This is a genomic window from Dietzia sp. IN118 (genome assembly GCF_032905965.1).
In the GTDB taxonomy this organism is placed as follows: domain Bacteria; phylum Actinomycetota; class Actinomycetes; order Mycobacteriales; family Mycobacteriaceae; genus Dietzia; species Dietzia kunjamensis.
This window is the reverse complement of sequence record NZ_JAUMSR010000001.1, coordinates 2,446,160-2,496,469: the sequence shown is the minus strand read 5'-3', so window position 1 is coordinate 2,496,469 and position 50,310 is coordinate 2,446,160. Positions and strand designations below refer to the sequence as shown.

The following is a 50,310-nucleotide window of genomic DNA, read 5'->3' as shown; positions in this document are numbered from 1 at the left end:
GCTCCCCGGGGTGGCGTCTCGCACCCGCTTCGGAGCAGGCGAGATGCCACCCCGGGGAGCGGCTGTGGCCCGGGCGTGCGGCTGTGGCCCCGACGTGCGGCAGTTGCCCCGACGTGCGGCAGTTGCCCCGGCGTGCGGCTGCCGGGGAGGCGAGGGGCCGCGAGGGAAGGAAACGGCGGAGGGGCCGCACTCTCCGTCTGGGAGAATGCGGCCCCGGCCGGTGCTGCGAGGCGACGTCGGAACGACGCGCGCCGGCGTGGTGGCTACCCGGTGATCAGCGCGCGAACAGCAGTGCGCGCTTGACCTCCTGGATCGCCTGGGTCACCTGGATGCCACGGGGGCACGCGTCGGTGCAGTTGAAGGTGGTGCGGCAGCGCCACACGCCCTCGGCGTCGTTGAGGATCTCGAGCCGCTCGGCGGCGCCCTCGTCACGCGAGTCGAAGATGAACCGGTGCGCGTTGACGATCGCCGCCGGCCCGAAGTACGACCCGTCGGCCCAGAACACGGGGCAGGAGGTCGTGCAGCAGGCGCAGAGGATGCACTTGGTGGTGTCGTCGAAACGGGCGCGGTCCGTCGGCGACTGGATGCGCTCGGCGGTCGGCTGGTTGCCGGAGGTGATGAGGTACGGCATCACGTCACGGAACGACTTGAAGAACGGCTCCATGTCGACGTACAGGTCCTTCTCCACCGGCAGCCCGCGGATCGGGGCGACCGTGATGGTGATGGACTTGCCGTCCTTGGGCAGCATGTCCTTCATGAGGACCTTGCACGCCAGTCGGTTGACGCCGTTGATCAGCATGGCGTCCGAGCCGCAGACGCCGTGCGCGCACGAGCGACGGAACGCGAGCGAGCCGTCGATGTAGTTCTTGACGTACATCAGCAGGTTGAGCAGACGGTCGGACGGCAGCGCCGGGACCTCGTACTCCTTCCAGCCGGCCGAGTCCGGATCTTCCGGGTTGAACCGGGCGATCTTCAGCGTGACCATGGTCGAGCCGGGCGGCACGGGACGGTTGGCGCCGGGGTCCTTGCCGTCGTTGGCCTTGGTGGTGTCGACTGCGGTGCTCATCAGTACTTACGCTCCATCGGCTCGTAGCGGGTCTGCACAACCGGCTTCCAATCCAGCCGGATGTCGGAGAGCAGGTCGAGACCGTCCTCCTTGTACGCCATCGTGTGCTTCATGTACGTGGCGTCGTCGCGGTCCGGGAAGTCCTCGCGGGCGTGGCCGCCGCGCGACTCCTTTCGGTTGAGGGCACCCACGACGGTGACCTCCGCCAGCTCCAGCAGGAAGCCCAGTTCGATGGCCTCCAGGAGCTCGGTGTTGAAACGCTTGCCCTTGTCGCTGACGGTGACGTCGGCGTAGCGGGCCTTGAGTGCACGGAGCTCGTCACGGGCCTCGGTGAGCGACTGCTCGGTGCGGTACACCGAGGCCTTGTCGTCCATCATGGCCTGCATCTCGCTGCGGATGTCGGCGGCGTTCTCCTGGCCGTGGGGAGCCAGCATGCGCTCCATCCAGTCGCGCACCATCATCTCGGGCTCGGCGGGCAGCTCGACGAAGTCATGACCCGCGGCGTAGTCGGCGGCCGCGATGCCCGCACGTCGGCCGAAGACGTTGATGTCCAGCAGGGAGTTGGTGCCCAGACGGTTGGAGCCGTGGACGGAGACGCAGGCGCACTCGCCGGCGGCGTACAGGCCGGGGACGACGTCCTCGGAGTTGCGCAGCACCTCGCCCTTGATGTTGGTCGGGATGCCGCCCATGACGTAGTGGCAGGTGGGGAAGACCGGCACGAGCTCGGTCACCGGGTCCACACCGAGGTAGGTGCGCGAGAACTCGGTGATGTCGGGCAGCTTCTCCTCCAGCACGTCGGCGCCGAGGTGGGTCACGTCGATGTAGACGTAGTCCTTCTCGGGGCCGGCGCCGCGGCCCTCGCGGACCTCCAGGACCATCGAGCGGGCGACGATGTCACGCGGGGCGAGGTCCTTGATGGTGGGGGCGTAGCGCTCCATGAAGCGCTCACCGTCCGCGTTGCGCAGGATGCCGCCCTCACCGCGGACGGCCTCGGAGATGAGGATGCCCAGGCCGGCGAGGCCGGTCGGGTGGAACTGGTGGAACTCCATGTCCTCCAGCGGAAGGCCCTTGCGGAAGACCACGGCCATGCCGTCACCGGTGAGGGTGTGGGCGTTGGACGTGGTCTTGTACATGCGGCCCGAGCCGCCCGTGGCGAAGACCGTGGCCTTGGAGTGGAAGACGTGCAGGTCGCCGGAGGCGAGCTCGTAGGCGACGCAGCCGGTGGCGACGGGGCCCTCGGGGGTCTCGGTGAGGCACAGGTCCAGGACGTAGAACTCGTTGAAGAACTCGACGTTGTGCTTGACGCAGTTCTGGTAGAGCGTCTGCAGGATCATGTGACCGGTGCGGTCGGCCGCGTAGCAGGCGCGACGTACGGGAGCCTTGCCGTGGTCACGGGTGTGGCCGCCGAAGCGCCGCTGGTCGATCTTGCCCTCGGGCGTGCGGTTGAACGGCAGGCCCATGTTCTCCAGGTCGATGACGGCGGTGATGGCCTCCTTGGCCATGATCTCCGCGGCGTCCTGGTCGACGAGGTAGTCGCCACCCTTGACCGTGTCGAACGTGTGCCACTCCCAGTTGTCCTCCTCGACGTTCGCGAGGGCGGCGCACATGCCGCCCTGGGCGGCGCCGGTGTGGGAGCGGGTGGGGTAGAGCTTGGTGAGGACGGCGGTGCGGGTACGCGGGCCCGACTCGATGGCCGCGCGCATACCCGCGCCGCCGGCGCCGACGATCACGACGTCGTACTGATGCTGGTGGACCTGACGATCGGTCATGGGTTACTCAGTGCTCGCTTTCGGAGAAGTGAAGTCCGCAGACGAAGACGGCCGCGGTCAGAGGTCGTAGGCGAGGCCGAAGATGGCGTAGGTGCCCAGGACCAGGACGAGGCCGGTGGCGACGAACAGGATCGAGTTGAGCCAGAACCGGGTCGAGTCCTTGCGGGAGTAGTCCGCGATGACGGTGCGGACACCGTTGCCGCCGTGGAGCATGGCCAGCCAGAGCATGAGGAGGTCCCACACGGCCCAGAACGGGCTCTGCCAGCGGTCCGCCACGTACGCCCAGTCGATGCGTTGGACGCCCTCGTCGATCATCAGACCGACGGTGAGGTGACCGATCGTGAGGATGACCAGCGCGACGCCCGAGTAGCGCATGAAGATCCACGCCGAGCGTTCGAAGTTGCCGCGCGAGCGCAGGCGGGGCGAGCGCGGCTGCGCCAGGGAGGCCGGCCGGTCGTAGGACGTCTGGAGAACAGGTGCGTCTGCCATGGTGATCGTTCCCCTTAGAGGTGCTGGAAGAGAAGGAAGAGGAGGCGGGCGGTGGCCGCGGCGAACACCACGACCCAGATCGCCAGGACGGCCCACAGCATCTGACGCTGGTACTTGGCGCCCTTCGACCAGAAGTCGACGAGGACGATCCGGAGACCGTTGAGCGCGTGGAAGAGCACGAGCGCGACCAGGCCGATCTCCATGAGGCCGACGATCGGGGTCTTGTACGTGTCGATGACCGCGTTGTAACTCTCCGGGCTCACCGTGACGAGCGCGGTGTCGAGCACGTGGACGAAGAGGAAGAAGAAGATCGCGACGCCCGAGATGCGGTGCGCGACCCAGGACCACATCCCCGGGTCACCCTTGTAGAGGTTGAGCTTCTTTGTGGGGGCCGGACGCGCCGGCGCCTGCGCAGTACTCATGGGCTTGTCGTGCCTCCGAATCGTCTGGGCCTGATGCCATCGGCGCGCGTTCCGGCCCGAGAGCACAGCGGGCGCCTACTAGGACTTTAGACCTGAGATCTGACTAGGCGAAAGCAGGGTGGGTACCGTGGACCGAGCGGGTTCTCCCAGTGAGGGAAGCCTAAAAGATGTTACCGAGGGGTAGGCCAGGTGTCCCAGGACGAAACCGCAGCACAACACAACGCGATCGTCGCCGGCCTCGCCGACGCCGCCCTCGCCGCCGCACGGGGTGCCTACCGTCCGTACTCCGGGCTGGGGGTGGGGGCCGCCGCGCTGGCCGTTGGCCCGGACGCGGATCCGCCCGCCGGCGACCCCGACGGGCGGGTGCGGATGGTCGTCGGGTGCAACGTCGAGAACGCCTCCTACGGCCTGACCCTGTGCGCCGAGTGCTCGCTCGTCTCCGACCTCTACCGCACCGGGGGTGGGAGACTGCTCGAGCTCGTCGTCGTCTCCAACACCGGGGACCCCCTCGCGCCGTGCGGGCGCTGCCGACAACTCCTGCACGAACACGGCGGCCCCGGGCTGCTGGTCCACACCGCGCGAGGCGCGGTGCCCCTCGCCGAGCTCCTCCCGGACGCCTTCGGACCGGGGGACCTGCGGTGAGTGGATCTGGTGTGAGCGCGCGACACGACGCCGTGCGGATCATCGAGGCGAAGAGGGACGGGCGGGAGCTCGACGACGACGAGATCGACTGGATCGTCGACGGGTTCACCCGCGGGGTCGTCGCGCCCGAGCAGATGTCCGCGCTCGCGATGGCGATCTACTTCCGTGGGATGACCGAGCGGGAGATCTCCCGGTGGACCACGGCGATGGTGGGCTCCGGAACCCGGATGGACCTGTCCGGCCTGACCCGCGGCGGCAGGGTGGTGCCCACCGTCGACAAGCACTCCACCGGCGGCGTGGGCGACGCGATCACCCTCGTCCTGACACCGCTGTTGGCGACGTGGGACGTGGCGGTGCCACAACTGTCGGGCCGGGGGCTCGGCCACACCGGCGGCACGCTCGACAAACTCGAGTCGATCCCCGGGTGGCGCGCGGACCTCGACGCCGACGAGATGCGGGCCGTCCTGACGCGGACCGGGGCCGTGATCTGCGCCGCCGGGGCGGACCTCGCCCCCGCCGACCGGGCCCTCTACGCGCTGCGGGACGTCACCGGCACCGTCCCGTCCATCCCGATGATCGCGGCGTCCATCATGAGCAAGAAGATCGCCGAGGGCACCGGTGCGCTGGTGCTGGACGTGAAGTTCGGTTCCGGCGCGTTCCTGGCCGACCCCGCCGACGCCGCCGAGTTGGCGCGGGTGATGGTCGGGATCGGCGCCGCCGCCAGTGTGCGGACCAGCGCCCTGGTGACCGCCAACCACACGCCCCTCGGTCGCGCCGTGGGCAACGCGCTTGAGGTGGCCGAGGCGCGGGAGATCCTCGCCGGCGGGGGGCCGGCCGACATGGTCGACCTGACCTGCGCGCTGGCGCTCGAGGCGCTCGCCGCGGTGGGGAACCCGGACGCCGACCCGCGTGCCCGGCTGGCGGACGGGCGGGCCATGGACTCCTACCGGGCGATGATCTCCGCGCAGGGCGGGGACCCGGACGCGGTCCTACCGCGGGCGGCGCACGTCGAGGAGGTGCGGGCCCCGGCGTCGGGTCCGATCAGGTGGGACGCGCTCGGGGTCGGTCGCGCGTCGTGGTTGTCCGGGGCGGGGCGTACCCGCCCCGGCGAGGCGGTCGACCCGGGCGCGGGCGTGATGCTGCACCGCGTCGAGGGCGAACACGTCCGCGTCGGCGAGGTGGTGGCCACCGTCCACGCGGGCGACACCGCACGGTTGCCGGCCGCACTCGACGAGGTGGCGGCCGCGTTCGGGACGGGCCCGGATCGCGGTCCTGCCGGCGTGGTGACCGAGCGACTGCGCGGCTGGTGACCGTCCGGGAACGGACGCCGGGGGCGACGCACCCCCGGATCAGGCGAGGTCGGGCGTGGTGACGAGCTTCTCGACGTCGTCGACCAGGTCACGCCACTCGGACGCCTCGTCGTCGTACGGTGCGGTCGGCTCGAGCAGCTTGGCGTCGTCGGGGTTGAGGACGTAGTGCAGGTAGCGCCGTAGCGCCGACCCGCGCCCGGTCACCGACGCCTCGAGTTCGGCGTCGCCGACGTAGTTGGCCAGGTCGGTGACGAACTCGACCGCCAGGCCGAGCTGGTCGGAGTCCACCATCTCCGGCCCGACCTCGATGTCGCGGTCGAGCCCGGCCAGGACGTACACGTTGTCGTCTGTGACGTGCACGTCCAGGCTGCCGTCGGTCGCGGCGATCTTGACGCGCTCGTAGGTGGCCACCCGGCTCAGGGTGTCGTCGTCGTTGTCGGCCAGGTAGCGGGACAGGCCGCGCGCACTGGTGAAGACGTACGCCTGGTCACCGTCGCCGAGGAACACCGGCCGGTCACCCAGGTAGCAGCGCAGACTCAGGTACTCCTGGTCGGCGAACACGATCCTGACGGGGTCGATCCCCACGCTCTCCCAGAGCGAGCCCTCCGGGTACCCGGTCGGGGCGGGCTCGGGCTCCGGCTCCGGCTCGGGGAGCGCGGCCTCGGCGGTCTCCAGGTCGTGGCGCGCACGCTCGACCTCGGCGCGGTCGATCTCCGGGGTGGTCATGACGTCCTGGATGGCGTCGAGGACGTCGTCCCAGCCCTTGGCGACCGTCTTGCGGATGGATTTCCACAGCTTGAGCCCGTCGCGGCCGTAGAACTCGTCCATGCCGTGCGTGACGGACGCGAGCACCGGGTTGCCGTTGAAGAACTTGGTGACGGTGTCCAGTTCGCACACCTCGCCGATCGAGCGGGCGATCGCGAAGGACTGATCGATCTCGTCGACCGACGACTCGGTCGGATCGTCCCCGAGGAGCTCGAGGACGCCGACGAGGTCGTAGCAGTTCTCCTCGGCGGCGCGGAAGGCGAGCACGTCCGATCCGGCGAACTCCTCCCACGAGGGGTGGTCCTGCAGATCGTGCTCCGCGCCGCTGCGGACCAGGGCGAGGAGTTCGGCCGTCGAGTCGAAGGCGTAGAGGTCCTCGTCCAGCCCGAGGAACGCCTCCCAGTCGTCGTTGTCCTCCCGCCAGCTGGGTGCCCAGAGGGTCGTGACGTCTCCCTCCGGGAGACCGAGCTCGATCGGGACGATGTCCTTGGCCATGCCGGTCAGCATATCCACGGCTAGTCAGGCGGTGCCACGGCCCGCCGGGGCGGGGTCGGTGTGATGACGGGCGGCGTCCTCGGCTGCCCGCCTCCGACCGCTCACGGCGAGGGCCACCGAGCCCGAGACCAGCTCCGCGCGACGGGTGTTGGCCTGCTCCACGGCAGCCGACGTGGCCTCGAGGATCGACGCCGCGACCACCTCGGACCCGTGCCTGCGCAACCCGGGCGCCAGCACGAGGTCCACCACGCTCCCGCCGGAGTCCGCGGTCGCGGTGGCGAGTCGGTCCCGGCTGGTCGTCGAGATGCGCAGGGTCTCCAGCTGGTCGTGTGCCGATTCCCACTCGGTCGCGATCCCGCGCAGACGATCGAGGAACGCCTCGACGTCCAGTCCTCCGGCGCTCACCTGACAGACCCGCCCGGCTCGTCGTCCGGGTCCCTCTCGTCCCAGTCCCTCTCGTCCCAGTCGTCGGCGGCGAGGCGTTCCAGCAGATCGCGGGCGTCGCCCGCGGCCGCGGTGAGGCTGCGCAGGACCGCGCGCGCCACCTCCGCGGGCGGGCGGTCGAGGAGGGCCTCCGGAAGGGCCAGGCCCACCGGGACGCCGTCGGTGCCGACCTCGGCGACCACCCCGGTAATCGGGTCGGTGTGCCGACAGCTGTCGGGTGCCATCAGCCGGTCGGACGGTAGAAGCCGTGGAACGACATGCCGATATTGTCGGTGCGGAGCCCGGACACCGCTACAGGGTCCCCGGCCTCCACGATCTGACCGTTGCCGATGTACATGGCGACGTGGCCGTCCCACACGAGCAGATCACCGGGCAGGACGTCCTGCGGGGACACCTGGACACCCACGCCCTGTTCCTGGGCCAGGCGGGGGATCTCCACACCGGCGTCCCCGTACGCCCACTGCGTCAGGCCACTGCAGTCCAGCCCCTGGCCGGGAGAGGTGCCGCCCCACACGTACGGCACACCCTGCTGACTGAGCGCGTTGCGGACAGCGCCGGCGGCCTGCTCGTTGGGGGCGGTGACGACCGAGCCGTCGGGCAGGGTCACCTCGGTTCCGCCGCCGATCACCCCGGACCCGGCGTCACCGAACCCCGCCGTCCCGGGCACGAACCCGGACCCGGCGGCGGACTCCGCCGCCACACCCGACGAGCCACTGTCGAACGAACCGCCGTCAAACGAGCCGCCGCCCGCGCCGTCCGCGCCGCCGCCCGCAGCCAAGACCGCGCCGCCCGCGCCGCCGCCCGCAGCGAAGACCGCGTCCGGACCGGACTCGGTGTAGGCGACCATGGTGGCGTCGATCGCGCCGCCGGTGCCGGAACCGGCCCCGACCGTGCCCGGCATGCGGGGGGCCGGGGGGATACCGGCGGCGATGGCCCGCATCTCCGCGGTCGGCACCCTCAGCTCGGTCTGGACCCGCTCGGCCACCTGGATCCCACGCGCGAGATGCTCGGCGGCCAGCCCGAGGAGGCCGGCCTGTCCCGGCGGGGTGAGGAGGGCCGGCCCCATGGCGGCCGCACGGGCGAGGAACTGCTGCACGATCCCTATCACCTCGACAGTCCCCCGGACCACGATCTCAGCGGCCACGGCGGTGACCCGCGCGATCTCCGCGGCGGACTCGCCGAGCGCGCCCATCGTCCGGCCGACCTCGGCGATCGAGTGCGCGGCCCCCAGGGAGGCCAGGGAGTCCCACGACTCCGACAGCAGACGTTCCAGCGGCGGGCCGAGTTGCTGCGCGGCCTCGAGTCCGTCACTGACCGGCCGCATGATGTCCTGCGCCTCGGCGGGGACGAACTCCTCCGCGGACAGCAGATCGAGGATCTGTTTGATGGGGCCGGCGTAGGCCAGCGCGTCGGCGATCACCGGATCACACCCACTTCCCGGTGAGATCGGCGCCGGCGGCACCGGCGGCACCGGCGGCGCCGATCGCCGCAGCGCCGGCGGCGTCGGACTCGTCGAAGAGCCTGGCCGTCTCCAACACGAGCTCCCCGGCGGCGTCGGTGACCCGCGTGAGCCCGGCCAACACCTCGCGGTGCCGCGCGGTCGCCGCCATGAGCGCGGACATGAAGTCGGCGCCCACGGGCCCGACCACGGGCGTCACCGCCTCGATCGGCAGCCCGTCCACCGCCTCGAGCGCACCCCCCAGCGTGTCGGCCAGGGTGGTCAGCCCCGTTCCCAGTTCGCGTAAACCGTCGACATGGACGTCGATCGCCCCGTCCGTCATGTCCTGCGTCCCCTCGTCGTTCTCTCTCGTCCCGTCACAGGGTTCGACGCGTCGAGAAGTCGATCCGGTTCCAGCCGGTCCGGGATTTCCTCCGTATGGAATCCTGACGGGCATGGACATCACCGTCGTGGATCACCCGCTGGTCGGGGACCGGCTCCGTACGCTGCGCGACTCCGCCACCGACACGGCCGGGTTCCGCGCCGCGATGGACGCCCTCGGCACCATGCTCTGCTACGAGGCCTTCCGGTCGGTACCGACCACCGAGGTCACCGTGAGCACCCCGATCACGGACACGACCGCGGTCGCGGTGGACGGCGTGCCGCTCGTGGTGCCGGTGCTGCGGGCGGGCCTGGGCCTGTTGGATCCGGCCACTCGTCTGATGCCGGGCGCGCAGGTCGGGTTCATCGGCCTCGCGCGCGACGAGGAGAGCCACCAGCCGGTGTCGTACCTGTGCTCGCTGCCCGAGGACCTGGCCGGACGTCACGTCGTGGTCCTGGACCCGATGCTCGCGACGGGCGGATCGCTGGTGTCGACGCTGGAGACGCTCGCGGTGCGCGGCGCGACCGGGGTCACCGTGGTGTGCGTCCTGTGTGCGCCGGAGGGGATCGAGGCGGTGCGCGCCTCCGGGCTGGCCGCGACCCTGGTCACCGCGACGATCGACGAGCGCCTCGACGAGAACGCCTTCATCGTCCCCGGCCTCGGCGACGCGGGCGACCGCCTCTTCGGCCCCCGCTAACCGGCAACCGCCAACCGCCCACCGGCGAGCGCTGAGCGCTAGCCGCCCACCGCGCCTGCGACCGCATCACCGAGCCGCGCGAGCCGGCGTGCGGCGTCGCGGCGGTCCGACGCGGAGGGCCCGGGCGGGGTCCACGCCTCGACGTACGTCTTGAGCAGCGGCTCCGTGCCCGAGGGCCGCACCACCGCGCGCGCACCATCCGAGTCCACGCGGATGCCGGCGGTCCCCTCCAGCGGTCGGACCTCGCCGACGGTGGTGAGAAGCCCGGCCGCCCGCCTCAGCGCCGCCGCCGGGTCCGCGTCGTCCGCCAGGGGCAGCGACACGTTGCGCCGGAGGTGCGCCCCGAACTCCGTGGCCAGTGCGTCGAGTCGCGCGCCGACCGTCGGTCCGCCTGATCCGACCATCGCGCACCACACCGCGGCCGCCGAGACCCCGTCCTTGTCGGCCACGACGTCCGGCAGGACACAGTGCCCGATGGCCTCCTCGTAGGCGTACCGCAGCGGCTCGCCGGCCCGCACGAGCCACTTGAACCCGGTCAGCGTCTCCACGTGCCGACCGCCGCGCGCCGGGACCAGCAGCGACGGCACCCGCGAGGAGACGATCGTCGACGCGACCACCGGCAGGCCGTGCCCCTCGCCCGCGGTCGACCCCGGCAGCGGCGCGCGCAGCAGATGGTCGGCGAGTACCGCGCCCGTCTCGTCGCCGTCGAGCATGCGCCACCGCCCGCCGGGGTCCGCGAAGCCCACGGCGCAGCGATCGGCGTCCGGGTCGAGCGCGATCGCGACGTCGGCGTCGATCCGCGCCGCCAACTCCAGCAGCCGCGCGGTCGTCCCGGGTCGCTCGGGGTTCGGGGAGGCGACGGTGGGGAAGTCCGGATCCGGGTCCGCCTGCTCGGCCACCAGCGTCACGTCGTGCACGCCGATCCCGGCCAGGACGCGGCGGCAGAGGTCGCCTCCCACCCCGTGGACGGGGGTCAGTGCCACGCGGGGCGGCCGGACGGGCCGTGGCAGGGCCGCGACGACGGAGGCCACGTAGTCGTCGACGAGCACGGGGTCCACCCGCACCGATCCGGGCACGGCCGTGGGGACCGCGACCCCCTCCCGCGCCGCGGCGTGCAGGTGCCGCTCGATCCGGGAGTCGGTCGGCGGCACGATCTGCGCGCCGCCGCGTCCGTAGACCTTGATGCCGTTGTCGCTCGCGGGATTGTGGGAGGCGGTCACCACGAGCCCGGCCACCGCGCCGCGCGCGCGGACCGCCGCGGCCACCACCGGGGTGGGGACGGGCGCGCCGGGGACGACGACGACGAGGTCGTGCGCCGCCAGCACCGCAGCCACCACGTCGACGAATCGGGCCGACCCGTGCCGGGCGTCCCCGCCCACGATGACCGTCGACCCGGGTGGTTCATGTTCCCGCAGGTACCGGGCGACGGCGGTGGCCACGAGGGTGACCGTCTCGTCGTTCATCCGGCCCGGCCCCGGCCCCAGGGGAGCGCGGACGCCCGCGGTGCCGAAGGCCAGCGGTGCGGGATCGGGAACGGGCGCCGTCACGGGTGATGCCCCTCAGCAGCGGGCGACGGCGGGGACGAGGGCGCGCAGGGCCCCGGTGAGGCGGGCGGATCCGGCGGCTCCGGCGGCGAGCACCTCCGAATGGTCCAGCGGCTGCCCGGTGACGCCGGCGGCGAGGTTGGTCACGAGCGACACCGCGACCACGTCGAGGCCCAGCCCGCGGGCGGTGATGGTCTCGGGCACCGTCGACATGCCCACGAGGTCGGCGCCGAGGGTGCGGAGCATGTGGATCTCGGCCGGGGTCTCGTACTGGGGGCCGGGCATGGCGGCGTAGACGCCCTCGGAAGGGCGGCCCGCGTCCACCGCGGCCATCGCGTCGGCGGCCGCCGCGCGCAGGCGGGGGGAGTAGGCGTCGACCATGTCCACGAACAGCGGCCCGGTGAGCGGCGAGCGCCCGGTGAGGTTGAGGTGGTCACGGATGAGGACGAGGTCGCCGACGGCGAGGTCGTCCCGCAGTCCGCCGGCGGCGTTGGTGAGCACGAGCGCCCGCGCTCCGGAGGCGGCCGCGACGTGGGCGGGGTGCACGACGGGTCCGGTACCCCGGCCCTCGTAGAGGTGGGTGCGCCCGGCCACGGACAGCAGCGGCACCCCGTCGACCAGGCAACTGGTGACGGTCCCGCGGTGTCCGGCGACCGCGGGAGTGGCGAACCCGGGGAGGTCGGCGGGGGCGATGGTCACGGCGGAGCCCGGGTCGGCGAGTCCGGTCACGACCTCGGACCAGCCCGACCCCAGGACCAGGGCCACCTCGTGGTGCCCGCGGCCGCTCAGTTCGGCGATCCGGGCGGCGGCCGCGCGGGCCTCGTCGGTGGGCGTCAGCAGGGGCGCCATCCGCGTCAGGCGCCGGGGCCGACGTTGCGCGACGGGCGTGTGCGCAATTCGTGCACGTACTTCTCGGGGGCCCCCGCGCACTCGGCGGCGTCCGCGAGCAAGCCGAGGTAGCGCGCGGACGGCAGGCCGCCCTCGAAGGCGTCCATCACGTACAGCCATGCGAGCACGGTGTCGTCGGTGCCGGCCGGGGCGATGTCCACGGCGAACTCGGACTCCTGCGCGTCGACCGGGGGACCGTCGGGCACGGTGGGCCGGCGCGTGATGCGGACCCGGATCTTGCGGGCGGGCATCCGGTCCGTGCCCTCCCAGCGGTCGAGGGCGCGGACGTCCTCGTCCGGGACGTCGTAGAGCACCACGAACACCCTGGAGTCCGGGTCCTCGACGACGGTGGCGACGGCACCCTCCCACGTGGGGTCGTCCCCGGCGAAGGTCAGGCGCCAGCCCTCGAGCCAACCCGTCCCCGCGAAGGGCGAGTGCGGCGCGCGGGTGTTCATCTGATCGGGATACATGTTCGTCCCGTACGCGGCGTAGAGAGGCACGCCCACAACCCTAGCCCCTTCGGCGGTGGCGGCCAGATGTCCCGGCGTCCCCGATCGTGGCGTTCGACTACCGTGTACGGCGGACGTGACGCGATCCGCCACAGCGGGCTGCGGCGCCCGGCCCTTACCCCTGTGAGCCGTGGAGGACATGTGACGCAACGCATCATCATCATCGGCGGCGGCCCCGCCGGCTACGAGGCCGCGCTGGTCGCGGCCCAGTACGGTGCGGACGTCACGATCGTCGACTCCGACGGCATCGGCGGCAACTGTGTCCTCAGTGACTGCGTGCCGTCCAAGACGTTCATCGCCACCACCGGCGTGCGCACGGACATGCGCCGGGCCGAGGAGATGGGCGTCCAGGCGCACTTCGATCCCACCGCCTACAAGCTGGGTCAGGTCAACGGCCGGGTCAAGTCCCTGGCGCGCGCCCAGTCCGCGGACATCCGGTCGCAGCTCCAGCGTGAGGGCGTGCGGCTGCTGTCCGGACGGGCCCGTCTGCACGACTCCCAGCCCGGCATGGCCTCCCACCGGGTGGCCGTGACGTTCGACGACGGCCAGGAGAAGATCTTCGACGCCGACGTGGTGCTCATCGCCACCGGCTCCAGTCCCCGGGTGCTGTCGGGGGCCGAGCCGGACGGCGAGCGGATCCTCAACTGGCGTCAGCTCTACGACCTCACCGAGCTGCCCAAGCACCTCGTGGTGATCGGTTCGGGCGTCACCGGTGCGGAGTTCGTCTCGGCGTTCACGGAGATGGGCGTCAAGGTCACCATGGTCTCCAGTCGCGACCGTGTGCTGCCGCACGAGGACGCCGACGCCGCCCTGGTGCTGGAGGAGGCGCTCAGTGAGCGGGGCGTCTCGCTGGTCAAGCACGCGCGCGCCGACGCGGTCGAGCACTTCGAGGACGGCATCATCGTCCGCCTCGGGGACGGTCGCACGGTCAAGGGGTCCCACGCCCTCATCTGCGTCGGTTCCGTGCCCAACACCGAGGGCCTCGGACTGGAGAGCGCCGGTGTCGAGTTGCAGCGCAGCGGCCACATCAAGGTCGACCGCGTCTCGCGTACCACCGCGCCGGGCATCTACGCCGGCGGCGACTGCACCGACCTGTTCCCGCTCGCCTCCGTGGCCGCCATGCAGGGGCGCATCGCGATGTACCACGCGCTGGGCGAGGGCGTCAGCCCCATCAAGCTCAAGACCGTGGCCTCGGCCGTGTTCACCCGGCCGGAGATCGCCACCGTCGGCATCTCGCACGCGCAGATCGAGAGCGGCGAGGTACCGGCCCGCGTGGAGGTCATGCCGCTGGCCGGCAATCCCCGGGCCAAGATGCGCAGCCTGCGCCGCGGGTTCGTCAAGCTCTTCTGTCGCCCGGCGTCGGGCGTGGTGGTCGGCGGGGTCGTCGTCGCCCCCACCGCCTCCGAGCTCATCCTGCCGATCTCGGTGGCGGTGCGAAACCAGCTCACGGTGGGCGATCTCGCGGGCTCGTTCTCGGTCTACCCGTCGATGACGGGCACCATCACCGAGGCGGCGCGCCAGCTCATGCGCCACGACGACCTCGACTGACAGGCATCCGGCGCCCCGGCATCCGGTGCGATGGAGACGATGTCGCGTGCCCTGCGCACTGACCGGAAGGGCCGTTCAGGTTAGGCTAAGCTCCGTCGACGTCGACGACACGGCGTCGGGAACCGCTAAGGAGCCACAATGAAGCTGCGTCGTGTTGCAGCCCTGGCCGCCGCCGGATCCCTCGTACTCGGGCTGGCGGCCTGCACCTCGGACTCCGACGAATCGGACGCACTGGTGCTCTACTCCGGTCGCAGCGAGAGCCTCGTGGCCCCGCTGATCGAGCAGATCTCGGACTCCACCGGGGTGGACATCGAGGTGCGGTACGCCTCCACCCCGGAGATGGCGGCGCAGATCGCGGAGGAGGGGGAGGCCAGCCCCGCGGACGTGTTCTTCTCGCAGGACGCCGGGGCCCTCGGTGCCCTCGACAACGCGGGCCTGCTGCAGCAGCTCGACGAGTCCGTGACCGAGGCCGTCCCCGCGGAGTACCGCGCGGCGGACGGCACCTGGGTCGCGACCAGCCTGCGGGCGCGCGTCCTGATCTACGACTCCCGGACGCTGGACGAGGCCGAGGTGCCCGACACCATCGACGCGGTCCTGGCCCCCGAGTGGAAGGGGCGCGTGGGCTACGCGCCCACCAACGCGTCGTTCCAGTCCTTCGTCACGGCGCTGCGGGTGGACCGGGGCGACGAGGCCGCCGAGCAGTGGCTGCGGGACTTCCTCGCCAACGACCCGCAGACCTTCGAGAACAACAACGCGCTCCTGCAGGCCGTCGACGCGGGCACCGTCGAACTCGGTCTGACCAACCACTACTACTGGTACAACTCGGCCGCGGAGAAGGGTGCGGAGAACATGCGCGCCCGCGTGAAGTACATGGCGCAGGGTGATCCGGGTGCGCTGGTCAACGTGGCGGGCGTGGCGATCCTCGCCTCCACGGACCGCCCCGACGACGCCCGCCGCGTCGTCGAGGCGTTCCTGGCCGAGCCGGCCCAGACGTACTTCGTCGAGGAGACCAGCGAGTACCCCGTGGTCCCGGGGATCGCCACGGACGCGGCCGGCCTCCCTCCGCTGGACACGCTCGGCGGCCCGGACATCGACCTCGGTCAGCTGGACGGTCTCGAGCAGACGCAGGCGATGCTCGCCCGCGTCGGCATGATCTGACGGACCGGACATCGACCTGCTGACGCGACTGCGCGGCGGCCGGCCCCTGCTCGGGGCGGCCGCCGTGCTGGCGTGCGCGGCGACGCTCATCCCGCTGGTCTACCTGGTCATTCGCGCGGGCGAACGGGGCCCGGCGTCCGCCGCCGAGGTGCTCGGCTCCGGTCGGACGCTGACCCTCCTCGGCAACACCGTCGTGCTGGTCGTGTTGGTCACCACCGCCAGCGTGATCGTCGGGGTGGGGATGGCGTGGCTCGTGGTCCGCACCGACCTACCGGGGGCCCCGGTCATCGGTGCGCTCCTGTGCGTTCCGCTGGCCACGCCGTCGTATGTCCTCGGCTACCTCTGGGTGGCCGACTTCCCGGAGGTCCTCGGGTTGCCGGGGGCCGTCGCGGTGCTCACCATCTCCTGCTACCCGTACGTGTTCCTCCCCGCCTCCGCCGCCCTCCGGCGGGTGGACCCGGGGCTCGAGGAGGTCGCGCGCACCCTCGGGCACGGCACCACCCGCGCCGTGTTCGGGGTGACCTTCCGACAGATCCGACCGGCGGTCGCCGCGGGCGGACTCCTGGTGGCGCTGTACACGCTGTCCGACTTCGGGGCGGTCGCGATGCTCCGCTACGAGGCGTTCACACTGGGCATCTACCACTCCTACCGGGCGGCGTTCGACCGTGTCCCGGCGGCTGTCCTGGCGTGCGTCCTCATCGTGTTGGCCCTGGTCGTGATGGTCGGGGAGCGGCGGGCCCGACGCGGCGAGGTCGCGAGGGTCGGCGCCGGGGTGGACTCGGCGCCCACCCGGCTACCGCTGGGTCGCCTGAAGGGGCTCGCCCTCGTCGTCGTCGCCGTCATCCTCGCGGGCGGGGTGTTCGGCCCGCTCGCCGGCCTCGCCCGGTGGGTGCGCGCCGCGGCGAGCGTGGACGTCTCGTGGGCGCCGGTGTTCCAGGCCGCCGGCACCACCGCCGGGGTCTCGGCCGTGGCGGCGCTGGCCACCATCGTCCTGGCGCTGCCGATCGGGATCCTCGCGGCGCGCTCGGACGGGATCGTCGCGCGGTCCACCGAGACCATCGCCCAGGTCGGTTTCGCGCTCCCGGGCATCACGGTGGGCCTCGCGGTGGTGTTCGTGGGGATCCGGCTGGTGCCGGGGCTCTACCAGCAGACACCGATGCTGGTGTTCGCCTATGTGGTGCTGTTCCTGCCGCTCGCAGTGGGAGTGGTGCGCTCCTCGGTCAGCGCCATCCCGGTGAGCCTCGAGGACGTCTCGGCCGGCCTGGGCTCCGGGCGTCTGCGCACGTTCGCCCGGGTGGTCGCGCCACTGGCGATGCCGGGGATCCTCGCGGGGGCGAGCCTCGTGTTCCTCAGCGTGGCCAAGGAACTGCCCGCCACGTTGTTGTTGCGGCCCACGGGCACGGAGACCCTCGCCACCGCGATGTGGTCGCACACCGAGGTGGCGGCCTACTCGCAGGCGGCCCCGTACGCCGCCATGCTGGTCGTCGTGGCCGTCATCCCCGCGTTCGTGCTGAGTCGGTCGTTCGGCTGGGGCGCGGGCGGCCGACGCGACCCGGGCACGGCGACCGCGGCCCCGGGCCGGGCGAACGAGACCGAACGGAGCGCGACGTGACCTGGAAGCCCAGCCCCGGCGGGGTACTCGAACTCGACTCCGTCTCGGGCGGCTACGACGGCTCCCCGGTCGTCCGTGGAGTCTCCCTCCGGGTGGAGGCGGGAGAATCGGTGGCGGTCCTGGGCGCCTCCGGATCGGGGAAGACCACGATGCTGCGCATGATCGCGGGCCTGCACCCGGTGTCGTCCGGCCGGATCCTACTGGACGGCCGCCGCATCGACCGGCTCAGTGCCCAGCGGCGCGGGATCGGGCTGGTCCCCCAGCAGGGCGCGCTGTTCCCCCACCTGGACGTGGCGCACAACGTGGGGTTCGGCCTGGTGCCGCCGGGCCCCCTGGCGAGGTGGCGCGGCCGCGCCGAGCGTGCCGAGCGGGTCCGCGAGGTGCTCGACCTTGTCAGGCTGGCGGACCGGGCGGGTGACAGGCCGTCGCAACTGTCGGGCGGTCAGCAGCAGCGGGTGGCACTCGCGCGGGCACTCGCCCCCGGCGCCGGGCTGATCCTGCTCGACGAGCCCTTCAGCGCGCTCGACGCGGCCCTGCGCGGAGCGGTGAGAGCGGAGGTCGCGGCGTTGCTCGCCGAGGCCGGGGCCACCTCCATCCTCGTCACGCATGACCGTTCCGAGGCGATGGCGACGGCTGACCGCGTCGCGGTCCTCATCGACGGTGAGCTCGCCCAGGTCGACACCCCCGAGCGGCTTTACCACCATCCGGTCAGCCGCGGGGTCGCCGACCTCTCCGGCGAGACCGTCGCCCTGCCGGCCACCGCGACCGGCGCGACCGCGGAGACGGTCCTCGGCACCGTGCCGCTGGACTCGCCCGCCGAGGGACGGGGGACCGTCCTGTGGCGCCCCGAGAGCCTGGAGGTGCGGGGAGTCGAGGCCGCCGGGCTCGATGTCGGGTACGACGACGAGGAGATCCGGGGTCACGCCGTGTGCACCGCCGTCGAGTTCGGGGGTGCCCGGACCCTGGTGCGGATGAGATTCGACGGCACCGACCAGATCTGCGCCGTGCCGGTACCCACGGGTCAGCGCGTCGGGGCGGGCTCCCGCCTCGCCGTGCGTCCGCTGCGGCCGGCGGTCTTCCACGCCGTCTGACACCGCGTCGACCTCGCCCCGTCTGACACCGCGTCGACCGCACCGGTCGCCGCCGGGTCAGCCCTCGACGTCCGCCCAGCCCAGCGTCCGCTCGACCGCGTCGTCCCACCGGCGGATCAACCGCTGACGTTCCTCCTCGGGCATCTGCGGCGTCCAACGGCAGTCCTCCCGCCACAGTTCACGGAGCCGGTCGGGGGAGTCCCACTGACCCACCGCCAGCCCGGCGGCGAACGCGGCACCCAGTGCGGTCGTCTCGGTGACCTCCGGCCGGATCACGTCCACCCCGAGGATGTCGGCCTGGAACTGCATGAGGAAGTCGTTGACCACCATCCCGCCGTCCACCCGCAGCGAATCGGCGGACTCCCCGGCGTCGGCGACCATCGCCGCGGCCATCTCGCGGCTCTGGAAGGCCGTGGCTTCGAGCGCGGCCCGCGCCAGGTGCGCCCGGGTGTGGAAGCGGGTCAGGCCCACCATCACGCCGCGGGCGTCCGGCCGCCAGCGCGGGGCGAGCAGCCCGGAGAACGCCGGCACCAGGTAGCAGTCGCCGTTGTCCTCCAATGATCTCGCGAGGTCCTCGGTCTCGTCGGCGGTCGAGATCACCCCGAGGTTGTCGCGCAGCCACTGCACCAGTGACCCCGCCACGGCCACGGACCCCTCGAGGGCGTACACGGGATCGGCGTCCCCCAGCTGGTAGCAGACGGTGGTGAGCAGACCGTTCTCGCTGAACTGCGGCGTCGTGCCCGTATTGAGCAGCAGGAACGCGCCCGTGCCGTAGGTGTTCTTGGCCTCACCCGGCTCGAAGCAGGTCTGCCCGAACATCGCGGCCTGCTGGTCGCCGAGGATCCCGGCGATGGGCGTGCCGCCGAACATCCGCCGTGTCGTCACGTGCCCCAGCACCCCGGAGGAGGGGACGATCCGCGGCAGCATCGCCCGGGGGACGCCGACCTCACGGCACAGCTCGTCACCCCACTCCAGGGACCGCAGATCCATGAGCAGGGTCCGCGACGCGTTGGTGACATCCGTGACGTGGAGGGCCGCCTCGCCGTCGTCGCCACCCCGGCGCCCACCTGTGAGGTTCCACACCAACCACGAGTCGATGGTCCCCGCCAGCAGTTCCCCGGCCTCGGCCCGCTCGGTCCCGCGTTCGCCCCGCTCGTCCAGGTGCTCGAGGATCCACCGGATCTTGGGGCCGGCGAAGTACGTCGACAGGGGCAGGCCGGTGGCGGCGCGGAACCGGTCGTCGCCGTCCGGGTGGGCCTCGGACAGTCGTGCGCAGATGCCGGAGGTGCGGGTGTCCTGCCACACGATCGCGTTGTAGACCGGATCGCCGGTCTCCCGGTCCCACACCACCACCGTCTCGCGCTGGTTGGTGATGCCGATGGCGGTCACCGCCGCCGGTTCGAGGTCCACGCTGCTCGCGACCTGGGCCATGGCGGCGCGGACGTTCTGCCAGATCTCCAGCGGGTCGTGCTCGACCCAGCCCGCCCTCGGCAGGATCTGCCGGTGCTCGACCTGCGCCGTCGCCGCGGGCACCGGCATGCCCCGGTCGTCGAAGAGGATCGCCCGTGTCGAGGTGGTGCCCTGGTCGATCGCGAGGATGTAGGAGCTGCGAGTCACACGGCCAAGACTACGTCCGCGTTCGTGTGGACACGTCCGCCTCGCGCGTAGAGTCGTCGGCGACGGGCCGGAACCCGCGCACGGCCCCGGAGGGAGCGCCCATGCCCACGACCAGGTCCCGATCCGTCCTCGGCCCCGACCGCCGCGCCGAGGCCTGGCGCAGACTGTCGGAGGACACCTTCGACATCGTGATCGTGGGCGGCGGTGTGGTGGGCACCGGCAGCGCGCTCGACGCGGCCACCAGGGGGCTGAACGTGGCGCTCGTCGAGGCCCGCGACTTCGCCGCCGGCACGTCCTCCCGCAGTTCGAAGATGTTCCACGGCGGGTTGCGCTACCTCGAGCAGCTCGATTTCGGCCTGGTCGCCGAAGCCCTCCACGAGCGCGAACTCAGCATGACGCGCCTGGCCCCGCACCTGGTCACGCCGCTGAAGTTCCTCTTCCCGCTCACCCGTCGGTTCTGGGAACGCCCCTACATGGCCGCGGGATTCGTGCTCTACGACGTGATGGGCGGCTCCAAGAGCGTCCCGCCGCAGAAGCACTACAGCCGCGCGGGAGCGCGCCGGGTGGCCCCGGGATTGCGCGAGGACGCCGTCGTGGGCGGGATCCGTTACTGGGACACCCTCGTCGACGACGCCCGCCACACTCTCACCCTGGCGCGCACCGCCGCTCACCACGGGGCGGTCGTGGCCAACTCCACCCAGGTGATCGGCTACCTGCGGGACGGCGACCGGGTCACCGGCGTGCGGGTGCGTGACGCCGAGACCGGTCGCGAGACCGACGTCCGGGCCGGGGCCGTGCTCAACGCCGCCGGGGTGTGGACCGACCAGCTGCAGAAGATGCTCGGCGAGGAGGGCGGCTTCACCGTGCGGGCGTCCAAGGGCGTGCACATCGTGGTGGACCGCGACAAGGTCGACTCCGAGGCCGCGCTCATCCTGCGCACCGAGAAGTCCGTGCTGTTCGTCATCCCGTGGGGCGAGTACTGGATCATCGGCACCACCGACACCGACTGGCAACTCGACCTCGCCCACCCGGCGGCCACCGGCGCGGACATCGACTACATCCTCGGCCACGTCAACTCGGTGCTCACCACCCCGATCCGGCGCGAGGACGTCCGCGGCGTGTACGCCGGCCTGCGCCCGCTGCTCTCCGGCGGCGCCGACTCCACCGCCAAGCTCTCCCGCGAACACGCCGTGATGACCGTGGCCCCCGGCGCGGTGGTCGTGGCGGGCGGCAAGTACACGACCTACCGCGTGATGGCCGCCGACGCGGTGGACGCCGCCGTGGCGGAACTGGGGGAGCGGGCCGCCGAGGTGCCGCCGTCGACGACAGAGCGGATCCCGCTGCTGGGCGCCGACGGTTACCCCGGGATGGTCAACCGCGCCGACCGGATCGCCGACCAGTACGAGATCCGCGACGACCAGATGCAGCACCTGCTCGGGCGGTACGGAACGCTCGCCGAATACGTCCTCGAGCTCGCCGCCGACCGGCCCGACCTCCTCGATCCCGTCCGGGGAGCCGAGCGCTACCTGCGTGTGGAGATCGTGCACGCCGCCCTCGCGGAGGCCGCCCTGCACCTCGAGGACGTCCTCGTGCGCCGCACCCGGATCTCCATGGAGTACCAGCACGGTGGCGTCGACTGCGCTCGCGAGGTCGCCGAGTTGATGGCGGGCGTTCTCGGCTGGGACGACGACCGCATCGCCAGGGAGGTGGAGCTGTTCGAGCGGCGGGTCGCCGCCGAGGAGGCGAGCCAGGTGGCGGAGTCCGACGACGAGGCGGACGGATTCCTCCGGCGTGTGCCCGAGGTCCGGGAGTTCCTCGCGGACGCGACCTTCGATCCCGCCAGCGCCCAGCCCGTGGTCGACAGCTCGACCGGCTGACCCGGCACCGTACGGCCAGCTGGCCAGGCCGCGTCCGCGCAGGCCGGCCGGGTGGCCCGGCCGGGTGTCTCGGCCGCGTCCGCGCAGGCCGGTCGGGTGTCTCGGCCGCGTCCGGACTGCCTGACGACGAATCCGCCCCTCGGATCTCGACTCGCTCCCGGGGGCCGGGGCGGAGATCGAGATCCGAGGGGCGGATTCGAGTTCGACGCAGATGCGCCGGGAATTCGGCACGTGGTGGGCGCGAGAACGCCAACCACGTCACGAGGTCACTTGATCTCGCAGAGGACCGTTCCCTGGGTCACGGCGGCGCCGGCATCGACGGCGAGGTCGGTGATGACGCCGTCCTTGTGCGCGGTGACCGGGTTCTCCATCTTCATGGCCTCGAGCACGGCCACCAGGTCGCCGGCGGAGACCTCTTGGCCCTCCTCCACGGCGACCTTCACGACAGTGCCCTGCATCGGGGCCGACACGGCGTCACCGGACGCGGCCGCACCTGCGGCGCCGCCACGGGTGCGGGACTTGGCCTTGCGGCGGACGGTCCCGCCGGCGTGCGAGCCGCCGAAGGCCAGGTCGCCGGGCAGGGAGACCTCGACGCGACGTCCGTCCACCTCGACGACGACCTTCTTGCGCTCGACGGGCTCGTCGTCGTCGGCCGGCGCACCGGTGGGCGACCACGGCTCGATCGGGTTGTCCCACTCCTCCTCGATCCACTTGGTGTAGATGTCGAAGCTCTTGCCGTCGCCGACATACGCCGGGTTGGTGACGATGTGCTGGTGGAACGGCAGGACCGTGGCCATGCCCTCGACCTTGTACTCGGCCAGGGCGCGGGCCGAGCGGGCGAGCGCCTGGTCGCGGTCCTCGCCCCACACGATCAGCTTGGCGAGCATGGAGTCGAACTGGCCGCCGATGGTGTCACCCTGCTCGACGCCCGAGTCCATGCGCACTCCGGGGCCGGTGGGCTCGTGGTAACCGGTGATGGTGCCGGGGGCGGGCAGGAAGCCGCGACCCGCGTCCTCGCCGTTGATGCGGAACTCGAAGGCGTGGCCACGCGGGGCGGGGTCCTCGGTGAACTCGAGCACCTCGCCCTCGGCGATCTTGAACTGCTGCAGGACGAGGTCGATGCCCGCGGTCTCCTCGGTGACCGGGTGCTCCACCTGGAGGCGGGTGTTGACCTCGAGGAAGGAGATCGTGTCGCCCTGGACCATGTACTCGACGGTGCCGGCGCCGTAGTAGCCGGCCTCCTTGCAGATGGCCTTGGCGGAGTCGTGGATCCGCTTGCGCTGGTCATCGGTGAGGAACGGCGCGGGGGCCTCCTCGACGAGCTTCTGGAAGCGGCGCTGCAGGGTGCAGTCGCGGGTGCCGGCGACGATGACGTTGCCGTGCTGGTCGGCGAGGACCTGGGCCTCGACGTGGCGGGCCTTGTCGAGGTACTGCTCGACGAAGCACTCGCCGCGGCCGAACGCGGCGACGGCCTCACGGGTGGCCGACTCGAAGAGCTCGGCGACCTCCTCCATCCTGTGGGCGACCTTCATGCCGCGACCGCCACCACCGAAGGCGGCCTTGATCGCGATGGGCAGGCCGTACTGCTCGGCGAACTTCACGACCTCGTCGGCTCCCGCGACGGGGTCCTTGGTACCGGCGGCCATCGGGGCGTTGGCCCGCTCGGCGATGTGGCGGGCGGTGACCTTGTCGCCGAGGTCCCGGATGGCCTGCGGCGGGGGGCCGATCCAGATCAGGCCGGCGTCGATGACGGCCTGCGCGAAGTCGGCGTTCTCGGAGAGGAAGCCGTAGCCGGGGTGGATGGCGTCGGCGCCGGACTTGGCGGCGGCGTCGAGGATCTTGTCGAAGACCAGGTACGACTCCGCGGAGGTGGTTCCTCCGAGAGCGAAGGCCTCGTCGGCCAGCTTGACGAACAGTGCGTCGGCGTCGGGCTCGGCGTATACGGCCACGCTGGCCAGGCCCGCGTCCTTCGCCGCACGGATCACACGGACGGCGATCTCGCCGCGGTTGGCGACGAGGACCTTGGTGATGTGAGAGCTGGCATGACTGGGCACTCAGGGCCTCCTGGAGGTAAACGTCTCTACTGTCGATCGGCCGTGGGGCCCACCGAGTTCTTCCGCAGTCTAATGAGAGGCCCCCCTCATGTGTGGTGTTGGGGGTCCAAGGGCTGGCCCGCGGGGGCGGTCCAGCCGGGAGTCGGACGGCCTGACCTGCGAAGTTGTTCTGGCCGTCACGTCCGCGGGTGGGGAAACCCGGGTGGATTCACGTCCGGAGCTCGGGTCGCCAGACGCGGTGGGCGTTCATTCCGGCGCCCTCGAGGAGTCGCCGCAGCAGTGGCAGGCTGAGCCCGATCACGCTCGACGGGTCGCCCTCGATCCGGTCGATGAACCAGCCGCCGAGTGACTCGATCGTGAACGCGCCCGCGCACTCGAGCGGCTCCCCCGTGCGCAGGTACACGTCGAGGTCGGCGTCGGAAGGTGCGCCGAAGTGCACCGTGGTGTCGGACGTGTCGGTCTCGGAGAAGGTGACGGCGAGGGGGTCGTCGCCGGTGAGATCGGCCACGATCAGCGCGTGGCCGGTGAGCAGGACCCCGTGACGCCCGCGCATCCTCCGCCAGCGCTCCATGGCGCGCTCGTAGGTGTGTGGTTTGCCCTCGAGGTGGCCGTCGACCAACAGCATCGAGTCGCACCCGACCACCACGAGTGTGTCGGCGCCGGCCGACCTCGCCTCGGCCGCGAGCGACTCGCCCTCGCGCTGCAAAACGTCCTCCGCCTTGGCGCGGGCCAGTTCTTCCACGACCCGCACGTGCGGGGTCCCCGGTGGCAGGGCGGCCTGCAGGGCGTCCTCGTCGACCTGAGGGTGGCGGATGAGCGGGTCCACCCCCGCCTGCTCGAGTATCCGCAGTCGGGACGGGGAGGCGGAGGCGAGGACGAGCGCGATCATGGGCCTCAGCGTAGCCACCGGGTCAGGACCGCGGCAGCAGCATCGTGATGGTCAGCGTGGTGGGTTCGAGTGCCCGGACCCGGTGACGGAGCTTGGCGGTGAGGTGGAGGATCTCGCCGGTGCGCAGTTCGAGTGTGCGGCCCGGCAGGCCGAACTCCACGCGTCCCCGCAGCACCTGGACGAGGATGGGGTGGAACGCGGCGTGGTCGGGCATCTCCTGGCCCTCGTCGAACTCGAACGCGACGATCTTGGCGGTCTCGTCCCGGTGGACGACCGTGGCCCCGGGGCGGGTGGCGGACGGCGTCGCCCTCCCGATGACGTCGGTGTGGTGGGTGGCGGTTCCCTCGTCGGTGCCGGCGCGGCGACCGTGATCGCGATCCTCGTCCTCGGGGTCGCGGGTGTAGCCGCCGGCCGCCCCGGCCTCCCGCCCGTCGGAGGTGGCTTCCTCGGACATCGACGATCCTCCTCGAGAACTGCCCGCCGACCGGTCCGGCGGCGGTCCCACCACCCTACTTGTCCGGCACAACGGCCCTGATCCGACGCAGCCGCCCCCGTGCCCGTACTCCGGAGTGTGCATCGGCACACGCGGGGGACGGGGACGGGGGCGGCTCGTGGTGTGGTCGGTCCTCTGCGCTCAGTACTGGCGGCGGTTGAGGAACGAGCTAGGGCTGTATCCGAACGGCGGACGCAGGCGGTCCTCGTAGGATCCCCAGTCGTCCCTGACGCCGGTGTCGTGGTCGCTCGCGTGCGCGGCGTTCCCCTGCGCGGTCGCGAAGACCGCGGACAGGATGCCCACCTCCGTGGGAGTGGGGTTGCCGCCCACGATCTCGAGGAACGGCTTCTCCGGCTGGCTGGCGGGGTCCTGCTGCTGCTCGCCGGTCACAGCGGGATGTTCCCGTGCTTCTTGGCCGGCACCTCGACGACCTTGCGGTCGAGCAGTCGCAGTGCCTGGGCGACCTGCAGACGGGTGTGCGAGGGCGGGATGACCGCGTCGACGTAGCCACGCTCGGCGGCGACGTACGGGTTGACGAGGGTGTCCTCGTACTCGGCCTGGAGCTTGAGCCGGAGGGCGTCGACGTCCTCGCCGTTGGCCGCGGCCTGCTTGAGCTGGTCGCGGTAGACGAAGCCGACGGCTCCCGAGGCGCCCATGACGGCGATCTCGGCGGTCGGCCACGCGAGGTTGATGTCGGCACCCATGTGCTTGGACCCCATGACGTCGTATGCGCCACCGTAGGCCTTGCGGGTGATGACGGTGACCTTGCCGACGGTGGCCTCGCCGTAGGCGTAGAGCAGCTTGGCGCCGCGGCGGATGATCCCGTCGAACTCCTGGCCGGTCCCGGGCAGGAAGCCCGGGACGTCGACCAGCGTAAGGATGGGGATGTTGAACGCGTCGCAGGTGCGGACGAAGCGTGCGGCCTTCTCGGAGGCCTTGATGTCCAGGCAGCCGGCGAACTGGGTGGGCTGGTTGGCCACCACGCCCACGCTGCGGCCCTCGATGCGGCCGTAGCCGACGATGACGTTCATCGCGTACTGGCCCTGGATCTCCAGGAACTCGCCGTCGTCGACGATGTGCGAGATGACCTCGTGCATGTCGTACGGGCTGTTGGAGGAGTCGGGGATGATCGTGTCGAGATCGTGGTCCTCGAGCGTGAGGTTGTCCTCGATCGCACCCTCGGCGACGGGGAACGGGAACCGCGGGGCCTCGGCACGGTTGTTGCTCGGGAGGTAGGAGAGCAGGTCCTTGACGAAGTCCAGGGCGTCCTGCTCGTCACTGGCGGTGTAGTGGGACACGCCCGACTTGGTCATGTGCGTGGTGGCGCCGCCGAGTTCCTCCTGCGAGACCTCCTCGCCGGTGACGGTCTTGATGACGTCGGGGCCCGTCACGAACATCTGCGACGTCTTGTCGACCATCACGGTGAAGTCGGTGAGGGCGGGGGAGTAGACGTGGCCGCCGGCCGACGGGCCCATGATCAGGGAGACCTGCGGGATGACACCCGAGGAGAGCACGTTGCGGTGGAAGATCTCGCCGTACAGGCCGAGCGAGACGACGCCCTCCTGGATCCGGGCGCCGGCGCCGTGGTTGATGCCGATCATCGGACGGCCGGTCTTGAGGGCCAGATCCATGACCTTGACGATCTTCTCGCCGTAGACCTCGCCCAGCGACCCGCCGAAGACGGTGGCGTCCTGCGAGAAGACGCAGACGCTCCGGCCGTCGATAGTGCCGTAGCCGGTGATGACACCGTCGCCCAGCGGCCGGCGCTCGGCGAGACCGAACGTCGTGGCCCGGTGGCGGGCCAGCGCGTCGATCTCGACGAACGAGCCCGGGTCGAGAAGGTTCTCGATGCGCTCGCGAGCCGTCATCAGGCCCTTGTCGTGGGTTTTGTCCACCGCGGCCTGCCCCATCGGGGCCCGGGCCTCGTCGAGGCGCCTACGCAGCTCGGACAGCTTCCCGGCGGTCGTGTGGATGTCGGGGGTCGCGGATGCCGTCGGTACGTCGTTAGACAGAGCCGAGTTCACGTCCGGTTCTGAGGCAGTCGTCATGTTGCAAGACTCTAACCAGTGACCCGCCTCCGTGGCGACGTGACCCGGTGTACATCCCCCGGCGGCGACCCCGACCGATGTCCGAGCGGCGACATACGCTGGGGGTCGTGCACGCAGATCCAGGTATCGAGACCCCGCCCAGGTTGGACGCCGACGCGCTCCGTCGCGCTCTGGTGGAGGGCCCGGACGCGCCGTACTCGTCTCTCGACGTCGTCGACGACATCGGTTCGACGAACGCCGAGTTGATCTCCCGCGCGGCCGGGGGTGCGCCGGACCGCAGCGTGTTGCTGGCCGAGCACCAGGCGTCCGGTCGCGGTCGCCTCGGTCGCGTGTGGACCGCCCCGCCGCGCACGCAGGTGGTCGTCAGCGTGCTCATCCGACCCGGCGCCGTCTCTGCGGGGCTTTTTGGCTGGTTGCCGCTCGTGACCGGGCTGGCGGTGAGGGACGGGCTGCGCGAGGCCGGAGGCGTGGACGCGACTCTCAAGTGGCCCAACGACGTCCTGGTGGACGGGCGCAAGATCGCCGGGATTCTCACCGAGATGACCACTGTGCGTGCCGGTGGGGACTACTCGGTCCGCCTACCGGCCGTCGTGGTGGGGGTCGGGATCAACGTCTCGCTCACCGGCGAGCAGTTGCCGGTGCCCCACGCCACCTCCCTCGTGCTCTCTGGCGGGTCCGACGACCGGGACAGTGTGGCCCTCGCCGTTCTCGAGGCGTTGGCCCTGCGTCAACGCCAGTGGCGCGAGTGCGAGCGCGGGAGAGGATCGACCGTCTCCGACCAGCTCATGGCGACCTACACCGAGGCCTGCTCCACCGTCGGCACCGAGGTGAGGGTCGAACTGCCGGGGGGCGTCATCAGGACCGGGCGCGCGGACAGGGTCGACCGCGACGGCCGCCTCGTCGTCGTCGACCCCGACGGTGAGTTCGCCGTCGCCGCCGGCGACGTCACCCACGTCCGTGGCGCCGGCGGTCGGTGGGGCGGCTGAGCCGTGGGTTTCATCCGATCGGTCCTCGCGCCGGGGGAGACGCTCATCGTCCACACCCACCCACACTGGCGCGCCCTCGTCCGCCCGGCCCTGGTCACGGTGGTCGGGGCCGGTCTCGCGGGGATCGCCGGCGGCTTCATCGAGGTTCAGGTGGTCCACGCCGGGGACCGTACGGCGACCTGGGCCATGGTCGCGGTGCTGTACGCCCTGGTCGTCCTCCGGTTCGGCCTCTGGCCCCTGACCCGGTGGGCACGGACCGACCTCGTGGTCACCGACGAGAGGGTGCTCTACCGGCCGGCCGGGTCCGCGCGGCGGTGCGTGGACGTGCCGCTGCGCAGGATCAGCGCCGTCAGGTTCCGCCACACCCTCACCGACCGCGCCCTGGGCACGGGATGCCTGATCCTCGAGCTCGGTCACCTGCCGCCGGTGGAGATCGACCACGTCCCGGAGGTCGCCCGCGTCCACGCCGCCGTCTACGACGAGCTCATGCGGCTGCCACCCCCGCCCCCGCCCGCTCCGGTCGCCGCGGCGCCACGGTTCCGCTGGGGGCTCCCGGGGCGGCGGTGACGACCTCGCCCCGCGTGAGACCATGGGCGACGTGAACGACGACTCGCGCATCCGCCGCAATCCCCTCGGCACGCCCGTCGTGGCGATGATCGGCGGGGGACAACTCGCCCGCATGACCCACCAGGCGGCCGTCGCCCTCGGCCAGACGCTCCGCGTGCTCGCCGCCGACCCGCAGGACCCGGCCGCCCAGGTCACGCCGGATGTGGTGATCGGCGCGCACGATGATCCCGACGCCGTCCGCGCCGCCGCGGAGGGCGCCGACGTGATGACCTTCGACCACGAACACGTGCCCCCGCAGATCCTGCTCGAGCTGGAATCCGCCGGGGTCGCCGTGCGTCCCCGTGCATCCGCCCTCATCCACGCCCAGGACAAGTTGGTCATGCGGCGCGCGCTCGCGGAGATCGGCGCCCCTGTCCCGCCGTTCACCGGCGTGGACTCGCTCGCCGACGTCCGACGTTTCCACGACGAACAGGACGGGAACATCGTCCTCAAGGCCGCGCGGGGCGGGTACGACGGTCGGGGCGTCTGGATGCCGGGCTCGCTGGAGGAAGCCGAGCGGATCGCCGACGAGCAGCTCGCCGCCGGGGTGCCGATGATGGCCGAGGCCCGCGTCCCGTGGACCCGGGAGCTGTCCGCGATGGTGGCCCGGTCCCCGTTCGGGCAGGGGGCGGTGTGGCCGGTCGTCGAGACCGTCCAGCGTGACGGGATCTGCTCGGTGGCGATCGCGCCCGCCCCCGGGCTGCCCGACGACCTGCGCTCGGCCGTGCAGGCCACCGCGTTGCGATTGGCCGAGCACCTCGACGTGACCGGCGTGATGGCCGTGGAGCTGTTCGAGGTGATCGGCTCGGACGGTCGCCCGGGAGTACTGGTCAACGAGCTCGCGATGCGACCCCACAACTCCGGCCACTGGACGATGGACGGGGCCACCACCAGCCAGTTCGAGCAGCACCTGCGGGCGGTACTCGACTACCCGCTCGGCTCCACCGTCCCGACCGCGCCCCTCACCGTGATGGCCAACGTCCTCGGCGCTCCCGAGACGCCGGAGATGAGCATGGACGAGCGCGTCCACCACCTCGCCGCGCGGTTCCCGCACGCGAAGGTGCACCTCTACGGCAAGTCGGAGCGGCACGGCCGCAAGATCGGCCACGTCAACGTCCTGGCCGACCCGGGTGTCGACCCGGACGACGCGGAACAGGTGGCATCCGTCCGCGCGGTCGCGGAACTCGCGGCCCACTGGCTCTCCCACGGGGAGTGGGCCGACGGCTGGGACCCCCACTCGGGGGCGCCGGCCGGGGACTTCGAACGCTGAGCGCACCACCGGAACGCTGAGCGCACCACACCGAGGAAAGGCGACGGGATGACCGAGCGACACGACGGGCCGCAGGTCGGTCTGATCATGGGCAGCGACTCCGACTGGCCCACCATGGAGGCAGCGGCGGAGGCACTCGCCGAGTTCGGGATCACCTTCGAGGTCGGGGTGGTCTCGGCACACCGCACCCCGCAGAAGATGCTCGACTACGCCCACTCGGCGGCCGGCCGGGGCGTCCGCGTGGTGATCGCGGGTGCGGGCGGCGCCGCGCACCTCCCGGGGATGGTCGCCTCGGCCACGCCGCTGCCGGTCATCGGTGTCCCCGTGCCGCTCAAGCACCTGGACGGCATGGATTCCCTGCTGTCGATCGTGCAGATGCCCGCCGGTGTCCCGGTGGCCACCGTGTCGATCGGCGGGGCGCGAAACGCGGGTCTGCTCGCGGTGCGGATCCTCGCCGCCTCCGACCCCGCCCTGCGCGAGCGGATGGAGGCGTTCCAGGCCGAGCTGGAGGCGATGGTCGAGCGCAAGGACGAGGCCCTGCGCCGACAACTGCTCGGCTGATCGCCACCGCGGGGGCGGCGGGGCCGACGGCGCCGACGGGGGCCGACTTCCGGCTGGTAATTTGAAGGGCCGGACGCGGCCTCGCGTCTCCCGCGGCGATAGTGGCGGCCGACGAACGTCAGCGGCCCCTCCGCGAGAACCTGGCCGGCGCCCGCCGCGCGATCAGCACCGACGAATCCCTCATGGAGGCCCGCATATGTCCGGTAACCCCGACTTCGACCTGTACCGCCCGGCGGAGGAGCACGAAGAGCTCCGGGCCGCGATCCGAGCCCTGTCGGAGAAGGAGATCGAGCCCCACGCCGCGGCCGTCGACGAGGACGAGCGGTTCCCCCAGGAGGCCCTCGACGCGCTCAACGCCTCGGGTTTCAACGCGGTCCACGTGCCGGAGGAGTACGGCGGGCAGGGTGCGGACTCCGTGGCGGCGTGCATCGTGATCGAGGAGGTCGCCCGCGTCTGTGGGTCGTCCTCGCTGATCCCCGCCGTCAACAAGCTCGGCACCATGGGCCTGATCCTGGCCGGTGGGGAGGAGCTCAAGCAGAAGGTCCTTCCCGAGATCGCCGAGGGCAAGATGGCCTCCTACGCGCTGTCCGAGCGCGAGGCCGGCTCCGACGCGGCAGCCATGCGCACCCGCGCCCGCCAGGACGGTGACGACTGGATCCTCAACGGCAGCAAGGCGTGGATCACCAACGGCGGCAAGTCGACCTGGTACACCGTCATGGCCGTGACGGACCCCGAGAAGGGTGCCGGCGGGATCTCCGCGTTCATGGTCCACGCCGACGACGAGGGCTTTGGCGTCTCCAAGACCGAGAAGAAGCTCGGCATCAAGGGTTCGCCCACCGCGGAGCTGTACTTCGAGGACGTCCGCATCCCGGGCGACCGGATCATCGGCGCGCCGGGCACCGGCTTCAAGACCGCCCTGCAGACCCTCGACCACACCCGCCCGACCATCGGCGCGCAGGCCGTCGGTATCGCGCAGGGCGCCCTGGACGCGGCGATCGCCTACACCAAGGAGCGCAAGCAGTTCGGCCGCGCGATCTCGGACTTCCAGAACACTCAGTTCATGCTCGCCGACATGGCGATGAAGGTGCAGGCCTCGCGCCTGATGGTCTACACGGCCGCCGCCAACGCCGAGCGCGGCTCCGCGCCCGGTGGCGAGAAGCTGGGCTTCATGGCCGCCGCCTCCAAGACCTTCGCCTCGGATGTCGCGATGGAGGTCACCACCAACGTCGTGCAGCTGTTCGGCGGCGCCGGGTACACGCGTGACTTCCCTGTCGAGCGCATGATGCGCGACGCCAAGATCACCCAGATCTACGAGGGCACCAACCAGATCAACCGCATGGTCATGGCCCGCCAGCTCCTGGCCTGATGCCCGGGGCGCCGGCCCGCTGACCGGTACACCCTCCACGAATCCGCTACTCCGATTCCGGATCTGCTACCCGCATCAGGGGAGCGGATCCGGAATCGGAGTAGCGGATTTTCGCGTCGCTGGGGCGATGGGGCGCTGGGGCGATGGGGCGCTGGGGCGCGGCGTCGCTGGGGCGCGTGTCGCGGGCGCCGGGCGATCAGAGGGTGAGCGTGGTGCGTTCGGTGGCCGCCACGTCGGCGACCGCGGGATCGTCCGCGTCTGCTCCCGTGACGAGCACCGCCGTGCCTCCGGAGGCGAACACCCGGGCCAGGACCTGAACCACGTCGTCGCGATCGGAGCCCGCCACGAGGGCGCGGCCCGCAAGGGCGGGGTCGGCCAGTTCGGACAGCGGAGCGCCGTCGAGAGCGAGCGGACCCCCGCCGGAGGGCACGAACGCGTCCGGGTGGATGCGGCAGGCCTCGGCGAGGTCGGTGACGCCCGCGGGGACCTCGACGCCGGCGGCCGCCAGCGGGCGGCCCATCGGGTCGGTGGTCATGAGGAGGGTCTCGATGTCGGTGGGGTGGCGGTCGAGGCGGTCGGGGACGGTGACGACGGCGACGGCGTCGTCCGCGGCCCCTGTGCTCACCTCGGCGCCCGCCCACCAGGCGCCGAGGAGGACGCCCGCGGTGAGCCAGTGCGCGGGCAGGTCGCACACGATCACGTCGCCCGGCACCACCCCGAGTTCGTCGCGCAGGAGTCCGGCGATCTTCGCGGCCCAGTTCGCGGTGGAGGTGACAGACAGTTCCACTCGTGACGGGGCGGCCTGGTTGTAGTGGGTGACCATGGGGGTTCCCGGGTCGAGTGCGAGGAGCGGCTGCAGGACGGTGTCGGCGGCGGTGGTCACTCTGGGCCTCCCGGGTGGTGGTCGGTCAGTGGGCGCAGTCGGTCGGTGGGCGCAGTCGGTCAGTTGACGCAGGGCACGTCCGAGCCGGCGTCGAAGGTCGGGCGATCCGCGATGGACGGCGGCAGCGGCGCATAGGAGGAGGTGGTGGGGGAGTAGGACTCGGTGCCGGCGGCGTCGCCGGTGGGGCCACTGTAGTCCTCGGCCAGCACGACGCGGACGGAGCCGTCGGGCAGCGCTGGGTCGACCTGCACGGGCAGGCCGCCGAGGGCCTCCGACACGGCGAAGGCGGCGTCGTCGTCGGCGGAGGCTGCGGCGACGTGCGAGGTGTAGGCGGCGGCCGGGTCGGTGAGCAGGTCGCCTGCGGTGTAGCCGAGTTCGGTGAGGGCTCCGGAGACCTGCGCGGCCAGACCGTCGATCGCGGTGGTGTTGACCACGGAGACCGTCACCTCGGCGGGGTCCGGCCCCGGCGCGTCGGTGGGGGTCTGCTCCGGATCGGTGGTGGCGTCGGCGTCCGCTTCCCGATCCTCGGTGCTGGCGAAACCGGCCACGAACTCCGACACCTCGGCGGGGTCGGCGGTGACGATGGACTCGCCCCACTCGGTGAACGAGTCGATGCTGGTGACCGGGATGGTCTCGAATCGGACGTTGCCGCCGCTGATGTCCTGGAGCTTCATGGCGAAGTCGACGAAGTCCCAGTTCTCGTCGATGACGAAGGACCGCTTGGCGGCGTCGACCAGCGCACCGAGTTTCGAGGGGTCGGCCAGGGTGCCGGCGGAGAGGATCTTCTTGACCAGCTGGGACATGAACACCTGCTGACGGACGATCCGGTCGAGGTCGCCCGCGGGCAGGTCATGGCGTTGGCGCACGAAGCTCAGGGCGTCCGATCCGGAGACCGTCTGGACGCCGGCACGGAAGTTCGCGCCCGACAGCGGCTCGTCGACCGGCTCGTTGAGGCAGACGGGGACGCCGCCGACCGCGTCGGTGAGCAGCACGAACCCCAGGAGGCCGATCTCGGCGTAGTGGTCGGCCTGGACGCCGGTGAGATCCTCGACGGCGCCGATGAGGCCGTTGCGCCCGGCCTTGACCGCGGCGCGCTGGTCCTCCTCGGTCAGTTCACCGTCCGGGTCGGACGCGACGGCACGCTCGAGATGGGCCTCCTTGTTCGCGGCGTAGACGCCGTTGATCTTGCTCCCGCCGACCGAGCTGGTCTCCACGTAGACGTCGCGGGGGATGGAGATCGCGGTGGCGGAACTGCCGTCCTCGGGGATCCTGATGAGCAGGATCGTGTCGGTGTTCTCGCCCTCCTCCTCGCCGGTCCGGATCGTGGCCAGTTCCTCTTGGCTGAGGGGGTTGCCCTGCGCGTCGGTCCGGTTGTCCGTGCCCACCAGAAGGATGTCGACGGCGCCGTCGAGGCCACCGTCACCCACGTCGAGACCGCCGGCGGAGGTCAGGTCCGAGCTGAGTCCGTTGAACAGGGTCCACCCGACGCCGGTGACCAGGAGACACAGGGCGGAGACGAGGGCGGCCACGACGCGACCGACCCGGTACGCGACCGGGCGGGCCGGGGTGGCGTGACGCCGTCCCCGTGCCCGGCCGGGGGCACGACGGGGAGTCGCTGGCAGCTCGGCGCTCATCCACCGTCCTTGTCGTCGAGTAGGGCCGCTCGAGGCCGCCGATGATGATCAACGGTACCGCGCCGCGCGCCGGGCGTCGGAATCCGTGGGGTGCGTCGTAGGGTGTTTCGCGTGACGACCCGACTACCCGTCGTGACGGTGACGTACTCGCCGGGCGACCACCTCCGCAGCTTCGTCGAGACCCTCCCCGCGGCCACGACCCGGCAGGTCGGCCTGGTGATGGCGGACAACGGGTCGACGGACGGGGTGCCGGAGGAGGTAGCGGCGGAGTACGGGTTCGCCGAGTTCTTCCCCACGGGTGACAACCTGGGGTACGGCACCGCCATCAACCGGGCGGTGACGCTGATCGCTGGCCGGCCGGAGGATTTCGACCAGGAGTTCGTCCTGGTGGTCAACCCGGACGTGACCTTCGAACCCGGGTCGGTGGACGAGCTCCTCGCCGCCGCCGCACGCTGGCCGCGGGCCGCCGCGTTCGGCCCGCGGATCTCCGAGACCGACGGGTCCGTGTACCCGTCCGCCCGGGCGGTGCCACGTCTGGGCGCGGGGATCGGCCACGCCCTGCTCGGCCAGGTGTGGCCGCGGAACCCGTGGACGGCGGGATACCTCGACGACGCGGACATGGAGACCGAGCGGGCCGCCGGGTGGCTGTCGGGTTCGTGCCTGCTGCTGCGCCGGGCGGCGTTCGATGCCCTGGGCGGGTTCGACGAGCGGTATTTCATGTACCTCGAGGACATCGACCTGGGCGACCGTCTCGGCAGGGCCGGGTGGCAGAACGTCTACGTGCCCGCCGCCGTCATCCACCACGACCAGGGTCACGCTGCGAACGCGGTGCCGGAGTTCACCCTCCGGGCGCACCACCGCAGCGCGTACCTGTTCCAGGCGGACAGGCACCCACACGCCTGGCAGGCACCGATACGCTGGGCGCTCAGAGCGGGCCTGGAGTTGCGGTGTCGCCTGGCGATCCGGTCCGCCCGGCGCGCCGCGGGCTGAGCTTGACACCCCGGAACCGAGACCCATCCACCGGCCACCGGAGCGGGGCGAGCGCGCCCCCGCCCGCGGCCCTTTCGACAGCAGGAGCCTTCACCGTGACCTCGACGACCCCCGGGAGTGCCACCGCCGACGACGACCTGATCGCGGACACCGAGGCGGTGGTGCTGGTCGGCGGCAAGGGCACCCGGCTCAGGCCCCTGACGATCTCGGCGCCCAAGCCGATGCTGCCCACCGCGGGCCTGCCCTTCCTGACCCACCTGCTCTCCCGGATCCGGGCGGCCGGCATCCGGCGCGTCGTGCTGGGGACCTCCTTCAAGGCCGAGGTCTTCGAGGAGTACTTCGGCGACGGGTCGGCCCTGGACCTGGACATCTCCTACGTCGTGGAGACCGAACCCCTGGGCACCGGCGGCGGCATCCGCAACGTCCTGTCCGAGCTCACCGCCTCGACGGTCATGGTGTTCAACGGCGACGTCCTCGGCGGGACCGACCTGCGGGAAATCCTCGCCCTGCACCGCGAGAAGAACGCCGACCTGACGATGCACCTGGTCCGCGTCTCCGATCCGCGCGCGTTCGGCTGCGTCACCACCGACGACGACGGGCGCGTCCAGGACTTCCTGGAGAAGACCCAGGATCCGCCGACCGACCAGATCAACGCCGGCTGCTACGTGTTCCGCCGTGAGCTCATCGAGCAGATCCCCGAGGGCCAGCCGGTGTCGGTCGAGCGTGAGACCTTCCCCCAGTTGCTCAGTGAGGGCCGGCGCGTCTACGGGTTCGTCGACTCCGCCTACTGGCGGGACATGGGCACGCCGGAGGACTTCGTGCGCGGCTCGGCGGACCTGGCCCGCGGCATCGCCCCGTCGCCGGCGCTCGACGGCCACGCGGGGGAGTCCCTGGTCCACGAGGGTGCCGGGATCGGGGCGGGCGCCGTCCTGGTCGGCGGGACCGTCGTGGGGCGCGGCGCGGAGATCGGGGCCGGGGCCAGACTGGACGGCGCGGTCGTCTTCGACGGTGCCCGCATCGAGGCCGGGGCGACGGTCGAGCGTTCGATCGTCGGATTCGGCGCGAGAATTGGCCACCGTGCGCTCATCCGCGACGGGGTGATCGGTGACGGCGCCGACATCGGTGCGCGCTGCGAGCTCTTGCGCGGTGCCCGCGTGTGGCCGGGGGTGCAGATCCCCGACGGCGGGATCCGCTACTCCACCGACATGTAGGCCCGGCCGGCCTTCGCCACCCATCCGATGTCTTGCCACCCATCGGATCCGGCCGGGGGACCGGTCGGCGTGCGGCTACCGACTCACTCCACCGTGACGTAGGCGTCGCCTGCCGGCCGCGACTCCCGTGGCGGGACCGTCTCGGCGGGCACGCCCACCGCGACCGCGCCGAGCGGCCGCCACGAGCCCGGCAACCCCAGTTCGCGGCGGGTGGTGTCGGCGGCGAAGATCGTCGACCCCACCCAGCACGAGCCCAGGCCGCGCGCGGCGAGCGCCACCAGCAGCGACTGCACCGCGGCACCTCCGGCGACGGTGAACATGGTCTCCTCGCAGGCGGCGCGGCGGGCGTCCGGGTAGTCGTGTGCTCCGGCGTCGTCGTCGACGAACGGCAGGATCAGCTCGGGGCAGGTGCGCAGCAGGTCACCGCGCCCGAGTCGACGGGCCAGGATCTCGCCGGTGTGCCCGTCGGCGCGCAGGTCGCGTTCCCAGTCCGCGCGCAGGGCGTCCAGCAGCCGCATGCGCGCGTGGCCCGCGACGCGCACGAACCGGACGGGCGTGGAGTGGTGCGGTGCGGGGGCGGTCAGCGCATCCGCCACGGCGCCGGCCAACAGGTCCGCGTCGACGGACTCGTCGGAGAACCGTCGCACCGAGCGACGGGCGGGAACGGCCTCCCGCCGCCCCAGCGCCACCGCTTCGGCGGTGCCCAACCGGAACAGGTCCGAGGACCCGTCCCTGACCAGGTCACGGGCCCGCCGGGGGACGTCCACCTCGTCGTCGTCGTTGTTGGTGTCGTCGTCGTCGCCGTTGTCGTGACCGTCGTCCAGCAGCAGGTGCCCGATCCCGCGCACCACGGCGACCGGTCGCGCCCCGAGCTTGCCCTTGACCAGGTCCGCCGCTGACGCGATCTCGTCGGCCACGGCGACGTCGGTCACCAACAGTTCGTTGCCCTGGCGGTCCACGGCGCCGTCGTACCCCACCGACACCCGCAGTCCGGCGGCGCCGATGGCCATGTCGATCTGGCCGGTGCGCCAGGCCCGACCCATCGTGTCGGTGACGACGACCGCGACGCGCGCGCCGGTGAGGCGTCGGAGTTCGCGGGCGAGCGCGGCGGCGGAGGCGTCAGGATCCTCGGGGAGCAGCGCGAGCTCGCGGGCCTCGACGTTGGAGCCGTCGACCCCGGCGGCGGCCTGGACGATCCCCAGCCGGTTCTCCGTGATGAGCGTGCGGTTGACGCGCGCGACCACGCGGACCGACTCGGCGTCCACGAGCCGCCGGCGCAGGGCGTCGCGCTCGTCCGGGTCGGTGGGGGCGGGAACGATCCGCCCCTCGGTCTTGGACAGCACCTTGGAGGTCAGCACCACCACGTCGCCGTCGACGAGGCCGTGCCGGTCGGCGGTGAGCGCGTCGGCGAGGGCGCGCGCGAGGTCGTCACCGGGCCGGAACTCGGGCAGGCCGTCGGGTGCCCACATGACGACGTCCGCGGGCGCGGCGTGTTCGACGGTCCAGCGGCGGATCTCGGGGAGCGCGCCGTCGGTCATCGGTCGGTCCGGGCGGGGACCTCAAGGCCGGCCAGGTCGATCGCGGCGGCGACCATGTCCGCGGTGGCGTCGGGGTCGGTCATGAGCAGCGGGACCTCCCGGATCGCGACGCCGTCGACCGCGCCGGAGCCGTCGGCGGGCGCGTCGCCCGGGGCCACGAGCCAGCCGTCGAGCAGGCCGGTGCCGGAGCGGGCGCCGTAGTGGCGCGCCACGGCCGTCGCGGAGGTCTCGACTCCGATCGCCGTGAGGCACGTGTCGGCCATGCCGCGCAGCACCGCCCCGCCGATCACCGGGCTGAGGCCCACCACGGGGGCGGGGGTGGACCGCAGCGCGGCGCGGATCCCGGGCACCGCGAGGATCGCGCCGACGGAGACCACGGGGTTGGAGGGGGCGACGACGACGAGGTCGGCCGTCTCGATCGCCTCGAGCGTCTCCGGGGTCGGCGTGGCGGCATCGGCGCCGACCTGCACGAAGCCGGAAGGCGTCAGTTGCGCCCGGTGCTTGACCCACCACTCCTGGAAGTGGATCGCCCGCGGGCCGGGGGCGTCCGCGTCAGGGCCGTCGCCGGGGGTCGCCGCGTCGCCCGCGCCGGTCCCGTCGTCGGCCGTGCCGCCGGTCACGACCACGTGCGTCTCGCAGCGGTCGTCGGTCACGGGCAGCAGGCGTACGCCGGGGGACCAGCGGGTCGACAGCGCCTCGGTGACGTGGGTGAGCCGGTAGCCGGCGTCGAGCATCTGCGTGCGCACCAGGTGGGTGGCCAGATCCTTGTCGCCCAGCCCGAACCAGTCGGGCTGCACGCCGTATGCCGCGAGTTCGTCCCGGCAGTTCCACGTCTCCCCGGCGTGGCCCCAGCCGCGCTCGGGGTCGATGCCGCCGCCGAGGGTGTACATGCAGGTGTCGAGGTCGGGGCAGATGCGGACCCCGTGCATCCAGGCGTCGTCGCCGACGTTGACCACCGCGTCGATACGATGCGGCGAACCCGCTCGGGCGGACTCGGTGTCCAGTCCGAGTAGTCGGCGGGCGCCGAGCAGGAAACGGGCGCCACCGACGCCGCCGGCCAGAACACAGATCTTCACACGGACGAGAGTAGTGACGGTGCGTGCGACGCCGCGCCGGTGGGCCGGACCGGCCCGGTCCGGGAGGGTGGCGGGCGCGCCGGGGACGTGTCCCACGCCACAATCGGGGCGGCGTGTCACCGGCCGCGGCGGGTGGGGAAAATGGTAGGTATCCCCGATTTCGCTTGACCTACGCGGCTTGCATGTGTGTAATCACAGGTGTGTCATTCCCTGGTGGGTGACGGTGAACATCGCACAGACATCAGACAATCCGCGATCCGGCAGGGCTCCCTCGGCCGTGTCGGCGACGGGCACTTAGACGCGGACCATCGCGCACGAACATGCAACACGAAGGGATGACCGTGGATCGACAGTCACGCACCGTCGCGGGACCCGAGCTGGCCCTGGTCGACCTCGGTGTCTCCGGCCTGTTCGTCGAGGACGAGCAGGAGAGCTGGCAGGAACGGGCTCTGTGCGCGCAGACCGATCCCGAGGCGTTCTTCCCGGAGAAGGGCGGGTCGACCCGCGAGGCCAAGAAGATCTGCACCGGCTGCGAGGTCAAGGCCGAGTGCCTCGAGTACGCGCTGGCCAATGACGAGCGGTTCGGCATCTGGGGCGGGCTGTCCGAGCGTGAGCGGCGGCGCATCAAGCGCGACGCCGTCATGTGAGCCGCGGGCGGGTCATCCCCGCCCGTCACCCGGCCCCGTCTTCCGGCGCCACCTCCCACCCCTGACCGCCCCGTACCGGGCGGTCAGTTCTCGTCGGGGCCGGCCTCGACCTCGTCGGGGGAGAGTTCCAGGTGCTGGGAGACCAGTTCGACCAGCACGGAGTAGATGAGGTCCCGCAGGTCATCGCTGTCCGGGGCGCGCCGGGACAGGGGCTTGCGGAACAACACCAGCCGCGCCCGGGTCGGCTGCCCCGAGCGGTCGACGCCCGCTGGCACCAGGCGGGCGAGCGGGACGTCGCCGTCGGCCACGACCTCCTCGGGCCACGTCTCGCCGGGACGCAGTCGCATGCGGGGCACCATGTCGACCGCGAGGTCCAGATGCACCAGTCGGGAGTGCCAGTGCTGGTCGATCTCCGCGAACGCCTCGAGCGCGGCGGCGTCGAACTCGGCCGACCGGCTGCGCCACCTCGGCACCTCCGGGGGCAGGATCGGGCCGCGGGGGCCGTGCCCGCGTCGGTCCGCCCGCCGGGAGGTGACCACACGCGGGCCGCGACGCCCCGGGTCCCCCGGGAAATCTCGGACCGAGATCCGGCTGCCGGCGCACACGTCGCTCTGGCCGGCACCGGGGATCGCGGTGCCGGTGGGCGGTCGTCCGGGTACCGGGGCGGTCGGGGTCATGGCGCGAGGATAACCCCGCTCGTGGCGGGTGCGTCGAACCGGCGTGGGCGGGTCGCGGCCCCTCCGCCCCGGGTGCGGGACTACCCTGGGGCCTCGTGAGTGAGAACCGTCGTTGCTGCCGTCCGGGATGTCCCAACCGCGCGGTCGCCACGCTCACCTACGTCTACGCCGACTCCACGGCCGTCATCGGCCCGCTGCCCGCGGTCCGCGAGCCGCACGCCTGGGATCTCTGCGCGGCCCACGCACTGCGCATCACCGCCCCCCGGGGCTGGGACCTGGTGCGCCACCCGGACATCGACACCTCGGCCGAGGACTCGGACCTCACGGCGTTGCTCGACGCGGTCACCGGCGGCCCGGTCGGCGGGCGCAGGACCGGCGCCGCACTGGTCGACGCCGATCGCCTGCGTCGTCTCGGTGTCTCCGATCCCGGGCCGGTCCTCGACGACGCACGGAGCCGCACGGAGGCCGGGTCCGGCCCCGCCACCGGCCCCTCCGGCGCGACCGGACGTCCCCACCTGCGGGTCGTGCCGGACATGGCCACCGCGCCCGACGCCGGGGCCGGCGGGTCCGGTGACGGCCGACCGGAGCCGGGCCCCGCCCCCCGCTGAGCCGCGGCCCGCGAGGTCGGTCCGCCGCCAGTACGGCGCGGGTAGGGTCAGGCAGAACACCGACCGACCCGTCTCACACCCCTGGAGCAACACGTGGCACGTAGCGCCGAGTCCGTCCGAGCAGTCATCAAGGCGTACGACGTCCGTGGTGTCGTCGGCGAACAGATCGATGAGGACTTCGTCCGCGAGGTCGGGGCGTCGTTCGCCCGCCTCATGCGTTCGGAGGGTGCCCGCACCGTGGTGATCGGCCACGACATGCGGGACTCGTCCCCGGGCCTGTCCGCCGCCTTCGCCGACGGGGTGACCGCCCAGGGACTGGACGTGGTGACCATCGGCCTGGCCTCGACCGACCAGCTCTACTTCGCCTCCGGTTCACTCGACTGCCCCGGTGCCATGTTCACCGCCAGCCACAACCCCGCCGCCTACAACGGCATCAAACTGTGCCGCCCCGGCGCCAAGCCGGTCGGGCAGGAGTCCGGCCTGCGGACCATCGCCGACGAGGTCATCGAGGGGGTCCCCGCCCACGACGGCGAGGCCGGCACCGTCACCGAACGGGACGTTCTGGACGGCTACGGCGAGTACCTGCGCGGACTGGTCGACCTGTCGGGCATCCGCCCGCTCACGGTGGCGGTGGACGCCGGCAACGGGATGGGTGGCCACACCGTGCCTGCCGTCCTGGGCGGGTTGCCGCTCGAGATCGTGCCGCTGTACTTCGAGCTGGACGGCAATTTCCCCAACCACGAGGCGAACCCGCTGGAACCGGCCAACATCGTCGACCTGCAGGCCCTCGTCAGGGAGAGCGGGGCCGACATCGGCCTGGCGTTCGACGGCGACGCCGACCGGTGCTTCGTGGTGGACGAGCGCGGCGAGCCGGTCGCGCCGTCGGCCATCACCGCCCTCGTCGCCGAGCGTGAGCTGGCCAAGGACCCGGGCGCCTCGATCATCTACAACCTCATCACCTCCCGGGCCGTCCCCGAGCTCGTCGAGGAGAAGGGCGGCGTCGCCGTCCGTACCCGGGTCGGGCACAGCTTCATCAAGGCGCAGATGGCCGACACCGGCGCCGTCTTCGGTGGGGAGCACTCGGCGCACTACTACTTCCGGGACTTCTGGGGCGCCGACTCGGGCATGCTCGCCGCGATGCACGTCCTGGCGGCCCTGGGTGGGCAGGACGGGACACTGTCGGCGCTCATGGCCGAGTACACCCGGTATGCCGCCTCCGGCGAGATCAACTCCACTCTCGACTCCGCCGAGGCCCAGACCGAACGGATGGAGGAGGTCGTCTCCGCGTTCTCGAAGCGGGCCGAGTCCATCGACCGGCTGGACGGCGTGACGGTGGACCTCGGCGACGGATCGTGGTTCAACCTCCGCGCCTCGAACACCGAGCCGCTGCTGCGTCTCAACGCCGAGGCGCCTACCAGGGAGGACGTCGCCGCCGTGGTCGACGAGGTCCTCGCGATCGTCCGTGCCTGACCTGACCAGCGACACCGGGGCCGGTCGGGTAGACCTCGACGACCCCGGGGCGCTGCGCGCCGCCGACGCCACGGGTGCGCTGCTCCACGCGTCGATGGCGGGAGCCCAGTTGCGCACCGTGGCCACCGCCGCGGGCGGTGGCGCGCTCGACTCCCTCGAGCGATTCCGTCCGAGGGCGGTGGTCTGGGTGTCCGGGCGGTCGGACCGTGCGCGCCACGCGGCCGGCGTGGTGGCCGCACTGGCGGAGATCGGCGGCGGCCCCGCCGTCCCCCCGCTGGTGCTCGCGCGCACCCTGCCCGCGTGGGTCGGCGCTCTCGACGTGGTCCTCGTCTCCGGGGACGACGCCGGCGACCCTCGACTGGTGACCGCGATCGACTCCGCCGCCGGCCGCGGCGCGACCGTCATCGTGGACGTACCCCGGGAGGGCCCGGTCGCCGAGTCCGGCCGCGGCCGGGCCACGTGGCTCGAACCGCTCCCCTACGTGCCGCCCCACCGTGGTGTGCTGCGCCACCTGGCGGCCGGGATGGCCGTGCTCGCCGCGCTGGGCGCCCGGGGCCTGGACGTGGCCGCTGCGGCCGACGCCGTCGACATCGAACTCGAGGGGCTCGGCCCGGAACTGGCCACCCCGGTCAACCCGGCGAAGCTGCTCGCGACATCGGTGGCGGGCCGTGATCCTCTCGTGTGGATCCACTCGGACCCGGTGTCCGCGGCCTACTGTGACCGCGCGGTCGCCGCGTTCTGCGACGCCGGCAGGGTCACGGCCGCGTCCTCGGTCCCCGACGCGGTGCGTGCGCACGCCGAACGGGCCCAGGGTCGTCCGCCGACGGATCCGCTGGCGAGCCTGTTCCACGACGAGGAGTTGGACGGACCACGCGACGATCTGCCCGTCAGGTACGTCGGTATGGTGTTGGGCGCGGACGAGGAGATCGTCCGGCTGGCCGCGGGCCCGCTCGCGGATGTCGAGTGGATCACCGATCGCGGTCGGGACACGGCCGGCGACGCCCCGGCCCCGTTGAGCGGAAAGGTGGCAGCGCTCATGGCCCGCACGGAACTGGCCGCCGCCTACCTACTCGTCGGAGGTCTGTAGGTCCGTGGTCGCACTCGAACCGGTGGTCCAGGCCTACGCCTGGGGCTCCCGGACCGCGCTTCCCGAGCTGTGCGGGATCACCTCGCCGGCGCCCCACCCCGTCGCCGAGCACTGGTTCGGCGCGCACGACTCCGGCTCCTCGCGGTGCTCGGACGGTCGCGGCCTCGACGCACGGATCGCCGCCGACCCCGAGCGCGAGCTGGGCCCGCGGGTGCTGGCCGAGCACGGCGGGGGACTGCCCTTCCTGGTCAAGCTGCTCTCCGCCGAACAGGCACTGTCGCTCCAGGCCCATCCGTCCCCGGAGAAGGCGCGTGAGGGTTTCGCGGCGGAGGACGCGCGCGGGATCGCCGTCGACGCGCCGGACCGCAACTACCGCGACGTCAACCACAAGCCCGAGATCCTCGTCGCGCTCACCGAGTTCCACGCCCTCGTGGGCTTCCGCCCGGTGGAGCGCACGGTGGCACTGCTCGACGCGCTGGGCGTCGCGTCCCTGAAGCCCTACCGGGACATGCTCGCCGGGCAGCCCGACGCCGAGGGTCTGCGCGCGGTCTTCACCACCTTCGTCACGATGCCGCACGTCGTACTGGCCGGCGTCGTGCCCGACCTGGTGACCTGTGCGGTGTCCTACCTCACCGACCACGGGGTCGAGGGGCCGTGGTCCCCGGTGGCCGCGACGATCACCGAACTCGCCGAGCGGTACCCGACCGATCCGGGGGTCCTGGGTGCGCTGCTGCTCAACCGGGTCGTCCTCCAGCCGGGCGAGGCCGTCTACCTGGGGCCCGGGCAACTCCACGCCTACCTACGGGGCGTCGGTGTGGAGGTCATGGCCAACTCGGACAACGTCCTGCGCGGCGGCCTGACCCCCAAGCACGTCGACGTCCCCGAACTGATGCGGGTGCTCGAGTTCAGCCCGCTCGCAGACCCCACCGTCCGGGCGGTCGAGGCCGACCGCGACATCCCCGGCGAGGTCGACTACCCCACGCCCGAACCCGATTTCGCGTTGTCGCGCATCGACGTGCCGGCCGACGGCGACCCGGCCGCCTGGCGACCGGAGGGCCCCGAGGTGCTGCTGTGCACCTCCGGCGAGGCGGTCGTGGACTCCGACGGGACGAGCGAGGCCCTCGCGCCCGGGCGGGCCGTGTGGGTACCGGCCTCGACCTCCCGGGTGTGTCTGCGCAGTACCGCCGGGGCCACCGTGTTCCGGACCCGCGTCGCCGGCGGGTGACGGGGCCGACACCCCGGCGGGCCGTCCCGCTAGTGTGGGGCGGAAGTCTTTCGCGAGTCAACGAGGAGCTGGTCGAGGAACATGTCCGCTGATCTGCAGGTTCAGTCCGTCAACGGTGTCGAGTTCAAGGTGGCGGATCTGTCGCTGGCGGAGGCGGGCCGCAAGCAGATCCGTCTGGCCGAGCACGAGATGCCGGGTCTGATGGCGCTGCGCGAGGAGTACGCGGCCGAGCAGCCGCTGGCCGGCGCCCGGATCGCGGGGTCGATCCACATGACGGTGCAGACCGCGGTGCTGATCGAGACGCTGACCGCGCTGGGCGCGGAGGTCCGGTGGGCCTCGTGCAACATCTTCTCCACGCAGGACGAGGCGGCCGCGGCGGTCGTGGTGGGCCCGGAGGGGACCCCGGAGGCGCCCCGCGGCGTGCCGGTGTTCGCGTGGAAGGGCGAGACCCTCACCGAGTACTGGTGGTGCACCGAGCAGATCATGACCTGGCCGGAGACCGAGCCGAACATGATCCTCGACGACGGTGGCGACGCCACGATGCTCGTGATCAAGGGCAAGGAGTTCGAGCAGGCCGGCGCCGTGCCCTCGGACGACTCGGCCTGGTCGGCCGAGGAGAAGGTCTTCCACGCGCTGCTGCGTGAGTCCGTTCCGGCCAACCCGGGCAAGTACACGGCGATCGCCGAGTCGGTCCAGGGCGTGACCGAGGAGACCACCACCGGCGTGCACCGCCTGTACCACTTCCACAACGAGGGCGTGCTGCCGTTCCCGGCGATGAACGTCAACGACGCGGTCACCAAGAGCAAGTTCGACAACAAGTACGGCACCCGTCACTCGCTGCTGGACGGCATCAACCGCGGCACCGATGCCCTCATCGGCGGCAAGAAGGCCCTGGTGTGCGGTTACGGCGACGTGGGCAAGGGCTGCGCGGAGGCGCTGGCCGGGCAGGGCGCGCGCGTGCAGGTCACCGAGATCGACCCGATCAACGCGCTGCAGGCGCTGATGGACGGCTTCGACGTGGTCACCGTGGACGAGGCCATCGCCGATGCGGACATCATCATCACCGCCACGGGCAACAAGGACATCATCACCTTCGAGCACATGACGCGGATGAAGAACAAGGCCATCCTGGGCAACATCGGCCACTTCGACAACGAGATCGACATGGCCGGGCTCGAATCCGCCGAGGGCGTCACCCGCATCAACATCAAGCCGCAGGTCGACGAGTTCGTCTTCGACGACGACGGCCGCTCGATCATCGTGCTGTCCGAGGGGCGCCTGCTCAACCTGGGCAACGCCACCGGGCACCCGTCGTTCGTGATGTCGAACAGCTTCTCCGACCAGGTCATCGCCCAGATCGAGCTGTTCACCAAGGCCGACCAGTACCCGATCGGGGTGCACCTGCTGCCCAAAATCCTCGACGAGAAGGTCGCCCGCCTGCACGTGGAGGCGCTCGGAGGCTCCCTGACCACGCTGGCCAAGGACCAGGCCGAGTACATCGGCGTGGACGTCGAGGGCCCCTTCAAGCCCGACCACTACCGCTACTGAGCGACGCCGGGGATGGTCGCACGGCTGGTGGTCCTCGAGGGTCTCGACGGCGCGGGGAAGAACACGCTGACGACGGCGCTCGTCGCCGAGCTCGCCTCCCGCGGTCTCTCGGTCGGCCGCCTGGCCTTCCCCCGGTACGGCACCCTGCACGCCGACCTGGCCGCCGACGCACTGCACGGTGGCCAGGCCGGCACCGCGGACTCGCCCCACGCGATGGCACTGCTGTTCGCGATGGACCGGCACGCCGCGCTGGGCGAGCTCGCGCAGCTGGGGTCCACCCACGACGTGGTGCTGCTCGACCGGTACGTGGCCTCCAACGCCGCGTACACCGCCGCCCGGCTCGGTCCGGACCGCGAGTCCGAGGTGGTCGAGTGGATCGGCACCCTCGAGTTCGACCGGCTCGGGCTGCCCGTCCCCGACCTGCAGATCCTGCTCGACACCCCGGTGGAGCTGGCGGCACGGCGCGCGGGCTCCCGGGAGGCCGCCGATCCGGCGCGCGTCCGCGACCGCTACGAACGCGACGCGGAGCTGCAAGCGGCGACCGGGCGGGTCTACCGTCGGCTCGCCGCCGCAGGGTGGCGTTCGCCCTGGCGCGTGATCGGGGCGGACCCCCACGTGCGGGAGTTGGCCGACCTCGTCGTCGTCCCCCCTCCGGCCGCCGCGCCGCACCCCGGTCCGTCGGGTCGGCCGGGTAAGGTCTGAGAGGGCAGGAACACGACCCGCGGTGCGTGCCCACGGGTGGTGAGCCTGACGACGCCTACACGACACGCCGACACAAGTGGTGACCATGACCCCGAAGATCCTCGTCGTCGACGACGACGCCGCACTGGCAGAGATGCTCACCATCGTCCTGCGGGGCGAGGGGTTCGAGACCGAGATCGTCGGCGACGGAGTCCGGGCCATCGAGACGTTCCGCGCGGTGCAGCCCGACCTGGTTCTGCTGGACCTCATGCTGCCGGGCAAGAGCGGGATCGACGTGTGCCGCGAGATCCGCGCCGAGTCCCGGGTGCCGATCGTCATGCTCACGGCCAAGACCGACACCGTCGACGTGGTGCTCGGCCTGGAGTCCGGCGCGGACGACTACATCATGAAGCCCTTCAAGCCGAAGGAGCTGGTGGCCCGCATCCGGGCCCGCCTGCGTCGCGGCGAGGACGAGCCCAGCGAGGTCCTGCACATCGGCGACGTGACGATCGACGTCCCCGCGCACACGGTCACCCGCGAGGGCACGCCGATCCCGCTCACCCCGCTCGAGTTCGACCTCCTGGTGGAACTGGCCCGCAAGCCCCGCCAGGTGTTCACGCGTGAGGTCCTGCTCGAACACGTGTGGGGCTACCGCCACTCGGCCGACACCCGGCTGGTCAACGTCCACGTCCAGCGCCTGCGGGCGAAGATCGAGAAGGACCCCGAGAACCCGGAGGTCGTCCTCACCGTGCGCGGCGTCGGCTACAAGGCCGGTCCGGTCTCGTGACCACCGCTCGTCCCGACGACGCGGTGGCGTCCACCGGGGACGAGCCCGACATCCGGGACGTGACCGACTCGTCACCGACCTTCCGGGAGCGACTGTCCGAACTCGACCCGGCCGCCATCGGCGGTCGGATCGCGCGGCTGTGGCGGCGGTCGCTGCAGCTGCGGGTCGTCACCTCCACGCTGGCGCTGTCGATGGGCGTGATGCTCACGATCGCGTTCATGTTGCAGAGCCAGATGGCCGCCCAGCTGCTGTCGACCAAACTCGATGCGGCCATCGAGCAGGCCAGCAGGCTCCGCCTCACGGTGCAGGCGCAGATCGCCGCCACCGACGAGGGCACGAGCGAGCAGTCCCGGATCGACCAGGCGCGGAGCGCCATCAGCGACCGCGGGCTCGCCTCCGACGGGGACTCCGTCCACGCCGGCACCTTCGACCCGATCCTCGTGGTGCCGGACCAGACCGGCCGCGGCCAGGTGGTCAGCCCCTCCGGGGCGCAGGTGCCACCGGAGCTGCAGTCCCTGGTCCAGCGGGGCAGGATCGCCTCCCAGTACGTCACCGTCGACTTCCGTGGCGAGCAGGCCAAGGCGCTCATGCTCGGCACGCCGACGGACTCCTCCATCCCCGGACTCGAGCTGTACCTCGTCTACCCGCTCACCGCGGAGGAACAGACCCTCGGGATCATGCGGGGGATCGTCGCCACGGCGGGCCTGGCGATCATCGTCCTGTCCGCGGCGATCGCGTGGATAGTGGCCCGGCAGGTCGTCCTGCCCGTGCGGCAGGCGGCCTCCATCGCCCAGCGCTTCGCCAACGGCCACCTCAAGGAACGGATGGTCATCCGCGGCGAGGACGACGTCGCGCGCCTGGCCATGGCGTTCAACGACATGGCGCAGAGCCTGTCGGACCAGATCACCCAGCTCGAGGAGTTCGGTGACCTGCAGAAGCGGTTCACCTCAGATGTCTCCCACGAGCTACGCACCCCGCTGACCACCGTCCGGATGGCGGCGGACATCATCTCCGACTCCGCCGCCGACCTGGACGCCCCCGCCAAACGCGCGGTTGAGCTGCTCGAATCCGAACTCGACCGGTTCGAGAGCCTGCTCACCGACCTGCTCGAGGTCTCCCGCCACGACGCCGGCATGGCCGAGCTCGCGGCGGCCGAGATGGACGTGCGCACCTCCGTCGCGGACTCGGTCGGCACCGTGGCCCACATCGCCGAGGCCGCCGGGGTGGAGGTCGAGGTCGACATGCCCGACGAGCCGGTCATGGCCGAGGTCGACTCGCGGCGCGTCGAGCGGATCCTGCGCAACCTCGTGGCGAACGCGCTCGACCACAGTGAGTCCAAGCCGGTGAAGGTCACCCTGCGGTGTTCGGACGCCGCCCTCGCCGTCTCGGTCCGCGACCACGGGGTGGGGCTCAAACCCGGGGAGGAGACCCGGGTGTTCAACCGCTTCTGGCGCGCCGACCCCTCACGGGTGCGACGTTCCGGCGGCACCGGGCTCGGCCTGGCGATCGCCCTCGAGGACGCCAAGCTCCACGGGGGCCGGCTGGACTGCTGGGGCAGCCCGGGGGAGGGGTCCTGCTTCCGTTTGACCATCCCGCGGCGCCGCGGCGGCACCCTCACCTCCAGCCCGCTGCCCCTCACCCCCGAGGACGAGGCCAGGCTCGTGCGTACCGGCTCGCCGACCCCCCTCGAGCGGGTCCCCGGGGCAGGGGAGAGCCGGCCATGACCCGGCCCCGGCCCCGGTCCCTGCTCGTGTCGGTGGCGCTGGCCTGCGCGACCGGGCTTGCGGCGACCGGGTGCGCCACGCTGCCCTCGTCGTCGTCCCCCCAGGTCATCGACACCTTCTCGCCGGAGGGCAGCGAACTGTCGGTCCCCACACCGGTACCGGACCAGGAACCGGACCTCCTGGTCCGCGACTTCCTCAAGGCCGCGGCGATCGCCGATCAGCGGCACGCCGCCGCCCGTCAGTTCCTCACCCCGGACGCCGCCGAGAACTGGGACGACCTCGCGGAGACCATCATCGTGCTGCGCGCCGACCTCAGCGCCGAGGGCGGCCGGTCGGCCGACCGCGCCGAGTACACGCTGCGTGCGGAGAAGGTCGGCACCCTCGACCCCGGCGGCATCTTCCGCGAGGACGTCGGCCAACTCGAGGTCACCATCGGCCTGACCCGCACCGACGGCCAGTGGCGCATCGACGAACTGCCGCCCGGGGTG

General features: G+C 72.0%; 48 protein-coding genes (1 of these 48 running past the window's edge). 25 read left to right on the top strand and 23 right to left on the bottom strand.

Annotated elements, in window-relative coordinates:
- Window positions 1-274: 274 nt before the first annotated feature.
- The 4 genes from Q2K20_RS11970 to sdhC are packed head-to-tail and all read right to left on the bottom strand — an operon-like array spanning window position 275 to window position 3,746.
- The gene (locus Q2K20_RS11970) at window positions 275-1,066 is read right to left on the bottom strand and encodes a succinate dehydrogenase iron-sulfur subunit (protein ID WP_119192275.1); all 792 of its coding nucleotides are present in this window, start codon (window positions 1,064-1,066) and stop codon (window positions 275-277) included.
- Window positions 1,066-2,835 (bottom strand): succinate dehydrogenase flavoprotein subunit, encoded by a 1,770-nt coding sequence (gene sdhA / locus Q2K20_RS11965; RefSeq protein ID WP_301162697.1) that lies wholly within the window; start codon window positions 2,833-2,835, stop codon window positions 1,066-1,068. The genes Q2K20_RS11970 and sdhA overlap by 1 nt, the downstream gene beginning before the upstream one ends.
- 57 nt (window positions 2,836-2,892) lie before the next feature.
- On the bottom strand, window positions 2,893-3,324 hold the full coding sequence (locus Q2K20_RS11960; RefSeq protein WP_067712174.1) for a succinate dehydrogenase hydrophobic membrane anchor subunit: 432 nt from the start codon (window positions 3,322-3,324) through the stop codon (window positions 2,893-2,895).
- A 14-nt stretch (window positions 3,325-3,338) separates the two neighbouring features.
- Window positions 3,339-3,746, bottom strand: coding sequence for a succinate dehydrogenase, cytochrome b556 subunit (gene sdhC, locus Q2K20_RS11955; RefSeq protein ID WP_083249443.1), 408 nt, complete (start codon window positions 3,744-3,746; stop codon window positions 3,339-3,341).
- Window positions 3,747-3,935: 189 nt separating this feature from the next.
- Here sdhC and Q2K20_RS11950 point away from each other — a divergent pair, with 189 nt between their 5' ends.
- Window positions 3,936-4,388 carry a cytidine deaminase gene (locus tag Q2K20_RS11950; protein ID WP_159148957.1) on the top strand — a complete coding sequence of 151 codons (453 nt, stop codon included), beginning with the start codon at window positions 3,936-3,938 and terminating at the stop codon, window positions 4,386-4,388.
- 11 nt (window positions 4,389-4,399) lie between these two features.
- Window positions 4,400-5,698 (top strand): thymidine phosphorylase, encoded by a 1,299-nt coding sequence (locus Q2K20_RS11945; protein WP_283467349.1) that lies wholly within the window; start codon window positions 4,400-4,402, stop codon window positions 5,696-5,698.
- Window positions 5,699-5,737: 39 nt separating this feature from the next.
- On the opposite strand, the gene Q2K20_RS11940 is transcribed toward Q2K20_RS11945, so the two are convergent.
- From Q2K20_RS11940 to Q2K20_RS11920, 5 genes are read right to left on the bottom strand one after another with little or no spacing between them, the layout of a single operon-like run.
- Complete coding sequence (locus Q2K20_RS11940; protein WP_182640371.1) at window positions 5,738-6,958, bottom strand: primosomal protein; 1,221 nt, start codon at window positions 6,956-6,958, stop codon at window positions 5,738-5,740.
- Window positions 6,959-6,982: 24 nt separating this feature from the next.
- The gene (locus tag Q2K20_RS11935) at window positions 6,983-7,363 is read right to left on the bottom strand and encodes a YbaB/EbfC family nucleoid-associated protein (protein ID WP_067712187.1); all 381 of its coding nucleotides are present in this window, start codon (window positions 7,361-7,363) and stop codon (window positions 6,983-6,985) included.
- Window positions 7,360-7,626, bottom strand: a complete 267-nt coding sequence (locus tag Q2K20_RS11930) for a hypothetical protein (RefSeq protein ID WP_067712190.1) — start codon at window positions 7,624-7,626, stop codon at window positions 7,360-7,362. Before Q2K20_RS11930 ends, Q2K20_RS11935 begins: the two co-directional genes overlap by 4 nt.
- Window positions 7,626-8,822: a C40 family peptidase gene (locus Q2K20_RS11925; protein ID WP_067712193.1), complete on the bottom strand. Its 1,197-nt coding sequence runs from the start codon at window positions 8,820-8,822 to the stop codon at window positions 7,626-7,628. Before Q2K20_RS11925 ends, Q2K20_RS11930 begins: the two co-directional genes overlap by 1 nt.
- Before the next feature lie 4 nt (window positions 8,823-8,826).
- Window positions 8,827-9,183, bottom strand: a complete 357-nt coding sequence (locus Q2K20_RS11920; protein WP_067712196.1) for a type VII secretion target — start codon at window positions 9,181-9,183, stop codon at window positions 8,827-8,829.
- A 112-nt stretch (window positions 9,184-9,295) separates the two neighbouring features.
- On the opposite strand from Q2K20_RS11920, the gene upp reads away from it, so the two are divergent.
- A complete protein-coding gene (upp, locus tag Q2K20_RS11915) occupies window positions 9,296-9,919 on the top strand; it encodes a uracil phosphoribosyltransferase (protein WP_067712199.1) in 624 nt (207 codons plus the stop codon).
- Between the two features lie 38 nt (window positions 9,920-9,957).
- On the opposite strand, the gene Q2K20_RS11910 is transcribed toward upp, so the two are convergent.
- Genes Q2K20_RS11910 through Q2K20_RS11900 form a run of 3 tightly spaced genes read right to left on the bottom strand, consistent with a single transcriptional unit; the run spans window position 9,958 to window position 12,851 of the window.
- Window positions 9,958-11,466, bottom strand: a complete 1,509-nt coding sequence (locus tag Q2K20_RS11910) for a phospho-sugar mutase (RefSeq protein ID WP_269502274.1) — start codon at window positions 11,464-11,466, stop codon at window positions 9,958-9,960.
- A 12-nt stretch (window positions 11,467-11,478) separates the two neighbouring features.
- Window positions 11,479-12,312, bottom strand: a complete 834-nt coding sequence (locus tag Q2K20_RS11905) for a purine-nucleoside phosphorylase (protein WP_163376644.1) — start codon at window positions 12,310-12,312, stop codon at window positions 11,479-11,481.
- 5 nt (window positions 12,313-12,317) lie between these two features.
- Window positions 12,318-12,851, bottom strand: coding sequence for a gamma-glutamylcyclotransferase family protein (locus Q2K20_RS11900; RefSeq protein WP_067712430.1), 534 nt, complete (start codon window positions 12,849-12,851; stop codon window positions 12,318-12,320).
- Between the two features lie 150 nt (window positions 12,852-13,001).
- On the opposite strand from Q2K20_RS11900, the gene Q2K20_RS11895 reads away from it, so the two are divergent.
- From Q2K20_RS11895 to Q2K20_RS11880, 4 genes are all read left to right on the top strand, one after another.
- A complete protein-coding gene (locus Q2K20_RS11895; protein ID WP_069389277.1) occupies window positions 13,002-14,408 on the top strand; it encodes an NAD(P)H-quinone dehydrogenase in 1,407 nt (468 codons plus the stop codon).
- 138 nt (window positions 14,409-14,546) lie between these two features.
- Window positions 14,547-15,566, top strand: coding sequence for an iron ABC transporter substrate-binding protein (locus Q2K20_RS11890; protein WP_132063512.1), 1,020 nt, complete (start codon window positions 14,547-14,549; stop codon window positions 15,564-15,566).
- 64 nt (window positions 15,567-15,630) lie between these two features.
- Window positions 15,631-17,178 carry an iron ABC transporter permease gene (locus Q2K20_RS11885; protein ID WP_308202545.1) on the top strand — a complete coding sequence of 516 codons (1,548 nt, stop codon included), beginning with the start codon at window positions 15,631-15,633 and terminating at the stop codon, window positions 17,176-17,178.
- Window positions 17,175-18,269, top strand: a complete 1,095-nt coding sequence (locus Q2K20_RS11880; protein WP_132063510.1) for an ABC transporter ATP-binding protein — start codon at window positions 17,175-17,177, stop codon at window positions 18,267-18,269. Before Q2K20_RS11885 ends, Q2K20_RS11880 begins: the two co-directional genes overlap by 4 nt.
- A 57-nt stretch (window positions 18,270-18,326) precedes the next feature.
- Here the strand turns inward: Q2K20_RS11880 and glpK are convergent, their stop codons facing one another.
- Entirely contained in the window at window positions 18,327-19,886 is a 1,560-nt protein-coding gene (glpK, locus tag Q2K20_RS11875; RefSeq protein ID WP_069389188.1) for a glycerol kinase GlpK, read from the bottom strand.
- Between the two features lie 101 nt (window positions 19,887-19,987).
- Between glpK and Q2K20_RS11870 the strand changes: the two genes are divergently transcribed.
- The gene (locus tag Q2K20_RS11870; protein WP_120286179.1) at window positions 19,988-21,763 is read left to right on the top strand and encodes a glycerol-3-phosphate dehydrogenase/oxidase; all 1,776 of its coding nucleotides are present in this window, start codon (window positions 19,988-19,990) and stop codon (window positions 21,761-21,763) included.
- A 266-nt stretch (window positions 21,764-22,029) separates the two neighbouring features.
- On the opposite strand, the gene Q2K20_RS11865 is transcribed toward Q2K20_RS11870, so the two are convergent.
- From Q2K20_RS11865 to Q2K20_RS11845, 5 genes are all read right to left on the bottom strand, one after another.
- Window positions 22,030-23,817, bottom strand: coding sequence for an acetyl/propionyl/methylcrotonyl-CoA carboxylase subunit alpha (locus tag Q2K20_RS11865; protein ID WP_119191961.1), 1,788 nt, complete (start codon window positions 23,815-23,817; stop codon window positions 22,030-22,032).
- 208 nt (window positions 23,818-24,025) lie between these two features.
- On the bottom strand, window positions 24,026-24,706 hold the full coding sequence (locus Q2K20_RS11860; protein ID WP_067712224.1) for a Maf family protein: 681 nt from the start codon (window positions 24,704-24,706) through the stop codon (window positions 24,026-24,028).
- A gap of 22 nt (window positions 24,707-24,728) precedes the next feature.
- The gene (locus Q2K20_RS11855; RefSeq protein WP_159149113.1) at window positions 24,729-25,160 is read right to left on the bottom strand and encodes a cupin domain-containing protein; all 432 of its coding nucleotides are present in this window, start codon (window positions 25,158-25,160) and stop codon (window positions 24,729-24,731) included.
- Between the two features lie 180 nt (window positions 25,161-25,340).
- Entirely contained in the window at window positions 25,341-25,589 is a 249-nt protein-coding gene (locus Q2K20_RS11850; protein ID WP_067712231.1) for an acyl-CoA carboxylase subunit epsilon, read from the bottom strand.
- The gene (locus Q2K20_RS11845; RefSeq protein ID WP_067712234.1) at window positions 25,586-27,247 is read right to left on the bottom strand and encodes an acyl-CoA carboxylase subunit beta; all 1,662 of its coding nucleotides are present in this window, start codon (window positions 27,245-27,247) and stop codon (window positions 25,586-25,588) included. Before Q2K20_RS11845 ends, Q2K20_RS11850 begins: the two co-directional genes overlap by 4 nt.
- A 77-nt stretch (window positions 27,248-27,324) precedes the next feature.
- On the opposite strand from Q2K20_RS11845, the gene Q2K20_RS11840 reads away from it, so the two are divergent.
- From Q2K20_RS11840 to Q2K20_RS11820, 5 genes are all read left to right on the top strand, one after another.
- The gene (locus Q2K20_RS11840; protein WP_067712236.1) at window positions 27,325-28,233 is read left to right on the top strand and encodes a biotin--[acetyl-CoA-carboxylase] ligase; all 909 of its coding nucleotides are present in this window, start codon (window positions 27,325-27,327) and stop codon (window positions 28,231-28,233) included.
- Window positions 28,234-28,236: 3 nt separating this feature from the next.
- Complete coding sequence (locus tag Q2K20_RS11835) at window positions 28,237-28,800, top strand: PH domain-containing protein (protein ID WP_067712239.1); 564 nt, start codon at window positions 28,237-28,239, stop codon at window positions 28,798-28,800.
- A gap of 22 nt (window positions 28,801-28,822) precedes the next feature.
- Complete coding sequence (locus tag Q2K20_RS11830) at window positions 28,823-30,109, top strand: 5-(carboxyamino)imidazole ribonucleotide synthase (protein ID WP_067712242.1); 1,287 nt, start codon at window positions 28,823-28,825, stop codon at window positions 30,107-30,109.
- Between the two features lie 48 nt (window positions 30,110-30,157).
- Window positions 30,158-30,670 (top strand): 5-(carboxyamino)imidazole ribonucleotide mutase, encoded by a 513-nt coding sequence (gene purE / locus Q2K20_RS11825; RefSeq protein ID WP_067712244.1) that lies wholly within the window; start codon window positions 30,158-30,160, stop codon window positions 30,668-30,670.
- A gap of 196 nt (window positions 30,671-30,866) precedes the next feature.
- On the top strand, window positions 30,867-32,036 hold the full coding sequence (locus tag Q2K20_RS11820; protein WP_067712247.1) for an acyl-CoA dehydrogenase family protein: 1,170 nt from the start codon (window positions 30,867-30,869) through the stop codon (window positions 32,034-32,036).
- A 196-nt stretch (window positions 32,037-32,232) separates the two neighbouring features.
- Here the strand turns inward: Q2K20_RS11820 and Q2K20_RS11815 are convergent, their stop codons facing one another.
- Entirely contained in the window at window positions 32,233-32,919 is a 687-nt protein-coding gene (locus Q2K20_RS11815) for a TIGR03089 family protein (protein WP_067712250.1), read from the bottom strand.
- A gap of 59 nt (window positions 32,920-32,978) precedes the next feature.
- Window positions 32,979-34,553 carry an LCP family protein gene (locus tag Q2K20_RS11810; protein WP_119191965.1) on the bottom strand — a complete coding sequence of 525 codons (1,575 nt, stop codon included), beginning with the start codon at window positions 34,551-34,553 and terminating at the stop codon, window positions 32,979-32,981.
- A 111-nt stretch (window positions 34,554-34,664) separates the two neighbouring features.
- On the opposite strand from Q2K20_RS11810, the gene Q2K20_RS11805 reads away from it, so the two are divergent.
- Together Q2K20_RS11805 and Q2K20_RS11800 are read left to right on the top strand one after the other, a co-directional pair.
- Window positions 34,665-35,543, top strand: a complete 879-nt coding sequence (locus tag Q2K20_RS11805; RefSeq protein ID WP_119191966.1) for a glycosyltransferase family 2 protein — start codon at window positions 34,665-34,667, stop codon at window positions 35,541-35,543.
- 95 nt (window positions 35,544-35,638) lie between these two features.
- Complete coding sequence (locus Q2K20_RS11800; RefSeq protein ID WP_317176809.1) at window positions 35,639-36,754, top strand: NDP-sugar synthase; 1,116 nt, start codon at window positions 35,639-35,641, stop codon at window positions 36,752-36,754.
- An 83-nt stretch (window positions 36,755-36,837) separates the two neighbouring features.
- On the opposite strand, the gene Q2K20_RS11795 is transcribed toward Q2K20_RS11800, so the two are convergent.
- Window positions 36,838-38,292 carry a coenzyme F420-0:L-glutamate ligase gene (locus tag Q2K20_RS11795; protein ID WP_269502237.1) on the bottom strand — a complete coding sequence of 485 codons (1,455 nt, stop codon included), beginning with the start codon at window positions 38,290-38,292 and terminating at the stop codon, window positions 36,838-36,840.
- Window positions 38,289-39,368: a 2-phospho-L-lactate transferase CofD family protein gene (locus Q2K20_RS11790; RefSeq protein ID WP_119191994.1), complete on the bottom strand. Its 1,080-nt coding sequence runs from the start codon at window positions 39,366-39,368 to the stop codon at window positions 38,289-38,291. The genes Q2K20_RS11795 and Q2K20_RS11790 overlap by 4 nt, the downstream gene beginning before the upstream one ends.
- A gap of 335 nt (window positions 39,369-39,703) precedes the next feature.
- Between Q2K20_RS11790 and Q2K20_RS11785 the strand changes: the two genes are divergently transcribed.
- Window positions 39,704-40,015, top strand: coding sequence for a WhiB family transcriptional regulator (locus Q2K20_RS11785; protein WP_067712264.1), 312 nt, complete (start codon window positions 39,704-39,706; stop codon window positions 40,013-40,015).
- A gap of 83 nt (window positions 40,016-40,098) precedes the next feature.
- Here the strand turns inward: Q2K20_RS11785 and Q2K20_RS11780 are convergent, their stop codons facing one another.
- Window positions 40,099-40,620, bottom strand: a complete 522-nt coding sequence (locus tag Q2K20_RS11780; protein WP_307872458.1) for a metallopeptidase family protein — start codon at window positions 40,618-40,620, stop codon at window positions 40,099-40,101.
- A gap of 167 nt (window positions 40,621-40,787) precedes the next feature.
- Between Q2K20_RS11780 and Q2K20_RS11775 the strand changes: the two genes are divergently transcribed.
- The 9 genes from Q2K20_RS11775 to Q2K20_RS11735 form a co-directional block, all read left to right on the top strand.
- The gene (locus Q2K20_RS11775) at window positions 40,788-41,300 is read left to right on the top strand and encodes a DUF3499 domain-containing protein (RefSeq protein ID WP_067712267.1); all 513 of its coding nucleotides are present in this window, start codon (window positions 40,788-40,790) and stop codon (window positions 41,298-41,300) included.
- A 93-nt stretch (window positions 41,301-41,393) separates the two neighbouring features.
- Complete coding sequence (locus tag Q2K20_RS11770; protein ID WP_067712269.1) at window positions 41,394-42,770, top strand: phosphomannomutase/phosphoglucomutase; 1,377 nt, start codon at window positions 41,394-41,396, stop codon at window positions 42,768-42,770.
- Entirely contained in the window at window positions 42,763-43,857 is a 1,095-nt protein-coding gene (locus tag Q2K20_RS11765) for a hypothetical protein (RefSeq protein ID WP_096905885.1), read from the top strand. Before Q2K20_RS11770 ends, Q2K20_RS11765 begins: the two co-directional genes overlap by 8 nt.
- A 4-nt stretch (window positions 43,858-43,861) precedes the next feature.
- A complete protein-coding gene (gene manA, locus Q2K20_RS11760) occupies window positions 43,862-45,082 on the top strand; it encodes a mannose-6-phosphate isomerase, class I (RefSeq protein ID WP_067712274.1) in 1,221 nt (406 codons plus the stop codon).
- Between the two features lie 81 nt (window positions 45,083-45,163).
- A complete protein-coding gene (gene ahcY, locus Q2K20_RS11755) occupies window positions 45,164-46,630 on the top strand; it encodes an adenosylhomocysteinase (RefSeq protein ID WP_069388700.1) in 1,467 nt (488 codons plus the stop codon).
- 12 nt (window positions 46,631-46,642) lie between these two features.
- Window positions 46,643-47,332 (top strand): dTMP kinase, encoded by a 690-nt coding sequence (locus Q2K20_RS11750; RefSeq protein WP_096905883.1) that lies wholly within the window; start codon window positions 46,643-46,645, stop codon window positions 47,330-47,332.
- Window positions 47,333-47,417: 85 nt separating this feature from the next.
- The gene (gene mtrA, locus Q2K20_RS11745; protein ID WP_069388702.1) at window positions 47,418-48,098 is read left to right on the top strand and encodes an MtrAB system response regulator MtrA; all 681 of its coding nucleotides are present in this window, start codon (window positions 47,418-47,420) and stop codon (window positions 48,096-48,098) included.
- Complete coding sequence (mtrB, locus tag Q2K20_RS11740) at window positions 48,095-49,822, top strand: MtrAB system histidine kinase MtrB (RefSeq protein WP_317176808.1); 1,728 nt, start codon at window positions 48,095-48,097, stop codon at window positions 49,820-49,822. Before mtrA ends, mtrB begins: the two co-directional genes overlap by 4 nt.
- A protein-coding gene (locus Q2K20_RS11735; RefSeq protein ID WP_159148544.1) for an LpqB family beta-propeller domain-containing protein crosses the window boundary here: on the top strand, window positions 49,819-50,310 show its 5' end (the start). The gene runs 1,254 nt beyond the window's last position; only the first 492 of its 1,746 coding nucleotides appear in the window; it begins with the start codon at window positions 49,819-49,821; the stop codon falls past the right edge of the window. The genes mtrB and Q2K20_RS11735 overlap by 4 nt, the downstream gene beginning before the upstream one ends.

Excerpts from the sequence above, each read along its gene's own strand:
- Q2K20_RS11970 (WP_119192275.1), bottom strand. The coding sequence starts at position 1,066 with ATGAGCACCGCAGTCGACACCACCAAGGCCAACGACGGCAAGGACCCC.
- sdhA (WP_301162697.1), bottom strand. The coding sequence starts at position 2,835 with ATGACCGATCGTCAGGTCCACCAGCATCAGTACGACGTCGTGATCGTC.
- Q2K20_RS11960 (WP_067712174.1), bottom strand. The coding sequence starts at position 3,324 with ATGGCAGACGCACCTGTTCTCCAGACGTCCTACGACCGGCCGGCCTCC.
- sdhC (WP_083249443.1), bottom strand. The coding sequence starts at position 3,746 with ATGAGTACTGCGCAGGCGCCGGCGCGTCCGGCCCCCACAAAGAAGCTC.
- Q2K20_RS11940 (WP_182640371.1), bottom strand. The coding sequence starts at position 6,958 with ATGGCCAAGGACATCGTCCCGATCGAGCTCGGTCTCCCGGAGGGAGAC.
- Q2K20_RS11930 (WP_067712190.1), bottom strand. The coding sequence starts at position 7,626 with ATGGCACCCGACAGCTGTCGGCACACCGACCCGATTACCGGGGTGGTC.
- Q2K20_RS11920 (WP_067712196.1), bottom strand. The coding sequence starts at position 9,183 with ATGACGGACGGGGCGATCGACGTCCATGTCGACGGTTTACGCGAACTG.
- upp (WP_067712199.1), top strand. The coding sequence starts at position 9,296 with ATGGACATCACCGTCGTGGATCACCCGCTGGTCGGGGACCGGCTCCGT.
- Q2K20_RS11905 (WP_163376644.1), bottom strand. The coding sequence starts at position 12,312 with ATGGCGCCCCTGCTGACGCCCACCGACGAGGCCCGCGCGGCCGCCGCC.
- Q2K20_RS11890 (WP_132063512.1), top strand. The coding sequence starts at position 14,547 with ATGAAGCTGCGTCGTGTTGCAGCCCTGGCCGCCGCCGGATCCCTCGTA.
- Q2K20_RS11870 (WP_120286179.1), top strand. The coding sequence starts at position 19,988 with ATGCCCACGACCAGGTCCCGATCCGTCCTCGGCCCCGACCGCCGCGCC.
- Q2K20_RS11860 (WP_067712224.1), bottom strand. The coding sequence starts at position 24,706 with ATGATCGCGCTCGTCCTCGCCTCCGCCTCCCCGTCCCGACTGCGGATA.
- Q2K20_RS11855 (WP_159149113.1), bottom strand. The coding sequence starts at position 25,160 with ATGTCCGAGGAAGCCACCTCCGACGGGCGGGAGGCCGGGGCGGCCGGC.
- Q2K20_RS11845 (WP_067712234.1), bottom strand. The coding sequence starts at position 27,247 with ATGACGACTGCCTCAGAACCGGACGTGAACTCGGCTCTGTCTAACGAC.
- Q2K20_RS11840 (WP_067712236.1), top strand. The coding sequence starts at position 27,325 with ATGTCCGAGCGGCGACATACGCTGGGGGTCGTGCACGCAGATCCAGGT.
- Q2K20_RS11830 (WP_067712242.1), top strand. The coding sequence starts at position 28,823 with ATGGGCGACGTGAACGACGACTCGCGCATCCGCCGCAATCCCCTCGGC.
- purE (WP_067712244.1), top strand. The coding sequence starts at position 30,158 with ATGACCGAGCGACACGACGGGCCGCAGGTCGGTCTGATCATGGGCAGC.
- Q2K20_RS11820 (WP_067712247.1), top strand. The coding sequence starts at position 30,867 with ATGTCCGGTAACCCCGACTTCGACCTGTACCGCCCGGCGGAGGAGCAC.
- Q2K20_RS11810 (WP_119191965.1), bottom strand. The coding sequence starts at position 34,553 with ATGAGCGCCGAGCTGCCAGCGACTCCCCGTCGTGCCCCCGGCCGGGCA.
- Q2K20_RS11795 (WP_269502237.1), bottom strand. The coding sequence starts at position 38,292 with ATGACCGACGGCGCGCTCCCCGAGATCCGCCGCTGGACCGTCGAACAC.
- Q2K20_RS11785 (WP_067712264.1), top strand. The coding sequence starts at position 39,704 with ATGACCGTGGATCGACAGTCACGCACCGTCGCGGGACCCGAGCTGGCC.
- ahcY (WP_069388700.1), top strand. The coding sequence starts at position 45,164 with ATGTCCGCTGATCTGCAGGTTCAGTCCGTCAACGGTGTCGAGTTCAAG.
- Q2K20_RS11750 (WP_096905883.1), top strand. The coding sequence starts at position 46,643 with ATGGTCGCACGGCTGGTGGTCCTCGAGGGTCTCGACGGCGCGGGGAAG.
- mtrA (WP_069388702.1), top strand. The coding sequence starts at position 47,418 with ATGACCCCGAAGATCCTCGTCGTCGACGACGACGCCGCACTGGCAGAG.